General features: G+C 62.7%; 47 protein-coding genes (2 of these 47 cut by a window edge). 19 read left to right on the forward strand and 28 right to left on the reverse strand.

Features of this window, described 5'->3' with window-relative positions; all coding sequences use genetic code 11:
• From hutG to hutC, 7 genes are all read right to left on the reverse strand, one after another.
• Window positions 1–352, reverse strand: the 5' portion of a protein-coding gene (hutG, locus tag R9B85_RS10635; protein WP_207878223.1) for an N-formylglutamate deformylase. Its footprint begins 452 nt before the window's first position; 352 of the gene's 804 nt are visible here — the first part of the coding sequence; the start codon lies at window positions 350–352; its stop codon lies off the left edge, out of view.
• Window positions 353–362: 10 nt separating this feature from the next.
• On the reverse strand, window positions 363–1,568 hold the full coding sequence (hutI, locus tag R9B85_RS10640) for an imidazolonepropionase (protein ID WP_215520514.1): 1,206 nt from the start codon (window positions 1,566–1,568) through the stop codon (window positions 363–365).
• A gap of 16 nt (window positions 1,569–1,584) precedes the next feature.
• Window positions 1,585–2,988 carry an amino acid permease gene (locus R9B85_RS10645; protein WP_182328860.1) on the reverse strand — a complete coding sequence of 468 codons (1,404 nt, stop codon included), beginning with the start codon at window positions 2,986–2,988 and terminating at the stop codon, window positions 1,585–1,587.
• A 157-nt stretch (window positions 2,989–3,145) separates the two neighbouring features.
• A complete protein-coding gene (hutH, locus tag R9B85_RS10650; RefSeq protein WP_423771015.1) occupies window positions 3,146–4,678 on the reverse strand; it encodes a histidine ammonia-lyase in 1,533 nt (510 codons plus the stop codon).
• Window positions 4,679–4,784: 106 nt separating this feature from the next.
• Complete coding sequence (gene hutU / locus R9B85_RS10655; RefSeq protein WP_015272106.1) at window positions 4,785–6,458, reverse strand: urocanate hydratase; 1,674 nt, start codon at window positions 6,456–6,458, stop codon at window positions 4,785–4,787.
• A gap of 255 nt (window positions 6,459–6,713) precedes the next feature.
• On the reverse strand, window positions 6,714–7,286 hold the full coding sequence (locus R9B85_RS10660; RefSeq protein ID WP_112249579.1) for a HutD/Ves family protein: 573 nt from the start codon (window positions 7,284–7,286) through the stop codon (window positions 6,714–6,716).
• Window positions 7,283–7,993: a histidine utilization repressor gene (hutC, locus tag R9B85_RS10665; protein WP_013974563.1), complete on the reverse strand. Its 711-nt coding sequence runs from the start codon at window positions 7,991–7,993 to the stop codon at window positions 7,283–7,285. Before hutC ends, R9B85_RS10660 begins: the two co-directional genes overlap by 4 nt.
• A 145-nt stretch (window positions 7,994–8,138) precedes the next feature.
• Here hutC and R9B85_RS10670 point away from each other — a divergent pair, with 145 nt between their 5' ends.
• Entirely contained in the window at window positions 8,139–9,503 is a 1,365-nt protein-coding gene (locus R9B85_RS10670) for a formimidoylglutamate deiminase (protein ID WP_313856969.1), read from the forward strand.
• A 115-nt stretch (window positions 9,504–9,618) separates the two neighbouring features.
• Here R9B85_RS10670 and R9B85_RS10675 read toward each other — a convergent pair whose 3' ends face one another.
• The 5 genes from R9B85_RS10675 to R9B85_RS10695 all read right to left on the reverse strand — a co-directional run bounded on the left by R9B85_RS10675 (window position 9,619) and on the right by R9B85_RS10695 (window position 14,985).
• Window positions 9,619–10,191: a lipocalin family protein gene (locus R9B85_RS10675; RefSeq protein WP_112249583.1), complete on the reverse strand. Its 573-nt coding sequence runs from the start codon at window positions 10,189–10,191 to the stop codon at window positions 9,619–9,621.
• Window positions 10,188–10,442, reverse strand: coding sequence for an outer membrane protein assembly factor BamE domain-containing protein (gene bamE / locus R9B85_RS10680; RefSeq protein ID WP_003249234.1), 255 nt, complete (start codon window positions 10,440–10,442; stop codon window positions 10,188–10,190). Before bamE ends, R9B85_RS10675 begins: the two co-directional genes overlap by 4 nt.
• A gap of 227 nt (window positions 10,443–10,669) precedes the next feature.
• Entirely contained in the window at window positions 10,670–11,266 is a 597-nt protein-coding gene (locus R9B85_RS10685) for a DUF924 family protein (RefSeq protein ID WP_112249585.1), read from the reverse strand.
• Between the two features lie 3 nt (window positions 11,267–11,269).
• Window positions 11,270–12,280 (reverse strand): class 1 fructose-bisphosphatase, encoded by a 1,011-nt coding sequence (locus tag R9B85_RS10690; protein ID WP_025340932.1) that lies wholly within the window; start codon window positions 12,278–12,280, stop codon window positions 11,270–11,272.
• 254 nt (window positions 12,281–12,534) lie between these two features.
• A complete protein-coding gene (locus tag R9B85_RS10695; protein WP_112249587.1) occupies window positions 12,535–14,985 on the reverse strand; it encodes a glycogen/starch/alpha-glucan phosphorylase in 2,451 nt (816 codons plus the stop codon).
• 185 nt (window positions 14,986–15,170) lie between these two features.
• On the opposite strand from R9B85_RS10695, the gene R9B85_RS10700 reads away from it, so the two are divergent.
• Window positions 15,171–15,575, forward strand: coding sequence for a YkgJ family cysteine cluster protein (locus R9B85_RS10700; protein WP_003259873.1), 405 nt, complete (start codon window positions 15,171–15,173; stop codon window positions 15,573–15,575).
• 192 nt (window positions 15,576–15,767) lie between these two features.
• Here the strand turns inward: R9B85_RS10700 and typA are convergent, their stop codons facing one another.
• Both typA and thiI read right to left on the reverse strand, forming a co-directional pair.
• Window positions 15,768–17,588, reverse strand: coding sequence for a translational GTPase TypA (typA, locus tag R9B85_RS10705; RefSeq protein WP_016712460.1), 1,821 nt, complete (start codon window positions 17,586–17,588; stop codon window positions 15,768–15,770).
• Between the two features lie 127 nt (window positions 17,589–17,715).
• A complete protein-coding gene (gene thiI / locus R9B85_RS10710) occupies window positions 17,716–19,170 on the reverse strand; it encodes a tRNA uracil 4-sulfurtransferase ThiI (RefSeq protein ID WP_112249590.1) in 1,455 nt (484 codons plus the stop codon).
• A 490-nt stretch (window positions 19,171–19,660) separates the two neighbouring features.
• Between thiI and glnA the strand changes: the two genes are divergently transcribed.
• From glnA to ntrC, 3 genes are all read left to right on the forward strand, one after another.
• A complete protein-coding gene (gene glnA / locus R9B85_RS10715; RefSeq protein WP_025340936.1) occupies window positions 19,661–21,067 on the forward strand; it encodes a type I glutamate--ammonia ligase in 1,407 nt (468 codons plus the stop codon).
• A gap of 603 nt (window positions 21,068–21,670) precedes the next feature.
• Window positions 21,671–22,756 (forward strand): nitrogen regulation protein NR(II), encoded by a 1,086-nt coding sequence (gene glnL / locus R9B85_RS10720; protein WP_025340937.1) that lies wholly within the window; start codon window positions 21,671–21,673, stop codon window positions 22,754–22,756.
• Window positions 22,753–24,189 (forward strand): nitrogen regulation protein NR(I), encoded by a 1,437-nt coding sequence (ntrC, locus tag R9B85_RS10725; RefSeq protein WP_046613491.1) that lies wholly within the window; start codon window positions 22,753–22,755, stop codon window positions 24,187–24,189. Before glnL ends, ntrC begins: the two co-directional genes overlap by 4 nt.
• Window positions 24,190–24,571: 382 nt before the next feature.
• On the opposite strand, the gene R9B85_RS10730 is transcribed toward ntrC, so the two are convergent.
• Window positions 24,572–25,009, reverse strand: a complete 438-nt coding sequence (locus tag R9B85_RS10730; protein ID WP_112249594.1) for a hypothetical protein — start codon at window positions 25,007–25,009, stop codon at window positions 24,572–24,574.
• Between R9B85_RS10730 and trmL the strand changes: the two genes are divergently transcribed.
• Complete coding sequence (trmL, locus tag R9B85_RS10735; RefSeq protein WP_112249597.1) at window positions 25,008–25,469, forward strand: tRNA (uridine(34)/cytosine(34)/5-carboxymethylaminomethyluridine(34)-2'-O)-methyltransferase TrmL; 462 nt, start codon at window positions 25,008–25,010, stop codon at window positions 25,467–25,469. The genes R9B85_RS10730 and trmL overlap by 2 nt on opposite strands.
• A gap of 162 nt (window positions 25,470–25,631) precedes the next feature.
• Here the strand turns inward: trmL and secB are convergent, their stop codons facing one another.
• Genes secB through R9B85_RS10750 form a run of 3 tightly spaced genes read right to left on the reverse strand, consistent with a single transcriptional unit; the run spans window position 25,632 to window position 26,826 of the window.
• Window positions 25,632–26,117: a protein-export chaperone SecB gene (secB, locus tag R9B85_RS10740; protein WP_013974581.1), complete on the reverse strand. Its 486-nt coding sequence runs from the start codon at window positions 26,115–26,117 to the stop codon at window positions 25,632–25,634.
• Window positions 26,118–26,156: 39 nt separating this feature from the next.
• The gene (gene grxC / locus R9B85_RS10745; protein WP_003249204.1) at window positions 26,157–26,411 is read right to left on the reverse strand and encodes a glutaredoxin 3; all 255 of its coding nucleotides are present in this window, start codon (window positions 26,409–26,411) and stop codon (window positions 26,157–26,159) included.
• A gap of 1 nt (window position 26,412) precedes the next feature.
• On the reverse strand, window positions 26,413–26,826 hold the full coding sequence (locus R9B85_RS10750) for a rhodanese-like domain-containing protein (RefSeq protein ID WP_112249599.1): 414 nt from the start codon (window positions 26,824–26,826) through the stop codon (window positions 26,413–26,415).
• 206 nt (window positions 26,827–27,032) lie between these two features.
• Here R9B85_RS10750 and gpmI point away from each other — a divergent pair, with 206 nt between their 5' ends.
• The 4 genes from gpmI to R9B85_RS10770 all read left to right on the forward strand — a co-directional run bounded on the left by gpmI (window position 27,033) and on the right by R9B85_RS10770 (window position 32,208).
• Window positions 27,033–28,568, forward strand: coding sequence for a 2,3-bisphosphoglycerate-independent phosphoglycerate mutase (gene gpmI, locus R9B85_RS10755; RefSeq protein WP_112249601.1), 1,536 nt, complete (start codon window positions 27,033–27,035; stop codon window positions 28,566–28,568).
• 143 nt (window positions 28,569–28,711) lie between these two features.
• Window positions 28,712–30,016, forward strand: coding sequence for a murein hydrolase activator EnvC family protein (locus R9B85_RS10760; protein WP_112249603.1), 1,305 nt, complete (start codon window positions 28,712–28,714; stop codon window positions 30,014–30,016).
• Window positions 30,017–30,094: 78 nt separating this feature from the next.
• Entirely contained in the window at window positions 30,095–31,411 is a 1,317-nt protein-coding gene (locus R9B85_RS10765) for a S41 family peptidase (RefSeq protein ID WP_112249605.1), read from the forward strand.
• Between the two features lie 8 nt (window positions 31,412–31,419).
• Complete coding sequence (locus R9B85_RS10770) at window positions 31,420–32,208, forward strand: divergent polysaccharide deacetylase family protein (protein ID WP_112249607.1); 789 nt, start codon at window positions 31,420–31,422, stop codon at window positions 32,206–32,208.
• Here the strand turns inward: R9B85_RS10770 and R9B85_RS10775 are convergent.
• Both R9B85_RS10775 and R9B85_RS10780 read right to left on the reverse strand, forming a co-directional pair.
• The gene (locus tag R9B85_RS10775) at window positions 32,192–36,814 is read right to left on the reverse strand and encodes a dermonecrotic toxin domain-containing protein (protein ID WP_423771016.1); all 4,623 of its coding nucleotides are present in this window, start codon (window positions 36,812–36,814) and stop codon (window positions 32,192–32,194) included. The genes R9B85_RS10770 and R9B85_RS10775 overlap by 17 nt on opposite strands.
• Before the next feature lie 118 nt (window positions 36,815–36,932).
• Window positions 36,933–38,879 carry a BCCT family transporter gene (locus R9B85_RS10780; protein WP_252378435.1) on the reverse strand — a complete coding sequence of 649 codons (1,947 nt, stop codon included), beginning with the start codon at window positions 38,877–38,879 and terminating at the stop codon, window positions 36,933–36,935.
• A gap of 534 nt (window positions 38,880–39,413) precedes the next feature.
• Here R9B85_RS10780 and betI point away from each other — a divergent pair.
• From betI to trxC, 7 genes are all read left to right on the forward strand, one after another.
• A complete protein-coding gene (gene betI, locus R9B85_RS10785; RefSeq protein ID WP_112249611.1) occupies window positions 39,414–40,070 on the forward strand; it encodes a transcriptional regulator BetI in 657 nt (218 codons plus the stop codon).
• A gap of 39 nt (window positions 40,071–40,109) precedes the next feature.
• On the forward strand, window positions 40,110–41,582 hold the full coding sequence (betB, locus tag R9B85_RS10790) for a betaine-aldehyde dehydrogenase (RefSeq protein WP_133975992.1): 1,473 nt from the start codon (window positions 40,110–40,112) through the stop codon (window positions 41,580–41,582).
• Between the two features lie 77 nt (window positions 41,583–41,659).
• On the forward strand, window positions 41,660–43,357 hold the full coding sequence (betA, locus tag R9B85_RS10795; protein WP_112249615.1) for a choline dehydrogenase: 1,698 nt from the start codon (window positions 41,660–41,662) through the stop codon (window positions 43,355–43,357).
• 255 nt (window positions 43,358–43,612) lie between these two features.
• A complete protein-coding gene (locus R9B85_RS10800; RefSeq protein ID WP_112249931.1) occupies window positions 43,613–45,355 on the forward strand; it encodes a potassium/proton antiporter in 1,743 nt (580 codons plus the stop codon).
• 35 nt (window positions 45,356–45,390) lie between these two features.
• A complete protein-coding gene (gene mscK / locus R9B85_RS10805; RefSeq protein WP_215520517.1) occupies window positions 45,391–48,699 on the forward strand; it encodes a mechanosensitive channel MscK in 3,309 nt (1,102 codons plus the stop codon).
• 179 nt (window positions 48,700–48,878) lie between these two features.
• Window positions 48,879–50,339, forward strand: a complete 1,461-nt coding sequence (gene selO, locus R9B85_RS10810; protein WP_112249620.1) for a protein adenylyltransferase SelO — start codon at window positions 48,879–48,881, stop codon at window positions 50,337–50,339.
• 129 nt (window positions 50,340–50,468) lie between these two features.
• A complete protein-coding gene (trxC, locus tag R9B85_RS10815) occupies window positions 50,469–50,903 on the forward strand; it encodes a thioredoxin TrxC (protein ID WP_112249622.1) in 435 nt (144 codons plus the stop codon).
• Here trxC and R9B85_RS10820 read toward each other — a convergent pair.
• Both R9B85_RS10820 and R9B85_RS10825 read right to left on the reverse strand, forming a co-directional pair.
• Complete coding sequence (locus R9B85_RS10820; protein ID WP_112249624.1) at window positions 50,900–51,673, reverse strand: ParA family protein; 774 nt, start codon at window positions 51,671–51,673, stop codon at window positions 50,900–50,902. The two genes, trxC and R9B85_RS10820, sit on opposite strands and share 4 nt — an antisense overlap.
• 119 nt (window positions 51,674–51,792) lie before the next feature.
• Window positions 51,793–52,695: a LysR substrate-binding domain-containing protein gene (locus R9B85_RS10825; protein ID WP_423771017.1), complete on the reverse strand. Its 903-nt coding sequence runs from the start codon at window positions 52,693–52,695 to the stop codon at window positions 51,793–51,795.
• 75 nt (window positions 52,696–52,770) lie between these two features.
• Between R9B85_RS10825 and R9B85_RS10830 the strand changes: the two genes are divergently transcribed.
• On the forward strand, window positions 52,771–54,048 hold the full coding sequence (locus R9B85_RS10830) for an MFS transporter (RefSeq protein WP_390899133.1): 1,278 nt from the start codon (window positions 52,771–52,773) through the stop codon (window positions 54,046–54,048).
• Between the two features lie 101 nt (window positions 54,049–54,149).
• Here the strand turns inward: R9B85_RS10830 and R9B85_RS10835 are convergent, their stop codons facing one another.
• The 4 genes from R9B85_RS10835 to R9B85_RS10850 all read right to left on the reverse strand — a co-directional run bounded on the left by R9B85_RS10835 (window position 54,150) and on the right by R9B85_RS10850 (window position 56,684).
• Window positions 54,150–54,497, reverse strand: a complete 348-nt coding sequence (locus R9B85_RS10835) for a YgiW/YdeI family stress tolerance OB fold protein (protein ID WP_207878230.1) — start codon at window positions 54,495–54,497, stop codon at window positions 54,150–54,152.
• Window positions 54,498–54,557: 60 nt separating this feature from the next.
• Window positions 54,558–54,941: a hypothetical protein gene (locus R9B85_RS10840; RefSeq protein WP_220087572.1), complete on the reverse strand. Its 384-nt coding sequence runs from the start codon at window positions 54,939–54,941 to the stop codon at window positions 54,558–54,560.
• Between the two features lie 92 nt (window positions 54,942–55,033).
• Window positions 55,034–56,143, reverse strand: a complete 1,110-nt coding sequence (gspL, locus tag R9B85_RS10845) for a type II secretion system protein GspL (protein WP_112249632.1) — start codon at window positions 56,141–56,143, stop codon at window positions 55,034–55,036.
• Complete coding sequence (locus R9B85_RS10850; protein ID WP_207878233.1) at window positions 56,136–56,684, reverse strand: general secretion pathway protein GspK; 549 nt, start codon at window positions 56,682–56,684, stop codon at window positions 56,136–56,138. The genes gspL and R9B85_RS10850 overlap by 8 nt, the downstream gene beginning before the upstream one ends.
• Window positions 56,685–56,768: 84 nt before the next feature.
• Between R9B85_RS10850 and R9B85_RS10855 the strand changes: the two genes are divergently transcribed.
• Entirely contained in the window at window positions 56,769–56,921 is a 153-nt protein-coding gene (locus R9B85_RS10855) for a hypothetical protein (protein ID WP_181457293.1), read from the forward strand.
• A gap of 68 nt (window positions 56,922–56,989) precedes the next feature.
• Here the strand turns inward: R9B85_RS10855 and R9B85_RS10860 are convergent, their stop codons facing one another.
• Complete coding sequence (locus tag R9B85_RS10860) at window positions 56,990–57,580, reverse strand: type II secretion system protein GspJ (RefSeq protein WP_112249636.1); 591 nt, start codon at window positions 57,578–57,580, stop codon at window positions 56,990–56,992.
• Window positions 57,567–57,671 carry the end of a type II secretion system minor pseudopilin GspI gene (gene gspI, locus R9B85_RS10865; RefSeq protein ID WP_112249638.1) on the reverse strand. The gene runs 276 nt beyond the window's last position, so the window shows 105 of its 381 coding nt (coding positions 277–381); the start codon falls outside the window, past its right edge; the stop codon is at window positions 57,567–57,569. Before gspI ends, R9B85_RS10860 begins: the two co-directional genes overlap by 14 nt.

Consider the following 57,671-nt stretch of genomic DNA (forward strand, 5'->3'; position numbering starts at 1 on the left):
CCAGATACTGCTTGCGCTCCTCGCCTGTCGGCACCAGCCCGTCCTTGAACAATGGCTCGCCATCGAACAGCGTGGCCGGGTACAGGCCAGTGGTGGCACCAACGTACAGCGGCTTGTCGTCATCCGGGCGGTTCAGGTCGATGACGAAGCGCGAATACTCCGCTGCCACCACACTGGCGCCCATCTCACGGGCAAAGTCATACAGCCGTGGTATATGCCAGTCAGTGTCTGGCAGGCTGCGCGCCTGATCGACCAGGCCGTCTCGTACCGCCGGCGACAGCTTCAGGCCGGCATGGGGCATGCTGATCAGCAGCGGCAGGCGGCCCTGGTGAAAACTCAGTACCTTGTCCATCGTGCCTCACTCAGTTGGAAATCTCGTGGCCCTTGCGCACCACGCGCTTGGGCAGGTCGCCGCCCAGCCAGTAGGCCAGGTCGGCGGGGCGTTCGATCTGCCAGGCGACGAAGTCGGCGACCTTGCCCACTTCCAGCGAGCCGTGGCTGTCGCCCAGGCCCAGCGCCGTGGCGGCGTGCACGGTGACACCGGCCAGGGCCTCTTCCGGGGTCATGCGGAAGCAGGTGCAGCCCATGTTCAGCATCAGCCGTAGCGACAGCCCTGGCGAGGTGCCGGGGTTGAGGTCGCTGGCCAGGGCAATCTTCACGCCGTGGCGGCGCAAGGCGTCCATCGGCGGCAGCTGGGTTTCGCGCAGGAAGTAGAACGCGCCCGGCAGCAGCACGGCGACCGTGCCGGCTTTTGCCATGGCAATGGCGTCTTCCTCGGTCATGAATTCCAGATGGTCAGCCGAAAGCGCCTGGTAGCGCGCCGCCAGGCTGGAACCGTGCAGCGACGACAACTGTTCGGCGTGCAACTTGACCGGCAGGCCCAGCTCGCGCGCCTTGATGAACAGCCGCTCGACCTGGGCCGGGGAGAACGCCAGGTGTTCGCAGAAGGCATCCACTGCGTCCACCAGGCCTTCGGCGGCCAGGGCCGGCAGCATTTCATCGCAGATGTGCGCGATGTAGTCGTCAGCCCGGCCGACGTATTCCGGCGGCAAGGCATGGGCTGCCAGGCAGGTGGCGCGCACCGCCAAAGGCAACTCGTCAGCCAGGCGCCGGGCCACGCGCAGCATCTTGCGCTCGTTGGCCAGGTCCAGGCCGTAGCCGGACTTGATCTCGATGGTGGTCACGCCATCGCGCATCAGCGCCTGGACCCGCTGGCGAGCACTGGCGAACAGCTCGTCCTCGCTGGCCGCGCGGGTGGCCCGCACGGTGCTGGCGATGCCACCGCCCTGTGCGGCGATTTCGGCATAGCTCACGCCCTGCAGGCGCTGCTCGAACTCGCCGCTGCGGTTGCCACCGAACACCGCGTGGGTGTGGCAGTCGATCAGCCCCGGGGTGACCCAGGCGCCGCCCAGGTCCACCGTACGCTCGGCATCGACCGACACCAGCTCGACGCGTGGGCCGATCCACTCGATCAGCCCGGCGTCGGTGACGATGGCCGCGTCCTCGATGGCCGAGTAACGGCCTTCGGCCATGGTTGCCACATGGCAGTGCTGCCAGACGGTTCTCATACATTGACTCCTGTACTTAGCGGTGCAGCTCGGCCGGTTCCGCTACCGGGTTGCCCTGCCCTGCGCGCGGCTTGCACCACAGCAGGTAGGACGCCACCAGGAACACCACCCAGACCACGCCGACGAGCAGTGCCGCCTGGGTATCCGGGAAGTAACCGAGCACGCCAAAGATGAACACCATGAACGCAATGGCCATGGCCGGGCCGTAAGGCCAGAACGGTACCGGGAACTGTAGCTGGGCCACTTGTTCACGGCTCATGCTGCGGCGCATGGCCACTTGGGTGAGCAGGATCATCAGCCACACCCACACGGTGGCGAAGGTAGCGATCGAAGCGATCAGCAGGAACACGTTCTCCGGGATCAGGTAGTTGAGCAGCACGCCGATCAGCAGCGCAGCACCCATCACCACAACGGTCATCCACGGCACGCCGTGCTTCGACAGCTTGCTGAAGCCGCGCGGTGCGTGGCCTTGCTGGGCCAGGCCGTACATCATGCGGCCGGCGCCGAAGATGTCGCTGTTGATGGCCGAGATCGCGGCAGAAATCACCACGATGTTCAGCACCGCGGCGGCAGAGCCGATGCCCAGGTTACTGAAGATCTGCACGAACGGGCTGCCCTGGCTGCCGATCTGCGGCCATGGGAACAGGCACATCAGCACGAACAGGGTGAGCACGTAGAACAGCAGGATGCGCAACGGCACGGCGTTGATAGCCTTGGGGATGACCCGCTGCGGGTCCTTGGCCTCACCGGCGGTGACGCCGATGATCTCGATGCCGCCGAACGCGAACATCACCACGGCAAAGGAGGCGATCAGGCCACCCACGCCATTGGGCATGAAGCCGCCGTGGTCGAACAGGTTGCTGACACCCACGGCCTGCCCGGTGCCTACCTGGCTGAAGCCGAAGGCCATGATGCCGAGGCCGGCCAGGATCATCGCCACGATGGCGCCGACCTTGAGCAGCGACAGCCAGAATTCCATTTCGCCAAAGACCTTGACGTTGCACAGGTTGAGGCCGCCGATCAGGAAGACGATGCCCAGCACCCAGATCCAGCGGGCCACTTCCGGGAACCAGAAGCCCATGTAGATACCGAAGGCGGTGACGTCGGCGATGGCGACGATGACCATCTCGAAGGCGTAGGTCCAGCCAAGGATGAAGCCGGCCATGGGGCCGAGGTAGGTGCTGGCGTAGTGGCCGAACGAGCCGGCGACCGGGTTGTGCACAGCCATTTCGCCGAGGGCGCGCATGACCATGAATACGGCGGCGCCGCCGATCAGGTAGGCCAGCAGCACAGCCGGGCCGGCCATCTGGATGGCCGAGGCGGAACCGTAGAACAGCCCGGTGCCGATGGCGGAACCGAGGGCCATGAAACGGATGTGGCGGGCACTTAGCCCGCGCTTTAGACCTTGAGCTTGTTGCATGTCACGTCCTTAAATTGTTTTTGTGGTCGTGAGATCGAGGGGGGCTGCCTTGCAGCCCAATCGCCGGCAAGCCAGCCCCCACAGAGATGGTGTGTCGCATCTCCATCTGTGGGAGCCGGCTTGCCGGCGATGGGCCGCACAGCGGCCCCTGGGGGCATTACAGGCTTGGCAGCACACCAGCCGGCAGCAGGCCGGTCAGGCGACCCTTGGCCAACAGTTCCACGGCCTTTTCGATGTCGGGCGCGAAGAAACGGTCACGGTCGTAGTGCGGCACTTCGCTGCGCAGCGCCTGGCGCGCCTGCTCCAGCTTGGCCGAGGTCTTCAGGCCCTTGCGCAGGTCCAGGCCCTGGCAGGCGCCCAGCCATTCGATGGCCAGCACACCACGGGTGTTTTCGGCCATTTCCCACAGGCGCTTGCCAGCAGCCGGGGCCATCGACACATGGTCTTCCTGGTTGGCCGAAGTCGGCAGGCTGTCGACGCTGTGCGGGTGCGACAGGGCCTTGTTCTCGCTGGCCAGGGCAGCAGCGGTGACCTGGGCGATCATGAAGCCCGAGTTGACCCCACCGTTTTCCACCAGGAACGGCGGCAGCTGGGACATGTGCTTGTCCATCATCAGCGAGATACGGCGCTCGCTCAGCGAACCGATTTCGGCAATGGCCAGGGCGATGTTGTCGGCGGCCATGGCCACCGGCTCGGCGTGGAAGTTACCGCCGGAAATCACGTCACCTTCGGCAGCGAACACCAGCGGGTTGTCCGACACGGCGTTGGCTTCGATGCCCAGTACCTCGGCAGCCTGGCGCAGCTGGGTCAGGCAGGCGCCCATGACCTGCGGCTGGCAACGCAACGAGTACGGATCCTGGACCTTGTCGCAGTTCTTGTGCGACAGCGACACTTCGCTGGAGTCGCCCAGCAGGTCACGGAAGCAGGCAGCAGTGTCGATCTGGCCACGCTGGCCTCGCACTTCGTGGATACGCGCATCGAACGGCGAGCGCGAGCCCAGTGCGGCTTCAACGCTCAGGCCGCCGCAGGCAATGGCGGCGGCGTACAGGTCTTCACCCTGGAACAGGCCACGCAGGGCATAGGCGGTGGAAGCCTGGGTGCCGTTGAGCAGGGCCAGGCCCTCCTTTGCAGCCAGGGTCAGCGGCTCGAGGCCGGCCACGGCCAGGGCTTCGGTGGCTGGTAGCCACTGGCCCTTGTAGCGTGCCTTGCCTTCACCCAGCAGCACCAGCGACATGTGCGCCAGCGGGGCGAGGTCACCGGAAGCGCCCACCGAACCCTTCAGTGGGATGTGTGGATAGACTTCGGCGTTGACCAGGGCGATCAGCGCGTCGATGACTTTGCGACGGATACCGGAGAAGCCACGGCTGAGACTGTTGATCTTCAGCACCATGATCAGCCGCACCAGGTCGTCATCCAGCGGCGCGCCGACACCGGCGGCGTGGGACAGCACCAGCGAGCGCTGCAGGTTTTCCAGGTCGTGGCTGGCGATGCGGGTCGAGGCCAGCAGGCCGAAACCGGTGTTGATGCCGTAGGCGGTACGGTCTTCGGCAATGATCTGCTCGACGCAGGCAACGCTGGCGTCGATGGCCGGCGCGGCGCTGGCGTCCAGCTTCAGGCGCACGGGCGCGGCATGGATGGCGCGCAGCTGGGCCAGGGTCAGCGTGCCAGGCTTGAGGGTCAATTCGGTCACTTTACTACTCCAATCGCGTGGAGCCGCAGACCCGTTTGTAGGTGCCTGCGCGCTCCTTCTTGTTGTTCAGTATCACCCTTGTGGGGTGCGATCCAAAGCGTGGCGATCAGCCAGTGATCATCGGCAGGTCCAGGCCCTGCTCCTTGGCGCAGTCGATGGCGATGTCGTAACCGGCATCGGCGTGACGCATTACGCCAGTCCCTGGGTCGTTGGTCAGCACGCGAGCGATACGCTCGGCGGCTTCATCGGTACCGTCGCAGACGATGACCATGCCCGAGTGCTGGGAGAAGCCCATGCCCACGCCACCACCGTGGTGCAGCGAAACCCAGGTAGCACCGCCGGCGGTGTTCAGCAGGGCGTTGAGCAGCGGCCAGTCGGAGACAGCGTCGGAACCGTCGCGCATGGCTTCGGTTTCACGGTTGGGGCTGGACACCGAACCGGAGTCCAGGTGGTCACGGCCGATCACGATCGGTGCCGACAGCTCGCCGCTGCGTACCATTTCGTTGAACGCCAGGCCCAGCTTGGCGCGCAGGCCCAGGCCAACCCAGCAGATACGTGCCGGCAGGCCCTGGAAGCTGATGCGCTCGCGAGCCATGTCCAGCCAGCGGTGCAGGTGGGCGTCGTCGGGGATCAGTTCCTTGACCTTGGCGTCGGTCTTGTAGATGTCTTCGGCATCACCGGACAGCGCCGCCCAGCGGAACGGGCCGATGCCACGGCAGAACAGCGGGCGGATGTAGGCCGGCACGAAGCCCGGGAAGTCGAAGGCATTGGCCACGCCTTCTTCCTTGGCCATCTGGCGGATGTTGTTGCCATAGTCGAAGGTCGGGACACCCTGCTTCTGGAAATCGAGCATGGCTTGCACGTGCACGGCCATCGACTGCTTGGCGGCCTTGACCACTGCAGCCGGCTCGGTCTGCGCGCGGTCGCGGTACTGTTCCCAGGTCCAGCCGGCTGGCAGGTAACCGTTCAGCGGGTCGTGGGCGCTGGTCTGGTCGGTGACCATGTCCGGGCGCACGCCACGCTTGACCAGCTCTGGCAGGATTTCGGCAGCGTTGCCGTGCAGGGCGATGGAGATGGCCTTGCCTTCGGCGGTGTACTTGGCGATGCGTGCCAGGGCGTCGTCGAGGTCGGTTGCCTGTTCATCGACGTAACGGGTTTCCAGGCGGAAGTCGATGCGGCTCTGCTGGCATTCGATGTTCAGCGAGCAGGCACCGGCCAGGGTGGCGGCCAGTGGCTGGGCGCCACCCATGCCGCCCAGGCCGGCGGTGAGCACCCACTTGCCTTTCAGGCTGCCGCCGTAATGCTGGCGACCGGCTTCGACGAAGGTTTCGTAGGTGCCCTGGACGATGCCCTGGCTGCCGATGTAGATCCAGCTGCCGGCGGTCATCTGGCCGTACATGGCCAGGCCCTTGGCGTCCAGTTCGTTGAAGTGTTCCCAGTTGGCCCAGTGCGGCACCAGGTTGGAGTTGGCGATCAGTACGCGCGGGGCATTGCTGTGGGTCTTGAACACGCCGACCGGCTTGCCCGACTGCACCAGCAGGGTTTCGTCGTCTTCCAGGCGGGTCAGGGTCTCGACGATCTTGTCGTAGCACGCCCAGTTACGGGCAGCGCGGCCGATACCGCCGTACACCACCAGTTCCTTCGGGTTTTCCGCGACCTGTGGATCGAGGTTGTTCATCAGCATGCGCAGCGGCGCTTCGGTCAGCCAGCTTTTGGCAGTCAGCTTGTTGCCACGTGGGGCACGGATTTCAACGTCACGGTATTTGTTGTTGTCGGTCACGGGAAAGGTCCTCTGCGGTCGTCCGCGGGCGGGTATGTCGTGGTAGATATACAAACACACCTTTACTTGTATGTACAAGCATGGACAACCAAAATAATTGGACTTTCCCGCTGAATGGCAAAAGAAATGGGGCCGCTGCGCGGCCCTTCGCGGGCTTGCCCGCTCCCACAGAGAGCTCCACTGCCTTCAAGGCGTGCGCTGTACCTGTGGGAGCGGGCAAGCCCGCGAAGGGCTGCGCAGCAGCCCCCGGCTATCTCAACGTGAAACGAGTTCGATCAGGCAGAACCGCCCCTGCACATCCAACCCCAGCAACTGGTCATTGCCCTCCAGCCGCAGGCAGTCATACAGCCCCAACCGCTGCGCCTCGCGCCCGGCAATACCCACCTCGACCTGGCTGCTGGCCGCGAACAGCAACAGCGTCGACGCCGAACTGTACAAACGGCTGGTGCCATCGAACCACTGCAACCGCGCCCGGTAGCGCTGCGGTGCATAGATCAGGTTGAAATCGCGGATCGCGCCGCCCAGCAGCTTGCAGCTGACCTGGCTCTCGCCACTGAAGGCAAAGGCATCGAACGGCAGCAACGGCCGGCTGGCCTGGCCGTCGACCAACAGGCGCATGCCGTCGCCTTGCAACACGGTGATGATCCGCTGATAGCCGGCGAAGGTGGAAAACCCACCGGACTCCTCGATATCGGCAATCGACAAGCGCCAGCCAAAGCCGTCCAGGCCCTCGCCATTGTCGCGAGTAATCTCTTCGGTGAAACCGCCACCGTTCTTCCACGGCATGCGCGGGTAGCCCTGCGCACGCAACAACTGCAGCTGACTCATTTGCTGAAACGTCCTTCCAGGCGATGACGGGAACCAGGGTGGATCAGCCGCGCGGCGGTCACCGGCTGGCGGCCGGACCAGGTGCGACGGCGGATCAGCAGGCAGGGCTCGCCCCGCTCGATCTGCAACAGGCGGCATTCTTCCGGCTCGGCCAGGATTGCCTCGACCACGTGTTCACCCTCGGTCAGCGGCGCCACCTGCGACAGGTAGGCGTAAGGCGTCTGCCGGGTGAAGTCCTGCTTGAGGTAGTCGGGGGCAATCGCAGCATTGACGTAGCGGTCCTCGATCTGCACCGGCACGCCGTTCTCGAAATGCACGATCAGCGAGTGGAACACCCGCTGGCCTTCGCGCATGTCCAGGGCCAGGGCCCGCTCGGAACCGGCCGTTTCCTCGGTGAGGGTGATCACCTGGCAGCTATGCTGGTGGCCACGAGCGGCAATTTCATCGGCGATGTTGTTGACCTCGAACAGCGCCGAACGCCCCTTGGGCTCGGCCACGAAGGTCCCGACCCCTTGCATGCGCACCAGAAGGCCTTCGGCGGTAAGTTCGCGCAGGGCGCGGTTGATGGTCATACGGCTGAAGCCCAGCTCGCTGACCAGTTCGCTCTCCGAGGGTACTCGGTGATGCGGTGGCCAGCTGCCGTTGTCGATCTGCTGGATGATCATCTGTTTGACCCGGGCGTACAGCGGCGCCGGGCCCTCGCCCATCTGGGCAACCAGCGCGGAGACAGGAGGTGTCGGCACGGCGTTGGATCCTTGTGCAAATGGAATGAGCGGTAGCTTGCCGCAGTTTACCCGGCAGGCAAACGCCTGTATATGTATATACAAGTCAACAATAACAGGATTTTCACCGATGTCCGCCTACTTCGCCGAACGCGCCCTGCTACCCACGGGCTGGGCCAGCAATGTCCGCATCGAGGTCACCTGCGATGGCCGCGTGGCCCGCATCGAACCGGATGCTTCGGCCGAAGGCGCCGAGCGGCTGGCCGGCCCACTGCTGCCCGGCATGCCCAACCTGCACTCGCATGCCTTCCAGCGCGCCATGGCAGGGCTGGCGGAAGTCGCCGGCAACCCCAACGACAGTTTCTGGACCTGGCGCGACCTGATGTACCGCCTGGTCGGCCAGATCAGCCCGGAGCAGCTGCAGGTCATCGCCCGCCAGCTCTATATCGAAATGCTCAAGGCCGGCTACACCTCGGTGGCCGAATTCCACTACGTACACCATGACCAGGCCGGCAAGGCCTACGCCGACCCGGCCGAACTGTCCCGCCGCATCAGCGCGGCTGCAGCCGACAGCGGCATTGGCCTGACCTTGCTGCCGGTGCTGTACAGCCACGCAGGCTTCGGCGGCCAGGCCCCGAATGAGGGGCAGCGGCGCTTCATCAACTCCACCGAGCAGTACCTGCAACTGCAAGCGCAGCTGGCCCCGCTGCTGGCCGCGCAACCCGCGCAGCAACTGGGTCTGTGCTTCCATTCGCTGCGCGCCGTGACGCCCGGGCAGATCGCCGAAGTGCTGGCAGCCAGCGACAAGCAGTGCCCGGTGCATATCCATATCGCCGAGCAGCAGAAGGAAGTCGACGACTGCCTGGCCTGGAGCGGCCTGCGCCCGCTGCAGTGGCTGTACGAGCACGTGGACGTGGACCCACGCTGGTGCCTGGTGCATGCCACCCATGCCGAGCCGGATGAAGTCACCGCCATGGCCCGCAGCGGCGCGGTAGCCGGGCTGTGCCTGACCACCGAGGCCAACCTGGGCGACGGGATTTTCCCGGCAGTGGACTATCTGGCACAGGGTGGGCGCATGGGCATTGGTTCGGACAGCCATGTGTCGTTGAGTGTGGTGGAGGAACTGCGCTGGTTGGAATACGGCCAGCGGCTGCGCGACCAGCGGCGTAACCGCCTGTATCGCGGCGACCAGCCGATGGTCGGGCGCACGCTGTATGACACTGCGCTGGCGGGCGGCGCGCAGGCGCTGGGGCAGGCGGTCGGGGAACTGGCCGTGGGCAAGCGCGCCGACTGGCTGGTGCTCGATGGGCAGGACCCTTACATCGCCATGGCCGATGGGGATGCGATTCTCAACCGCTGGCTGTTTGCCGGCGGCGATCGCCAGGTGCGGGATGTGATGGTGAATGGGCAGTGGGTGGTGCGCCAGGGGGAACATGCACAGCAAGAGGAAAGCGGGCGCGCGTTTGCCGAGGTGTTGCGCCAGCTTTTGGGCTGAGTTTTTGGGGCCGCTTTGCGGCCCATCGCGACACAAGGCCGCTCCTACAGGGATATGCGTTCCCCTGTAGGAGCGGCCTTGTGTCGCGATGGGTTGCAAAGCAACCCTCAGAAATTCAGTGCCTCTTGACGATCTGCTGGTCCGACGCACGCCAGATCAGCCGATTGGTGTCATACCCCTGCTGCCGGGCCCTGGACATCAGATTCTCGCGCTCCCAGGCCGCTAGCGTCGGCGTACGCGACAGGATCCACAAGTGCTTGCGGTCCGGGCTGCCGACCACCGCCGTACGGTAGCGATCATCCACATACAGAATCCAGTACTCGCCCCTCGCCACCCCTGGCACCAGCTTGGTGAACCAGTTGTCGAACTCGACCCACAACTTGTCGGTGTGCCCCGGCTCCTGGATGTTCGCATGCCCTTCGGCGCGCAGCCATTCGTCACCCATGGTGCGGCAGCGGTTGAGCACGCCGAGGCTACCATCGAGCCTGAGGTTGTAGTGCGCTTCCGACTGCTCGCAGCCGGTCTGGTAGCGCATCGGCAGGCGCGCCAGCTCGTACCACTTGCCCTGGTAGCGCTTGAGGTCGATGTTGCCTGCGGTTTTCGGTGCCAGCGGGTCATGCACGGAGCCGGCGCAACCGCCCAGCAGCAATGCCAGGCATACCCCCATCAGCAGATACAGGTGCCTCATTTGAGACCCTGCCCTGAATACATGAGCACCTTGTCAGCCGCATACTGGACACTGATGAAGCTCTTCTCGTCCCCCCAGGTGCAGCTGCTCATCCCCAGCGCGCCAGAGCACTCGGTCGGCGTGCCGAGCAACTGCTCGACCTCGGCCTTGTTCATACCGGCCTTGATCTTGGAATAGTTTTCCTGATTGATCTTGCTGCAGGCAGTCAGGACGACGCACAGCGACAACAGGGCGAGGGAACGCAACGACATGAAGGACACTCCTGGAGAGGGGATACAGGCGAGTGGCCTGCAGTGACCTTCGACGGTAAAAACCCTCCCAGGTTCCCTACCCTCCCTCCTCTATCCCTACGCCATTGGTCGGATGGCCACTACTGTGCGATTAATCACAAAGCATTGATCATCCGCCCAATAAAAAAGCCGCCCCCTGTAGGAGCGGCCTTGTGTCGCGATGGCCTGCGCAGCAGGCCCCTGCTATCTCAGAACCTGGACCCAGGCTCCAGCAAAAAGTCCATCTCTTCGCTGGTGCTCGGCCGCTCCAGCACCAGGTTGCGGTGCGGGAAGCGCCCGAAACGGGCAATCACCCGCTGGTGCTGCTCGGCATAGTCGAGGAAGCCTTCGAACAACCGGCGGTTGGCCTCGGGCTGCTCCTCCAGCAGTAGCTGGTAGCGCTCGACGCACAGGTTCTGCCAGTCCAGTACCTCGGCGTGCTCCAGCACCAGCAGCACGAACACCCGCTGGATCGGCAGCAGCTGGTAATCCCAGTTTTTCTGCAAACCTTGCATCGCCACCACTTGGGCACGCCGATCGCCCTCGAAGGCGCGCGGCGTGTCGCGGTAGATCATGCGCGGCAGCTGGTCCAGCAGAATCAGCAGGCCCAGCCAGCCCTGCGGGCTTTGCTGCCACTCGTCGAGCCCACCCGCCAGGGCATGCTCGACCAGCTCGCCAAACAGCGCATGGGCCTCGGCATCATGATGCTTGCCGAACCACAGCGTACTCTTCTCGTCAGCCACGGCCTGGGGACTGGTGCCCCAACCGAACCACCACTCCAGCAACGGCTGCCAAGGTGCGAGCATGACTTACTCCTTGTGGTAGGCGGTGACGCGCTCGACCTCTTCCTTCGAGCCGAGGATTACCGACACACGCTGGTGCAGGCTTTCTGGCTGGATGTCGAGGATGCGATCGTAACCGTTGGTAGAAGCGCCGCCGGCCTGTTCGATGATGAACGACATCGGGTTGGCTTCGTACATCAGGCGCAGCTTGCCCGGCTTGCTCGGCTCGCGGGCGTCACGTGGGTACATGAACAGGCCGCCACGGGTCAGGATGCGGTGTACGTCGGCCACCATCGAGGCGATCCAGCGCATGTTGTAGTTCTTCTTCAGCGGGCCGGTCTCGCCTGCCAGCAGTTCGCCCACGTAGCGCTGAACCGGGGCTTCCCAGTGGCGCTGGTTGGACATGTTGATGGCGAATTCTGCGGTGCTTTCCGGCACGCGGATGTTTTCGTGGGTGAGGACGAAGCTGCCCAGTTCGCGGTCCAGGGTGAAGCCCTTGACGCCGTTGCCCAGGGTCAGGATCAGCATGGTCTGCGGGCCGTAGATGGCGTAACCGGCGGCGACCTGCTGGGTGCCTGGCTGCAGGAAGGCATTTTCGTTCAGGGTTTCGTTCTGGCTCAGGTATTCGTTAGGGCAACGCAGTACCGAGAAGATGGTGCCGACCGAAACGTTGACGTCGATGTTGGACGAGCCGTCCAGCGGGTCGAAGACCAGCAGGTACGCGCCTTTCGGGTACTTGCCCGGGATCTGGTAGGCGTTGTCCATTTCTTCGGAAGCCATGCCGGCCAGGTGGCCGCCCCACTCGTTGGCTTCCAGCAGGATATCGTTGGAAATCACGTCCAGTTTCTTCTGGACTTCGCCCTGCACGTTTTCAGTGCCCATGCTGCCCAGCACACCACCAAGGGCGCCTTTGGACACGTGATGGCTGATTTCCTTGCACGCACGCGCCACCACCTCGATCAGGAAGCGCAGATCGGCAGGGGTATTGTTGCTGCGGGTCTGCTCAATCAGATAGCGACTCAGGGTAACGCGGGACATGTATGGCTCCGAAAGGATGGGGGGAATAAAAACCCCCGCAGTTTACAGGGAGAGTTGCGGGCTAGCGAGTGATGAGACTCGCCACGGCTCTCAGACGGCACAATAGGTCGGTAGTTCAGCGTGCGCCAGGCCGGTGGTCGGAGTGAGGCCCATTCGCGGGTGAACCCGCTCTCACAGGATCTTCACAAAATTCAGGGCCTGTGCAGTCCCTGTGGGAGCGGGTTTACCCGCGAAGAGGCCGGTGCAGGCTTACCTCAATCCAAGGCCCTCCAGATCTCGCTGGCATATTCCCGAATGGTCCGGTCCGAAGAAAACCAGCCCATCCGTGCGGTGTTCAGCACCGCCATGCGCCACCATTCCTGCGGCTTGTGCCACAGGTCCTCGACCCGCTGCTGGGCATCCCAGTAGGCATCGAAGTCGGCACACACCAGGAAGCGGTCATAAGCCACCAACCCGTCGATCAAGGCGGTGTAGCGCGACGGGTCATCCGGCGAGAACACCCCGCTGCGAATGGCTTGCAGCACATCGTTCAGGCGACTGGATGCGGCAATCGCCGCCGTCGCACCGAAGTCCCCGGCGCGGCGCCGCGCTTCAACCTGCTGCGCGGTGAGGCCGAAGATGAACATGTTGTCGGCCCCGACCTGCTCGCTCATTTCCACGTTGGCGCCATCCAGGGTGCCGATGGTCAGCGCGCCGTTGAGGCCGAACTTCATGTTGCTGGTGCCGGAAGCTTCGTAACCGGCGGTGGAAATCTGCTCGGAAAGGTCCGCCGCCGGGATGATGCTTTCAGCCAGGCTGACGTTGTAGTTGGGCAGGAACACCACCTTCAGCAGGCCGCGCACGGTCGGGTCGTTGTTCACCACCCGGGCGATGTCGTTGGCCAATTTGATGATCAGCTTGGCCTGGTGATAGCTGGCCGCGGCCTTGCCGGCGAAGATCTTCACCCGTGGCACCCAGTCGGTACCGGGGTCGTTGCGCATGGCCTGGTACAGCGCCACCGTATGCAGCAGGTTGAGCAACTGGCGCTTGTATTCATGGATGCGCTTGACCTGCACATCGAACAACGCTTCGGGGTTCACCGTAACGCCCAGACGGTCCTGGATGATGCTGGCCAGGGCCCGCTTGCTGTGCAGGCGCTGCGCGGCGAATTGCTTGCGGAAGCCGCTCTTGTCGGCGAACGGCACCAGATTGGCCAGGCGCCCTTCGGGGTCGTCCAGCAGCTCGGGGCCCAGTGCCTCTACCAGCATCGCGGTCAGCTGCGGATTGGACTGGTACAGCCAGCGGCGGAAGGTAATGCCGTTGGTCTTGTTGTTGATCCGCTGCGGGTAGAGCTTGTGCAGTTCGGCGAATACCGTGCTTTTCATCAGCTTGCTGTGCAGCGCCGATACACCGTTGACACTGTGCGAACCGAGGAACGCCAGGTTGCCCATACGCACCCGACGGCCGTTGTCTTCCTCGATCAGCGACACGGCCCGCAACACATCGAAGTCGTGCAGGCCTTTCGCCCGCAGCGCGTCGATGTGGTAGGCGTTGATCAGGTAGATGATCTGCATGTGCCGCGGCAGCATGCGCTCCATCAGCGCTACCGGCCAGGTTTCCAGGGCCTCGGGCAGCAAGGTGTGGTTGGTGTAGGCCAGGGTGCCGACGGTCAGCTCCCAGGCGGTATCCCAGGGGATTTCATGCTGGTCGACCAGCAGGCGCATAAGCTCGGCCACGGCGATCGACGGGTGGGTGTCATTAAGCTGGATGGCCGCCGCGTCCGGCAGGTTGAGCAGGTTGTCGTGCATGTTCAGATGGCGGCGCAGCAGGTCCTGCAACGAGGCCGAGACGAAGAAGTATTCCTGGCGCAGGCGCAGTTCCTGGCCCGCCTCGGTGCTGTCGGCCGGATACAGCACTCGCGAAATGCTTTCGGCCCGTGCCACTTCCGCCACGGCGCCCAGATGGTCACCGGCATTGAAGCGCTCCAGGTGCAGCTCTTCCAGCGCCCGCGCACGCCACAGGCGCAGGGTATTGACGCTGGCCCCGCGCCAACCGACCACCGGCGTGTCATAGGCCACCGCCCGCACGGTCTCGCCCGGCCACCACACCTGGCGCTGCTGGCCGTGGGTGTCGTGCACCGTTTCGACGCTGCCGCCAAAGCTGATGGGGTAGATCACCTCGGCGCGCTCGAACTCCCAGGGGTTGCCGAAGTCCAGCCAGTTCTCGGTCTGCTCCTGTTGCCAGCCATCGACCATGGCCTGGCGGAACAGCCCGTGCTCGTAGCGGATGCCATAGCCGTGGGCGGCGATGCCCAGGGTCGACATGCTCTCCATGAAGCACGCTGCCAGGCGCCCCAGGCCACCGTTGCCCAACGCGGCATCGGGTTCAAGCAGGCGGATGCGCTCCAAGTCCACGTCCAGCCCTTCCAGGGCGTCGCGGGCAATGTCCAGCAGGCCCAGGTTGCTCAGGCTGTCGTACAGCAGGCGGCCGATGAGGAATTCGAGGGAAAGGTAATAGACCCGCTTCTGGCTGCGGCGATAAGCCTGGCGGGTGTGGTCCATCCAGTGATCGACCATGTGATCGCGCGCGGCCAGGGCGATGGCTTCGAACCAGTCGTGGTCGAAGGCGTGCTCCGGGTCCTTGCCGACCGCGTAGGTCAGCTTGTCCAGTACAGCGGCGCGAAATTCGGCCACCTCGGCGTCACGAGCTTTTGGTTCCTGGGACATGCGGCATCCTCGGGCAAGTTGACGAAAACGGAGGGAGACTGTTGAGCCTAGACCCTTCGACAGGGAGTGACAGTTACCGTTCGCAGTTTTCATGCCCACTTTGCGATTCCGGCAAAAGGTTGTTCATAAATTGAACAATTCCGGTATGATCGCGCGCCCCAAGACCGTGATACACCCCCATAACGATGAAAACGACCCTGATCGCCGCGGCCGAAGTCGACCGCCTGGAGACCTGGCAGCGCTATACCAGCAACATGTGCCATGGCTGCCATTCGACCTGCTGCACCCTGCCGGTGGAGGTGAAGATCAAGGATCTGATCCGTATCGGCGTGGTCGACGAGTTCGAAAAAGACGAACCGCCGAAGAACATCGCCAAGCGCCTGCAGAAGGACGGCATCATCGAGCGCTTCAACCAGAAGTCGGGGATCTTCACCCTGACCCGGATGAGCAATGATGACTGCCTGTACCTGGACCGTAAAAGCCGGCTGTGCACCATTTATGACAAGCGGCCGGATACCTGCCGCAACCACCCCAAGGTCGGGCCGCGGCCGGGGTATTGTGCCTATAAGCCCAAGGTTGTCGGGCGCTGATCATTAGCCTGTTCAGGCCTCTTCGCGGGTGAACCCGCTCCCACAGGTACACCACAACATTCAAGACCTGTGCAGCACCTGTGGGAGCGGGTTTACCCGCGAAGAGGCCCGCAAAGACAACACAAATCCTGCAGGCAAAAAAAACGCCCCCGGTCTTTCGACCGGGGGCGTTTTCATTCAGCCTGAGCTAACTCAGTTCTTGGCTTTCTTGGCAGCGCGGGTACGCTCGCCTTCGTCCAGGATCTTCTTGCGCAGACGGATCGACTTAGGAGTCACTTCGCACAGCTCGTCGTCCTGGATGAATTCCAGGGCCTGTTCCAGGGTGTGGCGAACTGGCGGTACCAGGGCGATGACTTCGTCTTTGCCCGAAGCACGCATGTTGTCGAGCTTCTTGCCCTTGGTCGGGTTCACGCCCAGGTCGTTGTCACGGCTGTTCAGGCCGATGATCTGACCGTTGTAGATCTCCTGGCCGTGTTCAACGAACAGCTTGCCGCGAGCCTGCAGGGTTTCCAGCGAGTAGGTCAGCGCCTTGCCGGTCTCGACCGATACCAGAACGCCGTTCAGGCGGCCGGACATCTGGCCCGACTTCATGGTGTCGTAGCGATCGAAGATCGAGGTCAGGATGCCTGCACCGTTGGTCAGGGTCAGGAACTGGTTACGGAAACCGATCAGACCACGGGCTGGAATGTTGTATTCCAGGCGAACACGGCCCTTGCCATCCGGCACCATGTTGGTCAGGTCGCCCTTACGCAGGCCCATCTCTTCCATGACCTTGCCCTGGGATTCTTCAGGGATGTCGATGGTGACGTTCTCGAACGGCTCCTGCTTGACGCCGTCGACTTCGCGGATGATCACTTCAGGACGGCCTACAGCCATCTCGAAGCCTTCACGACGCATGGTTTCGATCAGTACCGACAGGTGCAGTTCACCGCGGCCCGATACCTTGAACTTGTCAGGGGAATCGGTTTCCTGAACGCGCAGGGCTACGTTGTACAGCAGCTCTTTGTCCAGACGGTCCTTGATGTTACGGCTGGTGACGAACTTGCCTTCCTTGCCGCAGAACGGCGAGTCGTTGACCTGGAAGGTCATCGAAACGGTTGGCTCGTCGACGGTCAGCGGCTTCATCGCTTCTACCGCATCCGGTGCGCACAGGGTGTCGGAGATGAACAGTTCGTCGAAACCGCTGATGCAGACGATATCGCCGGCCTGGGCTTCTTCGACATCCACGCGGTGCAGGCCGTGGTGACCCATCAGCTTCAGGATACGACCGTTACGCTTCTTGCCGTTGGTGTCGATGGCGACAACCGGGGTGTTCGGCTTGACGCGACCACGGGCGATACGGCCAACGCCGATAACACCGAGGAAGCTGTTGTAGTCCAGTGCGGAGATCTGCATCTGGAACGGGCCGTCACGGTCAACGGACGGTGCTGGTACGTTGTCGACGATCGACTGGTACAGCGCGGTCATGTCTTCGCCCATTTCGGTGTGGTCCAGACCGGCAATGCCGTTCAGGGCCGAGGCGTAGACAACCTTGAAGTCCAGCTGCTCATCGGTGGCACCGAGGTTGTCGAACAGATCGAAGATCTGGTCCAGAACCCAGTCAGGACGCGCGCCCGGGCGGTCAACCTTGTTGATCACCACGATCGGCTTCAGGCCAGCTTCGAAAGCCTTCTTGGTCACGAAGCGGGTTTGCGGCATCGGGCCGTCCTGGGCGTCGACCAGCAGCAGCACGGAGTCGACCATCGACATTACACGCTCAACCTCGCCACCGAAGTCGGCGTGGCCGGGGGTGTCGACGATGTTGATGTGGTAGCCGTTCCAGTTGATGGCGGTGTTTTTCGCCAGAATGGTAATGCCGCGCTCTTTTTCCTGGTCGTTGGAGTCCATCACGCGCTCGTCGTTGAGCTCGTTACGCTCCAGGGTGCCGGACTGGCGCAGGAGTTTGTCGACCAGGGTGGTTTTACCATGGTCAACGTGGGCGATGATGGCGATGTTACGCAGATTTTCGATCACAACTGTATCTCGATCAGAGGATTCGGTTGCCGCCAGTGTAGGCGGCGAATATGTACGGTTTGAGGCTCAGCGGGCCCGATGGTCGGGAGGGCGATGGCGGATGCTGCCGCCATACAGCCCTGGCGTCTTATGTCGGACGATAAACACGCACATTGGCATGTCCCTCACTGAGCAGGTGGTGTGCGTGCAAACGGCTCATCACACCTTTGTCGCAATACAGCAAGTACTGGCGGTTGGCATCCAGCTGCTTGAACTTGCTGTTGATGGCATAAAACGGCATGGCCTGGACTTCGATACCGTCGAGCACCAGAGGTTCGTCTTCCTGGGCATCGGGGTGACGAATGTCGATGACGATCTGGCCGGGCAGCGCCTCGGTCACTTCCTCGATTTCGATGTCCTTGCCCAGTTCGTCGATCACATGGTCGATGGAGATCAGCCGGGCGCGTTCCAGGGCGCGCTCCAGCACGGCCATGTCGAACTGCTTCTCTTCATGCTCCATGCGGTGGCGCTTGGCGTGGGTGGTCGGGTTTACCGAGATCACGCCGCAGTATTCTGGCATGTGCTTGGCGAAGTCGGCAGTGCCGATCGCGTTGGCCTGGTCGATGATGTCCTGCTTGTGGCTGGCCAGCAGCGGGCGCAGCACCAGCTTGTCGGTGGCCGAATCGATGATCGACAGGTTCGGCAGGGTCTGGCTGGAAACCTGGGAAATCGCTTCGCCGGTGACCAGGGCATCGATCTCCAGGCGGTCGGCCATGTGTGCGGCACCGCGCAGCATCATGCGCTTGAGGGTCACGCCCATGTAGCTGTTGTCGACCTTGTTGAGGATCTCGCCGACCACTTCCTCGAACGGCACGCTGATGAACAGCACGCGCTGGCTGCTGCCGAACTTCTTCCACAGGTAGTGGGCCACTTCCATCACGCCCAGCTCGTGGGCGCGGCCGCCGAGGTTGAAGAAGCAGAAGTGGGTCATCAGGCCACGGCGCATCATCTGGTAGGCCGCCACGGTGGAGTCGAAGCCGCCGGACATCAGTACCAGGGTCTGCTCCAGGGCGCCCAGCGGGTAGCCGCCGATGCCCTGGTGCTGGTTGTGGATCACGTACAGGCGCTGGTCGCGGATTTCGATACGCACCAGCACTTCCGGGTTCTTCAGTTCGATGCCGGCGGCTCCGCACTGCTGGCGCAGCTGGCTGCCGACGTATCGGTCGACATCCATCGAGGTGAAATCGTGGTGGCCGCCGCGCTTGCAGCGTACGGCGAAGTGCTTGCCGGCCAGCAGGTGACCGAAGTGCTGCTTGCACTTGGCAACGATGTCGTCGAAGTCCCCTAGCGGGTATTCCTCTACCTGCAGGAAGTGGGTAATACCCGGCGTGCAGGTGAGGCGCTCGATCATCTCGCGCTGGACTTTTTCGTCTTCGACGCGGGTGACCACTTCGAGATTGTCCCAGACACCATCGACCACGAGCTCAGGGTCGAGGTCCTTGAGCACGTTGCGGATGTTCTTGCCGAGCTGGCGGATGAAGCGCTTGCGCACCGGCCGGCTCTTGATGGTGATTTCTGGGAAGACTTTGACGATAAGTTTCATTGGTTAACAGCGCGCGCAGGGCCTGCCGAAAATGAGGGGCGCGAATTATAGCGGAAATTGCTCAGGATTTGAGCAACTTTTGATCAGAAGCTTTGAGATAAATAGAGGGAGTGGGTTTTGCGCTGGCTGTGCCGCCCCTTTCGCGGGTGAACCCGCTCCCACAAGAATGTCAGAGCCTTCGAAACCTGTGCGGTCCCTGTGGGAGCGGGTTCACCCGCGAAGAGGCCCTCAAAGAACGCACAATATTCAACCAGTGCACACTATTGGTGCACTACTACCAAAATTCGCATCTTAAGAGTGCACTTTTCACCATTAACCCATCACCAGATGCTCGCAAACGCCCCCTTTTATCCCGCCCTCGCCATTTTCGGGCACTGGCATGCAATTTGCTCCCTTGTGAGGCAGGTAAGCTTGGCCGACTATCCGCGCCCGGCAACACCCTTTTTCCAGGGCAGCGGCCCACCGCGCTCTAGACCATCCGGAGGACAACATGTCGAAGTCGGTTCAACTCATCAAAGATCATGACGTCAAGTGGATTGATCTGCGTTTCACGGACACCAAAGGCATTCAGCACCACGTGACCATGCCGTCGCGTGATGCGCTGGAAGACGACTTCTTCGAAGTCGGCAAGATGTTCGACGGTTCCTCCATCGCTGGCTGGAAAGGCATCGAAGCTTCCGACATGATCCTGATGCCGGTCGACGAAACTGCCGTACTGGACCCGTTCACCGAAGAGCCGACCCTGATCATCACCTGCGACATCGTCGACCCGTCGAGCATGCAGGGCTACGATCGTGACCCTCGCGCCATCGCCAAGCGCGCCGAAGAGTACCTGAAGAGCACCGGCATCGGTGACACCGTATTCGCAGGCCCGGAGCCAGAGTTCTTCATCTTCGACGAAGTGAAGTTCCAGTCGGACATCTCCGGCTCGATGTTCAAGATCTTCTCCGAGCAAGGCTCGTGGATGACCGGCGCTGACGTGGAAGGCGGCAACAAAGGCCACCGTCCGGGCGTGAAAGGCGGCTACTTCCCGGTTCCGCCGTTCGATCACGACCACGAAATCCGTACCGCCATGTGCAACGCACTGGAAGAAATGGGTCAGACCGTCGAAGTTCACCACCACGAAGTGGCGACTGCCGGCCAGAACGAAATCGGCGTCAAGTTCAACACCTTGGTGAAGAAGGCTGACGAAGTACAGGCACTGAAGTACGTCGTGCACAACGTTGCCGACGCCTACGGCCGTACCGCCACCTTCATGCCGAAGCCTCTGTACGGCGACAACGGCTCGGGCATGCACGTGCACATGTCGATCTGGAAAGACGGCAAGAACACCTTCTCGGGTGAAGGCTATGCCGGCCTGTCCGACACCGCCCTGTACTTCATCGGCGGTATCATCAAGCACGGTAAGGCCCTGAACGGCTTCACCAACCCGTCGACCAACTCCTACAAGCGTCTGGTCCCAGGCTTCGAAGCCCCGGTAATGCTGGCCTACTCGGCTCGCAACCGTTCCGCCTCGATCCGTATTCCTTACGTCGGCAGCCCGAAAGCCCGCCGTATCGAAGCTCGCTTCCCGGACCCATCGGCCAACCCGTACCTGGCCTTCGCGGCCTTGCTGATGGCCGGCCTGGACGGTATCCAGAACAAGATCCACCCAGGCGATGCTGCCGACAAGAACCTGTACGACCTGCCGCCTGAAGAGGCCAAGGACATCCCGCAGGTTTGCGGCAGCCTGAAGGAAGCTCTGGAAGAGCTGGACAAGGGCCGTGCGTTCCTGACCAAGGGCGGCGTGTTCTCCGACGACTTCATCGATGCCTTCATCGAGCTGAAGAGCGAAGAAGAAATCAAGGTCCGCACCTTCGTTCACCCGCTGGAATACGAGCTGTACTACAGCTGCTGATCTGATCGGCGCCTGGCGCCGATGACATGATCACGAACGGCCTCCTTCGGGAGGCCGTTTTCGTTTCCGTGGCTGCCTCATCGATTTCATACAGAACCAGCAGATGCCGCTGACATTTCGCCGCCCCCTCAGCACGCAGGGTAGGCGTCCCTTCAGTCAATGGACATCACGCCATGCGCAAACTTCTACCTGCAATGATTACCGTATCCGCCCTCCTCGCCGGCTGCGCCAGCAATGGCACCGCGCCAGGCCAGGCAACGTCACAGGTGCTTCACCGGAAGACCTTGCATTTTCAACGCCAGAAGCCGAATGCCCGCCAGCTGTGCGATAAACCCTGAAACCACCTATGCTCCATATTGGTGCATTCTGTGGACTAACGCCCCCGAATGCACCCCAAAAGCGATCACGTGAACCGTTTAATCAGTTCATTCTGGTGCGAATTGTCCCGTCTCCAGGGCTTTATCGGCAAATTCCGCTTCTTTTCGGAGCCTTGGTTTGGTTCTTGCATTTTTTGCCCAAAGACTGGAATCAGCGGATCCACCGCGCGCCCGACCATGGCCGCGCCCATGCCCGACACGCGCCAAAAGAGGTCGACGACGCCCTATGACCATCAGCGATGCCCAGCACCGTCTGCTTCTGGACAACCTGACCACCGCCACGCTGCTGCTCAACGCCGAGCTGCGCCTGGAGTACATGAACCCGGCCGCGGAAATGCTGCTGGCGGTCAGTGGCCAGCGCAGCCATGGGCAGTTCATCAGCGAGCTGTTCACCGAGTCGACCGAAGCACTCAGCTCCCTGCGCCAGGCGGTCGAGCAGGCGCACCCGTTCACCAAGCGCGAAGCGCAGCTCACCTCGCTGACCGGGCAGACCATCACCGTCGACTACGCGGTAACGCCGATCCTGCACCAGGGCCAGACCCTGCTGCTGCTGGAGGTGCACCCGCGTGACAGGCTGCTGCGCATCACCAAGGAAGAGGCCCAGCTGAGCAAGCAGGAAACCACCAAGATGCTGGTGCGTGGCCTGGCCCACGAAATCAAGAACCCTCTTGGCGGCATCCGCGGCGCAGCCCAGCTGCTGGCCCGCGAGCTGCCTGAAGAAGGCCTGCGCGACTATACCAACGTGATCATCGAGGAGGCCGACCGCCTGCGTAACCTGGTCGACCGCATGCTCGGTTCGAACAAGCTGCCGTCGTTGGCCATGACCAATATCCACGAAGTGCTGGAGCGGGTCTGCAGCCTGGTCGAGGCCGAAAGCCAGGGCTGCATCACTTTGGTGCGCGACTACGACCCCAGCCTGCCGGATGTGTTGATCGACCGCGAACAGATGATCCAGGCCGTGCTCAACATCGTGCGCAATGCCATGCAGGCGATAAGTTCGCAGAACGAATTGCGCCTGGGCCGCATCACCCTGCGCAGCCGTGCCCTGCGCCAGTTCACCATCGGCCACGTGCGCCATCGCCTGGTAGCGCGGGTGGAGATCATCGACAACGGCCCGGGCATCCCGCCGGAGTTGCAGGACACCCTCTTCTATCCCATGGTCAGCGGCCGCCCGGACGGTACCGGGCTGGGCCTGGCCATTACCCAGAACATCATCAGCCAGCACCAGGGCCTGATCGAGTGTGAAAGCCATGCAGGCCACACCGCCTTTTCGATCTACCTGCCCCTGGAACAAGGAGCCACCGCCTCATGAGCCGAAGTGAAACCGTATGGATCGTCGACGATGATCGCTCCATCCGCTGGGTCCTGGAAAAAGCCCTGCAACAGGAAGGCATGACCACCCAGAGCTTCGACAGCGCCGATGGCGTGATGGGCCGCCTGGCACGCCAGCAACCGGATGTGATCATTTCCGATATCCGCATGCCGGGCACCAGCGGCCTCGACCTGTTGGCACAGATACGAGAGCAGCACCCGCGCCTGCCGGTCATCATCATGACCGCCCATTCCGACCTGGACAGCGCCGTGGCGTCGTATCAGGGCGGTGCCTTCGAGTACCTGCCCAAGCCATTCGATGTGGACGAGGCAGTCTCGCTGGTCAAGCGCGCCAACCAGCACGCCCAGGAGCAACAAGGGCTGGATGTACCGCAGAGCCTGGCGCGCACCCCGGAAATCATCGGTGAAGCACCGGCGATGCAGGAAGTGTTTCGCGCCATCGGCCGCCTCAGCCACTCCAACATCACCGTGCTGATCAATGGCGAGTCCGGTACCGGCAAGGAACTGGTGGCCCACGCTCTGCACCGCCACAGCCCGCGTGCGGCGTCGCCATTCATTGCCCTGAACATGGCCGCCATCCCCAAGGACCTGATGGAGTCCGAGCTGTTCGGCCACGAGAAAGGCGCCTTTACCGGCGCCGCCAACCTGCGCCGGGGTCGCTTCGAGCAGGCCGATGGCGGCACCCTGTTCCTCGACGAGATCGGTGACATGCCCGCCGACACCCAGACCCGCCTGCTGCGGGTACTGGCCGATGGCGAGTTCTATCGCGTGGGCGGGCACGTGCCAGTCAAGGTAGACGTGCGCATCATCGCCGCCACCCACCAGAACCTGGAGTCGCTGGTACAGGCCGGCAAGTTCCGCGAGGACTTGTTCCACCGCCTGAACGTGATTCGCATCCACATACCACGGCTGGCCGACCGCCGCGAAGACATCCCCGCCCTCGCCCGCCACTTCCTCGCCCGCGCCGCGCAGGAACTGGCGGTCGAGCCGAAGATCCTCAAGCCGGAAACCGAGGAGTTCATTCGCAACCTGCCGTGGCCGGGCAACGTACGGCAGATGGAGAACACCTGCCGCTGGATCACCGTGATGGCCTCCAGCCGCGAAGTGCTGATCGGCGACTTGCCGCCCGAGTTGCTGAACCTGCCACAGGACGCCGCCCCGGTAACCAACTGGGAGCAGGCCCTGCGTCAATGGGCCGACCAGGCGTTGGCACGTGGGCAAACCAGCCTGCTGGACAGCGCAGTGCCGAGCTTCGAGCGGATCATGATCGAGACGGCGCTCAAGCACACCGCTGGCCGTCGGCGCGATGCGGCGCTGCTGCTCGGTTGGGGGCGCAATACCCTGACGCGCAAGATCAAGGAGCTGGGGATGAATGTGGCTGGGGGGGATGATGAGGAAGGTGATGACCATTAATCCCTGACTGCCTGCAACAACGCATTCGCGGGTAAACCCGCTCCCACAGGTACAGCGCCAGCCTCAAGGTTAGCGCCGCCCTTGTGGGAGCGGGTTTACCCGCGAATGCGTTTGTAAGAGCCAGAACACGTTTCAGTCTTCCGATGCACCGTTCCTGTGCCCGATGCACCTCACTAAGGCACAAATCCCCTCAAAAAACGGCCAATTCGCCCTGAACCCCCGGTATTCAGCGGCTTTTCAAAACTGGCACGCCCCCTGCAACAGCTAATACATCCCAAGTTTCGGGGGCCCTGGTACAGGCAGGCCGGGTGAACCCCTCTTTTATTAGCAACATCGCCAGTTTTGGGGACCTCGGTACAGGCAGGCCGGGATATCCCCTCTTTTATTCGTGCAGTTTCACCTGCAATCGCCAGCGCCCAGCGTCCTCTGCACCGGCCCACTCGCCGCGCAGGGGGCGCGCGGCTACCACCGTCAGCAACAGCCCCTCCTTGCTCCTTTGCACCCGCCAGCTCACCGGCTTGCCCTGCAGGCTCAGTTGCCCCTGCCGGGCCTTGCCTTGGGCCTGGAACAACAGCGCTACCGTACCTTCCACATTCTCGCCATGCAGCTGAGGCTCTTCGTTGAACCACAGCTCCAGGCCGTCCTGCACTACCTCCACCTGCAGTAGCTCGCGCTCCTCGGGCGTAGTCAGGCGCCCGATCATCAGCCCCACCATCAAGCCGACAATCGCCAGCGACAGCATCACCCGCGGGAACGCCTTCGAACGCATGTCCGGTTCGGGGGTAGAATGCCCGTCATCTTCACGCTTGGAGCCGTGCATGTTTCACGTCATCCTTTTTCAACCAGAAATTCCGCCGAATACCGGCAACATCATTCGCCTCTGCGCCAACAGCGGTTGCGACCTGCACCTGATCGAGCCCATCAGCTTCGAACTGGATGACAAGCGCCTGCGGCGCGCGGGGCTGGATTACCACGAGTATGCCACGCTCAAGCGCCACGAGAGCCTGGCCGGATGCCTGGAAAGCCTGGGCAACCCACGGCTGTTCGCCTTCACCACCAAGGGCTCGCACCCGTTCCACGAAGTGGCGTACCAGCCGGGCGATGCCTTCCTGTTCGGGCCAGAAAGCCGTGGCTTGCCGACCGAAGTGCTGGAAAACCTGCCTGCCGAACAACGCCTGCGCCTGCCGATGCGGCCGGGGTGCCGTAGCCTGAACCTGTCCAATACCGTGGCTGTGACGGTGTATGAGGCGTGGCGGCAGAATGGGTTTGCGGGGAGCTGAGTTATAGCCTGTGCCGGCCTCTTCGCGGATAAACCCGCTCCCACAGCGGCCGCACAGACTCAAAGCCAGTGCAACACCTGTGGGAGCGGGTTTACCCGCGACGAGGCCGGCACAGACAACAAAAAAGCGCCCCGAAAGGCGCTTTTCTGATACCAGCAGCTATTACTGCACGGTCGGCGCTTCGCCAGCTTCCTGCATGCGCTGCATTTCCTGCGCGTACAGGGCGTCGAAGTTGACCGGCGACAGCATCAGGGCCGGGAACGAACCACGAGTCACCAGGCTGTCCAAGGTCTCGCGGGCGTAAGGGAACAGGATGTTCGGGCAGAACGCGCCCAGGGTGTGGCTCATCGAAGCCGCGTCCAGGTTCTTGATCAGGAAGATACCGGCCTGCTGCACTTCAGCGATGAAAGCCACTTCGTCACCATTTTTGACGGTAACCGACAGAGTCAGCACCACCTCGTGGAAGTCACCTTCCAGGGCTTTCTGCTTGGTGTTCAGGTCCAGGGCAACGCTCGGCTCCCAGGTCTGGCGGAAGATCTGCGGGCTTTTCGGGGCTTCGAACGACAGGTCGCGCACATAGATGCGCTGCATGGAGAACTGAGGGCTGTTGTCTTCTGCAGCAGCGCCGTTGGTCTGTTGGTCAGTCATGGCAGATCCTTATCCTAATGTTTTTGAATGCAGTGCAAATCAGGCCGCCAGCAGCGCATCGAGCTTGCCGGCGCGCTCCAGGGCATAAAGGTCATCGCATCCACCGACGTGGGTGCTGCCGATCCAGATCTGCGGCACCGATGTACGGCCGGCCTTCTGGCTCATCTCGGCACGAACCTGGGGCTTGCCGTCGACCTTGATTTCCTCGAAGGCCACGCCCTTGCTCTCGAGCAGGTACTTGGCGCGCATGCAGTAGGGGCAGTAGTCGCTGGAATAGACGATGACGGGCTTCATATCACTTCACCAGGGGCAGGTTATCGGCTTTCCAGCTGGAAACGCCACCGCTCAGCTTGGCGGCGTTGTAACCAGCCTTGAGCAGCTCGCGGCAGATGGTGCCGGACTGCTGGCCCATAGAGTCGACGACGATGAGGGTCTTGTCTTTGTGCTTGTCCAGCTCGCTCATGCGGTTGACCAGCTTGTCCTGCGGGATGTTCACCGCACCGACAATGTGACCGGCGGAGTATTCCTTGGCCGGGCGGATGTCGATGACCAGGGCTTTCTCGGCATTGACCAGGGCAGTCAGCTGGCCGTTGCTCAGGCTCTGGCCGCCGCGACGGATTTCGTTGACCAGCAGCGCGACCAGCAAGACAACGAAGATCGCCACCAGGATGTAGTGGTTTGTCGCAAATTGAATCAGGTTAGCAACCATCTGGGGTGTTCCACGCGATTGAAAATGCCGGCCAGTATACACAGCCCCTTATTGCCACCAAAGCCCGACGGGCCGGCCGGAAAGGTACCTTCATGTTGCCACATTGGCCACGCTGGTCAGGGAACAGGACGAATATTCGCCGCCGGTGGCGCATTTGCCCTAAAATGCGTGTCTTTATCATCTTTGAACAACCGTGAGTTTGATTGATGACGAGTACGCCCAAACCCCTGGTCCTGATCATCCTGGATGGCTTCGGCCACAGCGAAAGCCCCGAATACAACGCCATCTATGCCGCCAACACTCCGGTCTATGACCGCCTGCGCGCCAGCCAGCCGCATGGCCTCATTTCCGGCTCGGGCATGGATGTCGGCCTGCCGGACGGGCAGATGGGCAACTCCGAAGTCGGTCACATGAACCTCGGCGCCGGCCGCGTCGTGTACCAGGATTTCACCCGGGTGACCAAGGCCATCCGCGACGGCGATTTCTTCGAGAACCCGGTACTGACCGGCGCCGTGGACAAGGCAGCCAGTGCCGGCAAGGCGGTGCATATCCTGGGCCTGTTGTCCGATGGCGGCGTACACAGCCACCAGGACCACCTGGTGGCCATGGCCGAGCTTGCCGCGCAGCGCGGTGCGCAGAATATCTACCTGCATGCCTTCCTCGATGGCCGCGACACGCCGCCACGCAGCGCGCAGTCGTCCATCGAACTGCTCGATGCCACCTTTGCCAAGCTGGGCAAGGGCCGCATCGCCAGCCTGATCGGCCGCTACTATGCCATGGACCGCGACAACCGCTGGGACCGCGTCAGCGCCGCCTACAACCTGATCGTCGACAGCGCTGCCGAATACACCGCCGACACCGCCCTGGCCGGCCTGGAAGCGGCCTACGCTCGCGACGAGAGTGACGAGTTCGTCAAGGCCACACGCGTCGGTGAAGCAGTCAAGGTCGAAGACGGCGACGCGGTGATCTTCATGAACTTCCGCGCCGACCGCGCCCGGGAATTGTCGCGCGTGTTCGTCGAGCCCGACTTCAATGAATTCCCCCGCGCCCGCCTGCCAAAACTGGCCGCCTACATTGGCCTGACCCAGTACTCGGCGAAAATCCCGGCCCCCGCCGCCTTCGCTCCGGCCAGCCTGAACAACGTGCTGGGCGAGTACCTGGCGAAGAACGGCAAGACCCAGCTGCGCATCGCCGAGACCGAGAAGTATGCACACGTCACCTTCTTCTTCTCGGGTGGCCGCGAGGAGCCGTTCGAAGGCGAAGAGCGCATCCTGATCCCGTCGCCGAAGGTTGCCACCTACGACCTGCAGCCGGAAATGAGCGCGCCCGAAGTTACCGACCGCATCGTCGAAGCCATCGAGCAGCAGCGTTATGACGTGATCGTGGTCAACTACGCCAACGGCGACATGGTCGGCCATACCGGCGTGTTCGAAGCTGCGGTGAAGGCCGTCGAGGCCCTGGATGGTTGCGTCGGGCGCATCGTCGAGGCTCTGGACAAGGTCGGCGGCGAAGCGCTGATCACCGCAGACCACGGCAACGTCGAGCAAATGGAAGACGAGTGCACCGGCCAGGCGCACACCGCGCACACCACCGAGCCGGTGCCGTTCATCTATGTCGGCAAGCGCAACGTCAAGGTGCGTGACGGCGGTGTGCTGGCCGATGTGGCGCCGACCATGCTGAAGCTGCTGGGGTTGGAAAAGCCGGTGGAAATGACCGGTACATCCATCCTGGTCGATGCCTGATTCTGAGCTATAGGGGCCGCTTTGCGGCCCCAATTACAAATGAATTCCAGACAAACGCCCCTCTGCACCCGCAGCGAGGCGTTTTTTTTGCCCGCCCGCGCGGGCATACTAGGCCAGTCTCCATCCTTGGTACGCCAAACCCCATGCTTCGCGCCCTGATTCTCCTAGCCCTGTCTTGCCTGCTCAGCCCGGCCTTCGCCGATGAGCGTGCGCAGACCCAGCAGCAACTGGACGCCACCCGTCAGGACATTGCCGAGCTCAAGAAGACGCTGGGCAAGCTCCAGGAAGAAAAAGCCGGTGTGCAAAAGGACCTCAAAGCCACCGAGACCGATATCGGCAACCTCGAAAAGCAGGTGGAGGCCCTGCAGCAAGAACTAAAAAAGACCGAAGGCGAGCTGGAGCGCCTTGATACCGAGAAAAAAAAACTCCAGAGCGCCCGCGTTGAACAACAGCGACTGATCGCCATCCAGGCTCGTTCGGCCTACCAGAACGGCCGCGAGGAATACCTCAAGCTTCTGCTCAACCAGCAGAACCCCGAGAAGTTCGCCCGAACCCTCACTTACTACGACTATCTGAGCAAGGCGCGCCTGGAGCAACTGCGCACCTTCAACGAGACCCTGCGCCAACTGGCCAACGTCGAACAGGAAATCGCTACCCAGCAGCAACAGCTGCTGGCCCAGCGCGCCGACCTGGACACCCGCCGCCAGGCCCTGGAAACCGAGCGAGGCAAGCGCCAGCAGGTACTGGCCAGGCTCAATAGCGACATGAAGGACCGCGACCAGAAGCTGCAATCGCGCCAGCAGGATCAAGCCGACCTTTCCAAAGTACTAAAGACCATCGAAGAAACCCTCGCCCGCCAGGCCCGCGAGGCCGAAGAAGCGCGCAAGAAGGCCTTGCTGGCCCAGCAGGAAGCGGAAAAACGCCGTCAGCAGGAAGCCTTGGCCGCCGCTGCCGCCCGCGAACAGGCCGGCGAACCGGTGGAGCCACCGAAAAAGGCCCGCACCACCCTGGGTCCGATGGTTTCCAGCGATGGCGCGAGCTACGGCGGCGCATTTTCTGCCGCACGGGGAAAACTTCCATGGCCGGTCAATGGTCGATTGCTGGCACGTTTCGGTGATGCCCGCGGCAGCGATGCCCGTGCCAAGTGGGACGGGGTGATGATCAGCGCCAACCCGGGCACCCAGGTACGAGCCGTGCATGGCGGGCGCGTAGTGTTCGCCGACTGGTTGCGCGGTGCCGGGCTTCTGGTCATTCTCGACCATGGTAACGGTTACCTGAGCCTGTACGGCCATAACCAGAGCCTGCTCAAGAGCGCCGGTGATATCGTCAAGGCCGGCGAGGCCATTTCCACCGTTGGCGACAGCGGCGGCCAGGACGCTGCCGGCTTGTACTTCGCCATCCGCCAACAAGGTCGGCCTACCGATCCTTCGCAGTGGTGCCGGGGCTAGTCAAATTTCTACGGCGTAGCCCTTGGGCTGCGCCGACGCTCCCCAGGGAGCGCTTACAGGATCAGGAGTTCGTTCGACATGCTGCACTCGCCTCGTCTCACCCAGCTGGCCCTGTCCATCGCCCTGGCGGTCGGCGCGCCCCTGGTCACTGCCGCAGAGCCGGCCAAGCCGGCCGCAGTACCGGCCACCGAGGTGACCGCCAAGGCACCGCTGCCGCTTGAAGAGCTGCGCACCTTCGCCGAGGTAATGGACCGCATCAAGGCGGCCTATGTAGAGCCGGTGGACGACAAGACCCTGCTGGAAAATGCCATCAAGGGCATGCTCAGCAACCTCGACCCGCACTCGGCCTACCTCGGCCCCGAGGACTTCCAGGAGCTGCAGGAAAGCACCAGCGGCGAGTTCGGCGGGCTGGGCATCGAAGTGGGCCAGGAAGACGGCTTCATCAAGGTGGTCTCGCCGATCGATGACACCCCGGCCTCGCGTGCTGGCGTGCAGGCCGGCGACCTGATCGTCAAGATCAACGGCGCCCCGACCCGCGGCCAGACCATGACCGAAGCGGTCGACAAGATGCGCGGCAAGGTCGGCGAGAAAATCACCCTGACCCTTGTGCGCGACGGCGGCACCCCCTTCGACGTGACCCTGGCCCGCGCGGTCATCCAGGTCAAGAGCGTGAAGAGCCAGTTGCTGGAGAACGACTACGGCTACATCCGCATCACTCAGTTCCAGGTCAAGACCGGCGACGAAGTGGGCAAGGCCCTGGCCAAGCTGCGCAAGGACAACGGGAAGAAGCTGCGCGGCGTGGTACTGGACCTGCGCAACAACCCGGGTGGCGTGCTGCAGTCGGCGGTGGAAGTGGCCGACCACTTCCTGACCAAGGGCCTGATCGTCTACACCAAGGGCCGCATTGCCAACTCCGAGCTGCGCTTCTCGGCCGACCCGGCCGACGCCAGCGACGGCGTGCCACTGGTGGTGCTGATCAACGGCGGCAGCGCCTCGGCGTCGGAAATTGTCGCCGGCGCCCTGCAAGACCAGAAACGCGCCGTGCTGATGGGCACCGACAGCTTCGGCAAAGGCTCGGTGCAGACCGTGTTGCCACTGGCCAACGACCGTGCGCTGAAGCTCACCACCGCACTGTACTTCACCCCCAACGGCCGCTCGATCCAGGCCCAGGGCATCGTCCCCGACATCGAAGTGCGCCCAGCCAAGCTCACTGCCGAAGCCGACACCGACAACTTCAAGGAAGCTGACCTGCAGGGCCACCTGGGCAATGGCAACGGCGGCGCCGACCGCCCGACCGGCAGCGGCAAGCGCAAGGAGCGCCCGCAGGATGACGACTTCCAGCTGAGCCAGGCCCTGAGCCTGCTCAAGGGCCTGAACATCACCAAGGGCGAATGATCCAGCCCATGCGTTTTCTGTTGTGTCTGCTGTTTGGTCTGATGGCCAGTGCCGCGCAAGCGGCGCCGGCCGGCAAGGCCTACATGAGCATCATCATCGACGACCTGGGCCAGAGCAGCGAGCGCGACAGCCGTACCCTGGCCCTGCCCGGCCCGGTGACCATGGCGATCATGCCTGACACCCCACATGCCACAGACTTTGCCCGTCAGGCACACAAGGCTGGCAAGACGGTGATCCTGCACATGCCCATGGACCCGGCCACCGGACCCTATGCCTGGCACCCAGGTGTGCCGATTGAAACGCTGGCCAAGCGGTTGGACATGGCGTTGAGCAAAGTCCCGTGCGCTGTTGGCATCAATAACCACATGGGTAGCCGCATGACTGCCCAGGACGAGGCGATGGCCTGGTTGATGGCCGAACTGCAACGTCGTCACCTGTTTTTCGTAGACAGTCGCACCAGTGCCGCTACCGTGGCGGCGGCGCACGCACAGAAGATGGGCCTGGCCCATGTATCACGCGATGTATTTCTGGATAATGAGCGGTCGCTCGAGGCAATCGAACATCAATTGCTCCAGGGTATCGTCCTTGCCCGCAGGCAGGGCTCGGCAGTGCTTATCGGCCACCCGTATCCGCAGACACTGGCGGTACTGGCGCGCGAGCTGCCCCGGCTGAAAAGCCAGGGCATCGAACTGATCAGCCTGGAGCAGATGATTGCCGAACGTGGCAACCAGACGATGCCTGCGCATCGCAGGCACCGTGCAATTGCCCCAGCTGGCCAGGTCAGCGGAACGGAATGATGCCTCTGGCCTGCTCAAGGGTCAGTTTGCCGCGATGCAACCGCTGACCCGCAATGGCAGCCAGGCGGCTACTTAGCCGACGCTGGCTCCAGGTCTTGAGATGGCCCACGGTAAAGTCCTCAGCGTTGGCATCATGTGTAGGCAAATGAAAATGCGCAGCCCAGAGGTTGCGTTTGCTTGGCAGGCGCACAATACGGTATTCATCAAAGACGCTACCATCCTGCATGGTCTGCCTTGCGGTGTATTCGACCCGGATCAAACCTTCGCCATGCAGGAAGCGCAACGCTTCAGCCGAAGGATATTTGGTATCGGTATACAGTGTTGTCAGTTGCAGCCTCTTCTCGTGGCGTAGGGTATCGGCGTCACGCTCAAGGCTTCTTATCAGCGCATCGTTTCCTCCGGCATCGCGCACCACATCAACCGCCTTGTCCAGTCTCTCCAGCTGCTGGTCAAACAACTGGGCAAGCAAGGTGCCTTTGATATCGTTCTCGACATAGTCACTGGCCTTGGCTCGCACAGTGTTACTATCATCCAGCAAAGCCTGGACCCACATCGGCAAGTCACTCGACGCGCTATCTTCGGCCAAGGATGGGTGCTTGCTGACACGCTGCACCCACTGGCCCTCCACCAGGTCAAAAGTCGCCAGCACCTCCTCACTGAACGCTTCGCGCACCTCGACGACAGGCTGGCCGTCGATCTCGACCTGCGTGCCGATCATCAGCTGGCCCTCGCGGTTGCGCACCACCCGCTGTTGCTCGGTGGAAACCAGATACGGTACACGTTTGCCCACCGCATCAACGGCTGGCTGCTGCAGCGCGGCGACCAGGCGCTGTCCCGCATCATGCTTCAATTGCTCGACATGCTGACGGTACCGCTCAAGCATGGCAGGCTCTATCAGCTCGCCGCCATCACGCAGGATTCGAGCACTGTTGAGTAGTGCAGCAGAGTACTCATCCCATGCCTCCTGCAGGATCACCACCTGGTCTTCTGCCGAAAGATTGGCCATGTCCAGCTCACCGTGCGCATCAGCCGCACTGCGCAGGGACAGCCCGACCAGTTCTTCCCGATAGGCAGCAACCGTCTGCTGGCCAGAAGCTGCGTCCAGGTGCAACGCCAGTTCCGCGAGGTTTTGAACCTGGTGGAAACGCAGCTGGATCGTGGTGAATCTGCGTTCACGGATCAACTGCCCCACTGTTTTCTGGTGCTCGGGAATGACCGAGGATATGACCAGATCATCCGGCGAACTGGCCAGCAAGTCATCCAGTACGATGCCCATGGCGAGCATGCGATCCTGGTATTCGGCAACGATCGCCAAACGATCGCGAAGCGCGGCGTATTGTTCACCAACTTCTGCCAAGGGCTTACCATCAACGTTACTTTGCAGCACGCTCAGCTGAGGGTAGTCGGCAAGGATCCAGAACTCGTTATAAACGAACTGGCTGTCGCGAATCAGGTCGACTCGGCTCGTGGTCTGATGCTCTTCAAGCACAGGGTCCCAGTCACCTTTCCTGCGCTGGGTCGCATATTTGGCTTCTGCCATGGCCGATAAAAGCTCTAGCCGATCCTGACCTTTGCGAACGGCTTCTTCCAGTGAAGTCGCCGCCAGTTCCCGCGCTTGCACGATACGAGTCTTTAGCGTGGCGATTTTTTCGTCATACTTGAGCGCCAGCGATTGCAAACCCGACAGTTCCTCGGTCGCCGGTGCCGAACCGATCTGCGACGGCAAACCACTGCGCAAGCGCTGTACGGTTTCAAGCTCGCGCCCAGCGGCGACAACATCAGAGCCTGCGCTTGCCACGTTCAACCTGACGTTTGCGATTTCAGTGTCCAGGCGCGCAATTTGCGTATGCATGGCGTTGAACCGTGCGGCAGTCCGAGCTGCGCCGCCCGGGGCGCCCCCGGCAAGGCGTAACCCGTTATCGATGCGCCAGACTCCATTGATGAAGGTAAGCCATGGCCCTGGTGCGCCTGTGCCATCAACTACCCGAACACCCTGCGATAAAACCTCCACGCGGTAGACGTCACCCGACATGGCGGCATAGTAGTTGCCATCGATGCGATACAACCCCGCGTTCACACCCTCAGGCAGGGGCTGCAAACCATTGATCGACACCTTCGAGCGCATGGCTTGCAACTGCTTGCGCTGTGCCGGCGGCAACCAGTTGAAGCCGTGCTGGCCGCGCCACGAAAAGTCTATCGCCTGGCCGACCAAGGGGATGAGTGCCTGCTCGACGGGTTTGACAGCCACTTCGCCGAACGCCCCTGTCTGCGCTCGGGAGCCTTCAAAGCTCAAGGTACCAAGCAAGGCCTCGGGAGATACTTCAATATTCGGTTGATGGGCGTGCAGCAATACCATCGAAAGGTTCAGCAACAGATCGGCAATGGCAGCAGGCCGGTCGAAATCGCTGCCCTGCTCCAGCGCCATCAGGTCATGCTGCAACGACGTTAGCAGCTGCAAGAGCCAGGCTGCTGTAGCAACCGGGCCGCGCACCGCCAAGGTCGCTACATCGAACAACAGCCAGGCCCCCTCAGTCAGGAGCGCCCAGCGGCTTTCGGCAGTGGAAACGGATTGCAGGTCTGCCAGCTCGATCAGCAAATCAGCATTGGCCTTGTACAAACGTTCGTCGAGGTCGTTGTGCCAGAGCTTGATGTCGAGCACCGCCGGGGCAGGGCGCTCGGGCAACGCATACGGGTCGATGCCCAGGCTGACAATATGCGGCTCGGTGAAGCCACCTTGCTGGTAGATGCTCCTGGCGTCTGGCTCCATCCAGTCGAGGATGCTGGCTTGCAGCAACGACGACTCTTGCACGTGTTCAAGCAATGCGGCGAGGCTCGCATACTCGCGAACGGTGTCCTGCCGATACAGCGGCCGGTACAACAACACCCTACGCGGCTCGGCACAGAACAGGACATACATGCCACGTACCGCGTCTTTGTGCGTAGAGGTGCTACTGCGCCTGAATGCCAGGGGGAAAATGGTCATTCTAGGCGTCTGTGGGTCCACATGGCCCGCGCAGAAATCAACCACGCACTGCAAACCGGTTTCGGACACCTTTTCGTCCAGCTTCCCAGCCAGGGCGCTCGCCAGTAATGCGCTTCGCCATTCCTTGCCAAAGCGCATCACACGCTCGGCCCGCCCGTTAGTATCGTTCAGCCGAGCAGCCACGTAGGTCGGATACTGGCCTCCGATATCGAGTTCAGTCACCAGCTGTGCAGCGGCCTTTGCAGTCAGCCAGGCCGGGCTTGCTTTGCCGTCCTGGCGACGAATCTGTTTGATGAAAGCCCCCTTGAGCGAAGCAAGGTTGCCGATGGCGAACTGTGTCAGGGTCTTGCTGCCAACAAACACCAAGGGCTCACCACCACCTGCACCTGTCGCCGCCCCGCCCGGTACCCCGTTGGCGCGGTATAAGTCCAGCATCAGGTCATCGGGAGAGGTGTCATCGCCATGGTCCTCGGCGATCCGCTCACTCAACTTTTGGCTGGCGTACTCCGTTAATGGCTGGATGCCATCCAGCGCTGACACGCCATCGGCATCCATGTGGTGCAGCGCCAACTGCAGCAAAGCAGCACACCATGCAAAACTGTCCTGCGGCGCACTGGCCGTAATTCCCGGAGGTGGTACAACTGCTGCCGTCTCGTCCTCATAACGGAGGAACCAGGCGGCTGGATCGCTCAACCGGGCGTAGCACCGCTCAAGCTCGTCGATATCGGCAAAATTTTCGTGACGTAACAGCTCAAAGCGTTCGAACATGCCGTCGAGAAGCAGCGATACCTGTTGGGCAAACACGTTGCCCTCAACACTGCAGCGGGCCCAGCTGAGACTGTCGAAGCTGTAGCGCTGGGCCAATTCGTCGCGCAAGCCTTCGCCGAACGCTGATAACGAGGCAAAACTACGGACAATGCCCGACGGGGCGCACCACAACACCATCTGACGGGCATCGGACTCCCCCAGCACCAGCAGGCTGCTGAGCTTCTCCTGAAAATGCAGCGACCCACTTTCCAACTTGGCTTGCACAACAAACACCAGGGGCTGATCCTTGCCACCGCTGATCAAGCCGCGCAAGCAAGCCTGCTCCTCTTTGTCCAGACCTTGCAACGGTAGCCCGCGCAACAGGGCGGTGCGCAGCAGCAATTGCAACCAGCTGTCCCGGCTAACGCCAGCGCTACCCTTGGCCCGCCAGTAGTCCAGCTGCGCTTCACAGAACCGTTGCGGCAACTGTTCAAGCAGTTCATTGAGCGGGGCCGACAAACCGGCCAGTTGCCGCGTGGCAAATTCGCTGTCGGAGCCGGCGAAGCGGTAGTCTGCCGTCAAGCCCAGATTGTAATGACGCTCGCCGATTGGCTCCAGATCCAGCTCGCCAGGACCACGCAGGGCTTCGAGCACCCTGTCGAGCAAAGACTGTGTGGTCCAATAAGGCGTGGCAGGGTCTGGGCTATCAAGCATCAAGGGGTCGGCATCCGACAGCGCTGGGGTCACATAGGCAAGCCACGGCAGCTCAGCCAGCAAGACCTCCAGTAACTGGCGACTCGCCACTTGACGTAACGTCGGACGGTCGGAGAAATGCCTGGCGGCTGCGTACTGGAAGTCGAAGGCGGGATGTTTCATGTAAAGCACCTCTTGGCAAAACCAGAAAGGTGCCTTGGCTGTATCAACCGCGCGGGTTACATAATGCTTGGGCAAAAAAAAGGCCTTGCATTTGGCAAGGCCCTTTGGATATAGCTGATCAGCTGTAAACACGCCCCAGCAACTGGCGGTGGCTCTCGAACTGATCCAGCACATCGCGCACAATCTGGTCCGGAGCAAAGCCCATCAGGTCGTACTCCTGGCTACCATCGTGCAGGTACACCTCGGCGCGGTAGAAGCGCTGGCGCACTTCCGGCTCGCCCTCCACCGGCGCTTCGCTAGGCGCGGCCAGATAGCCGTCCAGGCTCACTTCATAAACGAACGGGTTGCCCTCTTCCATCATCACCCGCAGGCCCATCATGTTGCGCGACTGGCCGACACGGGTTTCCACCTCGAAGCCCAGGGTCTGCAGCTGAGCGGCCGCTTCCTTCAGCGCGGGGCTGACTTGTTTGTCCATGAAACGCTGCACCACGGCCTGGGTCGGCTGCAGTTCCAGCTGGGTCAAGCGCTCACTGAAGCCGCGACGACCGCGGGCGGCCAGCTCGGCACGCTCTTGCTCGACCACCACATCCTGCTTCATGGCCTTGTACAGGCCGAACATGAACAGCACCAGCACCACCGAGAACGGCAGGCCCGCAAGCACCACCATGGTCTGCATGGCCTCGAAGTTACCGGCAAACAGCAAACCGATGGTGACCAGGGTGATGACCACCGACCAGAACACCACCATCCAGTGCGGGGCGTCTTCGTCTACCTTGCCGCCTTTGCACGACAGGTTGGCCATCATCACCGCGCCGGAGTCGGCCGGGGTGAGGAACAGCACGAAGCCGACGAACACCGCTACACCGATCACGATCTTGGCCGCCGGGAAGTACTCCAGCAGCTGGTAGATCGACATCGACGGCTGCTCCAGGGCGGTCTTGCCCAGCTCCACGGCGCCCTGGTTGATCACCAGGTCCAGCGCGGTGTTGCCGAAGATCGACAGCCAGGCCAGGGTAAAGCCCAGTGGGATCAGCAACACGCCACTGACCAGTTGGCGCACGGTGCGGCCCTTGGAGATACGGGCAATGAACATGCCGACGAACGGACCCCAGGAGATCCACCAGGCCCAGTAGAACACGGTCCACAGGCCCAGCCAGCGCTCGGACTTGCCGGTTTCGCCTTCATAGACGTAGAGGTCGAAGGTTTTCAGCACGATGCCGTTGAGGTAGTCGCCGATGTTCTGCACGAAGCCGTTGAGCAGGTGCAGGGTTTCACCGCCCAGCAGGACGAAGATCAGCAGGCCGCTGAACAGCACGATGTTCAGGTTGGACAGGCGGCGGATGCCGTTTTCCACACCCGAGACCGCAGCCACGGTGGCAACGCCGGCCATGACCAGGATCACCACCAGCAGGTTGGTCTTGCTGTGGTCCATGCCGAACAGGTATTCCAGGCCGGAGGCCACCTGCATCGAACCGATGCCCAGGTTGGTCACCAGGCCCAGCAGGGTGACGAACATGCCGAAGATGTCCACGGCATTGCCGGCAGCGCCCTTGACCCAACGCTCACCGACCAGCGGGTACAGCGCCGAACGCAGGGCCAGCGGCTGGTTGTGGCGGTAGGCGAAGTAACCCACGGCAAGGCCGACCAGGGCGTAGATCGCCCAGCCATGCAGGCCCCAGTGCAGGAAGGTCAGCTGCAGGCCCTGTCGCGCTGCATCGAGGCTGGCAGAGGCGCCTTCCGGTGGGTTGTAGTAGTGGTCCAGCGGCTCGGAGGCGCCGAAGTAAAGCAGCGAAATGCCGATACCAGAGGAGAACAGCATGCCGGCCCAGGCGCCATAGCTGAAGTCGGGCTGGTCATCCTTGCCGCCAAGCTTGAGCTTGCCGTAGTCGGAGAAGGCCAGGTAGATGACGAACAGCAGGTAACCGCCGATTACCAGCATGTAGTACCAGCCGAAGGTGCGCGTCAGCCATTTTTGGGCCACGCCCAGCACTTGGCCGGCGGTTTCGGGTACAGCGATAAGCAAGGCAGTCAGAACGAGGATCATCAGCGCGGAGGTGAAGAACACCACGCGGTTGACCCGTACCCTCTCGGCCGGAGGGTTGGTAAGTGAGGCAGAACTCATTGCACGAATGCTCCGGGCAGTGCAGCTGTGGAGGCTAATCAGTCTTTCCCGAGCAATTGGTGGAATATCCCCACTGCATCAGGTGTTATAAAAGCACCCTTGGAAACCGTGATCCCGAATCGATACGTTGCAAAAAAACAGACAGGTGGCCTGCTGAAAATGCCACACCTCAGCCGAGGTGCGCGCATTCGTCACAGATCACCCCGCCCGCTCCAAGGGCCCGCCGCAGGGTCCATGACCGCACGGCAGAATCTGCATTTCGCATCGCTCATGCCCGTCAACGCCTTGTATTCCGGGGGTTACGCGATTTCCTGGGGTGTCAATCCGTGCTTTCTAGACCGCTTGAAAAACTGTCAATGGCACAAATTGTCGCAGAGCTTATTCTTTATTGATTGAACGTTCAATCAAAACAAAATAGACTGGCCTTCGCCGAGTCAGCCGCCCGTCGTCTGCTCGCAGGCCTGAGGAGATAGCAAGATGCCCAAGGTCGGTATGCAACCCATCCGCCGCCAGCAGTTGATCGAAGCCACGTTGCTGGCGGTCGATCAGGTCGGACTGGGTGACGCCAGCATTGCGCTGATTGCCCGTTTGGCCGGTGTGTCGAACGGCATCATCAGTCACTACTTTCGGGACAAGAACGGCCTGATCGCAGCGACGATGGGTTACATCATGAACATGCTCAACGAAGGCGTCAGAGCACGTCGCCAGGCCCTGACGGACGACAGCCCGCGCGCCCACCTGAAAGTGATCATCGAGGGCAACTTCGATGCCAGCCAGGTGAACGGCCCGGCGATGAAAACCTGGTTGGCCTTCTGGGCTTCCAGCATGCACCAGCCCGATTTGCACAGGTTGCAGCGGATCAACGACCACCGCTTGTATTCCAACCTGTGCTGCCAGTTCCGCCGCGCCCTGCCGCTCTACCATGCGCGCAAGGCAGCCCGCGGCCTGGCGGCTTTGATCGACGGCTTGTGGCTGCGTGGCGCCCTGTCGGGTGATGCATTCGACACCGACCAGGCGATACGGATTGCTTACGAATACATGGATCTACAACTGGCTAAACAGCACACCCTGGGTACAAACGACCAGGCCGCTGAACAAGCGCGTACGGCCCTGGCCAACCCGGCAGGAGCGTGACGCGCAAGCCAAACCACACACTGCACTTGCGAGGACACTATGGCCCGTTTCGGAACGCAAAAACTCTACATTGATGGCGCTTACGTCGACGCTGGCAGCGATGCCACCTTCGAAGCCATCAACCCGGCTACCGGCGAAGTCCTCGCCCACGTGCAACGTGCCACCGAGGCTGACGTCGAGAAGGCCGTCGAAAGCGCCGAGCGTGGCCAGAAAGTATGGGCCGCGATGACCGCCATGCAGCGTTCGCGCATCCTGCGCCGCGCCGTCGAGATCCTGCGCGAGCGCAACGACGAGCTGGCCATGCTGGAAACTCTGGACACCGGCAAGTCGTACTCGGAAACCCGCTACGTCGACATCGTCACCGGCGCCGATGTGCTGGAGTACTATGCTGGCCTGGTTCCGGCCATCGAAGGCGAGCAGATCCCGCTGCGTGAATCGTCCTTCGTCTACACCCGCCGCGAGCCGCTGGGCGTGACCGCCGGTATCGGCGCCTGGAACTACCCGATCCAGATCGCCCTGTGGAAATCCGCCCCGGCCCTGGCCGCCGGCAACGCGATGATCTTCAAGCCGTCGGAAGTCACCTCGCTGACCACCCTGAAACTGGCCGAGATCTACACCGAAGCCGGCCTGCCTAATGGCGTGTTCAACGTACTGACCGGCAGCGGCCGCGAAGTCGGCACCTGGCTGACCGAGCACCCACGCATCGAGAAAGTCTCCTTCACCGGCGGTACCACCACCGGCAAGAAGGTCATGGCCAGCGCCTCGAGCTCGTCGCTCAAGGAAGTCACCATGGAACTGGGCGGCAAGTCGCCACTGATCATCTGCGCCGACGCCGACCTGGACAAGGCCGCCGACATCGCCATGATGGCCAACTTCTACAGCTCGGGCCAGGTGTGCACCAACGGCACCCGCGTGTTCATCCCGGCTGAAATGAAGGCTGCCTTCGAGGCCAAGATCGTCGAGCGCGTTGCCCGCATCCGCGCTGGCAACCCGGAAGACGAAAACACCAACTTCGGACCGCTGGTCAGCTTCCAGCACATGGAAAGCGTGCTTGGCTACATCGCCAAGGGCAAGGAAGAAGGTGCCCGCGTACTGTGCGGTGGCGAGCGTCTGACCGCCGGTGATTTCGCCAAGGGTGCGTTCGTGGCCCCGACCGTGTTCACCGACTGCACTGACGACATGACCATCGTCAAGGAAGAAATCTTCGGCCCGGTGATGAGCATCCTCACCTACGAAACCGAAGAAGAAGTCATCCGTCGTGCCAACGACACCGAGTACGGCCTGGCCGCCGGCGTCTGCACCAACGACATCACCCGCGCCCACCGCATCATCCACAAGCTGGAAGCCGGTATCTGCTGGATCAACGCCTGGGGCGAATCGCCGGCCGAAATGCCGGTCGGTGGCTACAAGCAGTCGGGCGTCGGCCGTGAGAACGGCATCAGCTCGCTGGCTCAATACACTCGCATCAAGTCGGTCCAGGTCGAGCTGGGCGGCTACAACTCGGTTTTCTAAACCCTGTCTAGCCACGCCCGTGCCGCTGCGCACGGGCGTTCCCGCTCCCTTATCACCGCCAACACGAGGGTACTTTCATGTCCCAAGAATTCGATTACATCATCGTCGGTGCCGGCTCGGCCGGTAACACCCTGGCGACCCGCCTGACCGAAGACGCCGGCGTCACCGTATTGCTGCTGGAAGCCGGTGGCCCCGACTACCGCTTCGACTTCCGCACCCAGATGCCAGCCGCCCTGGCCTTCCCGCTGCAGGGCCGCCGCTACAACTGGGCCTACGAGACCGACCCGGAACCGCACATGGACGGCCGCCGCATGGAGTGTGGTCGCGGCAAGGGCCTGGGCGGCTCGTCGCTGATCAACGGCATGTGCTACATCCGCGGTAACGCCATGGACTTCGACGGCTGGGCAGAACTGCCAGGCCTGGAAGACTGGACCTACCTGGACTGCCTGCCGTACTTCCGCAAGGCCGAAACCCGTGACATCGGCCCGAACGACTATCACGGCGGCGAAGGTCCGGTCAGCGTGACCACGCCAAAAGCTGGCAACAACCCGCTGTTCCACGCCATGGTCGAAGCCGGCGTCCAGGCCGGTTACCCGCGCACCGAAGACCTCAACGGCTACCAGCAGGAAGGCTTCGGTCCCATGGACCGTACCGTGACCAAGAACGGCCGCCGTTCCAGCACCGCTCGCGGCTACCTGGACCAGGCCAAGAAGCGCCCGAACCTGACCATCGTCACCCACGCCCTGACTGACCGCGTGCTGTTCGACGGCAAGCGCGCCATTGGCGTGACCTACCTGGTCGGCGACAGCGAAGAGCGCGTCGAAGCCCGTGCCCGCAAGGAAGTGATCGTCAGCTCCGGCGCAATCGCTTCGCCGCAACTGTTGCAGCGCTCCGGCGTTGGCCCGCGCGCCCTGCTGGAAAGCCTCGACATCCCTGTGGTGCACGACCTGCCGGGCGTTGGCGAAAACCTGCAGGACCACCTGGAACTGTACCTGCAGTACGCCTGCACCCAGCCGGTGTCGCTGTACCCGTCGCTGCTGTGGTGGAACCAGCCGGCCATCGGTGCCGAGTGGATGTTCAACGGCACCGGCATCGGCGCCAGCAACCAGTTCGAGGCCGGTGGTTTCATTCGTACCCGCCCTGAATTCAAATGGCCGAACATCCAGTACCACTTCCTGCCGGTCGCGATTAACTACAACGGCTCCAACGGTGTGAAGGAACACGGCTTCCAGGCGCACATGGGCTCGATGCGTTCGCCAAGCCGTGGCCGTATCCAGGCCAAGTCGAAGGACCCGCGCCAGCACCCGAGCATCCTGTTCAACTACATGGCCACCGAGCAGGACTGGCAGGAATTCCGTGACGGTATCCGCCTGACCCGCGAAATCATGGCCCAGCCGGCGCTGGACCCGTACCGTGGTCGCGAGATCAGCCCGGGCGCGCACGTGCAGACCGACGAAGAACTGGACAAGTTCATCCGCGAGCACGCAGAAACCGCCTTCCACCCGTCGTGCTCGTGCAAGATGGGTACCGACGACATGGCGGTGGTCGATGGCGAAGGCCGCGTGCATGGCATGAAGGGCCTGCGTGTGGTCGATGCGTCGATCATGCCGATCATCATCACCGGCAACCTCAACGCCACCACGATCATGATCGCCGAGAAGATCTCGGACAAGATCCGTGGCCGCAAGCCGCTGCCGCGCAGCACCGCCAAGTACTATGTGGCGGGCGATGCACCGGTGAAGGGCAAGCCGATGCGTGAAGTGAAGCAGGCGTAAGCCTGCCCCGGCCTCTTCGCGGCTAAAGCCGCTCCCACAGGATTCTCACAGAACTTGAGATTTGTGATTCACCTGTGGGAGCGGGCGCGCCCGCGAAGAGGCCCACCCAGGCAATACAATGAAAGGCACCCATCGCGGTGCCTTTTGCACATCTGCAGAAACGCTTTACAGCCTGCCAATTCATCAGGTTAGAATCGATTGGCACGCGACTTGCCAGTCAAGTCCTCTTTCCGCAATACCCCGGAGTACCTGCCTTTGGATGCAAGCACCATCAACAGCCTGTTCCTGATCGGCGCATTGCTGGTGGGCGCAAGTATCCTGGTCAGTTCGCTGTCGTCGCGCCTGGGCATCCCTATCCTGGTCATCATCCTCGCTGTCGGCATGGTCGCCGGGGTCGATGGTGGCGGCATCATCTTCAACAACTACCCGACCGCCTACCTGGTGGGCAACCTGGCGCTGGCCGTGATCCTGCTCGACGGCGGCTTGCGCACGCGGGTAGCGAGCTTCCGCGTGGCACTGTGGCCGGCGCTGTCGCTGGCCACCATCGGCGTGATGATCACCACCGCCCTCACCGGCCTGGTCGCCGCCTGGCTGTTCAACCTGAGCCTGATCCAGGGCCTGCTGATCGGCGCCATCGTCGGCTCCACCGACGCCGCCGCGGTGTTCTCGCTGCTTGGCGGCAAGGGCCTGAACGAGCGGGTCACCGCCACCCTGGAGATCGAGTCGGGCAGCAACGACCCGATGGCGGTGTTCCTCACCGTCACCCTGATCGACATGATCGCCAGCGGCCAGACCGGCCTGCACTGGAGCCTGCTCACTCACCTGCTGCGCGAGTTCGGCATCGGCGGGCTGCTGGGCCTGGGCGGCGGCTGGCTGATGCTGCAACTGGTCAACCGCATCAAGCTGGCTGGCGGCCTGTACCCCATCCTGGTGATCGCCGGCGGCCTGGTGGTGTTCTCGCTGACCAACGCCCTGCACGGCAGCGGCTTCCTCGCCGTGTACCTGTGCGGCCTGGTGCTTGGCAACAAGCCGATCCGCAGCCGCCACGGTATCCTGCACATGCTCGACGGCATGGCCTGGCTGGCGCAGATCGGCATGTTCCTGGTGCTGGGGCTGCTGGTCACGCCCCACGACCTGCTGCCCATCGCCCTGCCGGCGCTGGGCCTGGCGCTGTGGATGATCCTGGTGGCACGGCCGCTGTCGGTGGTCGCCGCACTGCTGCCGTTCAAGGCTTTCCATGGCCGCGAAAAGGGCTTTATCTCCTGGGTCGGCCTGCGCGGCGCGGTACCGATCATCCTTGCGGTGTTCCCGTTGATGGCCGGCCTGCCGGACGCCCAGCTGTTCTTCAACCTGGCCTTCTTCATCGTGCTGGTGTCGCTGCTGGTGCAAGGCACCAGCCTGCCGTGGATGGCCAAACTGCTGAAAGTGACGGTTCCGCCAGACCCGGCACCAATCTCCCGTTCTGCCCTGGAAGTACACATCACCAGCGAGTGGGAAATGTTCGTCTACCGCCTGGGTGCCGAAAAATGGTGCATCGGCGCCGCCCTGCGCGAGTTGAAAATGCCCGAAGGCACGCGGATCGCGGCGCTGTTCCGGGGCGAACAGTTGCTGCACCCGTCGGGCAGCACCGTGCTGGAAGTGGGTGACATGCTTTGCGTGATCGGCCACGAGCACAACCTGCCGGCCCTGGGCAAACTCTTCAGCCAGGCGCCACAACGTGGCCTGGACCTGCGTTTCTTCGGCGACTTCGTGCTCGAAGGCGATGCCGAACTGGGTGCGGTGGCAGCTCTGTACGGCCTGAAACTCGACGGCCTGGACGCGAAAATGCCGCTGGCCCAGTTCATCCGACAGAAGGTCGGAGGCGCTCCAGTAGTAGGTGACCAGGTCGAATGGCATGGCACGATCTGGACCGTGGCCACCATGGACGGGAACAAGATCCAGAAAGTAGGCGTCAGATTCCCCGAAGGAACGCGACCCGGACCAGGATTGTTCCTCTAAACTTCGTTTCTGCCGGATCCACAAGTAGCCTGCCTATGTCACTGCGCGTGTACCTTCGCACAGCCCTCCTCGGGCTGTGTCTGTCTCTCTCTTTTGCAGCCACTGCAGCAGAAGCCCCGACCACCGCCAGCATCCAGAACAGCCTCGACAAGATCGCCGAGCGCAAGCTGCCCGAGGCCGAGCAGAAAGCCCTGCAGCAGGTGCTGGAGCAAACCCTCAGCCTGCTCGCCAGCAAGGAAGACAACGAGAAGAAGCTCGCCGCGCTGAAGCAGCAGCTGACCGGCGCGCCGAAAGAAACCAGCGACAGCCAGCGCGAACTGGCCAAGCTCAAAGAAAGCAAGCCTCAGCCGGTGGCCCAGCGGTACGCCACCCTGTCGGTGCCGCAACTGGAGCAGATGCTCAGCGAGCGCAGCACCCTGCAGGGTGAGCTGCAGAAAGCGTTGTCCGAAGCCAACAGCCTGATCATCAACTCGCAAACCCGCCCGGAACGCGCCCAGGCCGAAATCAGCAACAGCCAGGCGCGTACCCAGCAGATCAACAACATTCTCAAGACTGGCAAGGACGCCGGCAAACCGATCAACGCCGACCAGCGCAACCAGTTGAATGCCGAACTGGCCTCGCTGAACGCGCTGACCCTGCTGCGCCGCCAGGAGTTGGCCGGCAACAGCCTGCTGCAAGACCTGGGCAACGCCCGCCACGACCTGCTGATCGAGCGCGCCGCGCGCCTGGAGCAGGAAATCCAGGACCTGCAGACCCTGATCAACGACAAGCGCCTGGCCCAGTCCCAGGAAGCGGTCACCCAGCAGTCGATCGAAGCCCAGAAAGCCGGCGGCAGCAGCCTGCTGGCCACCGAAAGCGCGGTCAACCTCAAGCTCTCCGACTACCTGCTGAAAAGCACCGACCGCCTCAACGAACTGACCCAGCAGAACCTGCGCACCAAGCAGCAGCTGGACAGCCTGACCCAGGCCGACCAGGCGCTTGACGAGCAGATCAACGTACTCAAGGGCAGCCTGCTGCTGTCGAAAATCCTCTACAAGCAGAAGCAGACCCTGCCGCACCTGAAGGTCGATCGCGACCTGGCCGACCAGATCGCCGACACCCGCCTGTACCAGTTCGAAGTCAACCAGCAACGCGAGCAGATGAGCAGCCCGGTCACCTACGTCGACAAACTGCTGGCTGCCCAGCCACAGGAAGAGGTGACGCCACAGCTGCGCAAGGCCTTGCTGGAAGTGGCGATTACCCGCAGCGACCTGCTCGAGCGGTTGAACCGCGAGCTGTCGGCGCTGCTCAACGAATCGATCACCCTGCAGCTCAACCAGAAGCAGCTGCTGGACACCGCCCAGAGCCTGCGCACCACCCTCGACGAGCAGATGTTCTGGATCCCCAGCAACAAGCCGCTGGACTGGGACTGGCTGCGCTATGTGCCGGAGCGCCTGGCCGACCAGGTGGCCAACCTGCCGTGGGGCTCGGGCCTGAAGGAGCTGGGCGACGGCCTGAGCCAGCGCCCGTTGCTGTTCCTGCCGCTGCTGCTGGTGATCGGCGGCCTGCTGTGGCGGCGCAAATACCTGTACCAACGGCTGGGCAAGGTGCACCAGGACATCGGCCACTTCCGCCGTGACAGCCAGTGGCACACGCCCCAGGCAATTCTCATCAACATCCTGCTGGCGATGCCGGTCAGCCTGGGCCTGGCCCTGTGCAGCTACGCCCTGCAGATCGATGCCCGCGGTCAGAATGCCAACCTCGGTGCCGCCCTCTGGCAACTGGCCCAGGCCTGGCTGGTGTTCTACACCGCCTACCGCATCCTCGCCCCGGGCGGCGTGGCGGAAATCCACTTCCGCTGGCACAAGCCGCAGGTCGAGTTCCTGCGCGGCTGGGTGCGCCGCCTGGGCACCGTGGTACTGGCACTGGTCGGGGTGGTGGCCGTGGCCGAACATCAGCCCTCGGCGCTGGCCGATGATGTGCTGGGCATTGGCGTAGTACTGGCCTGCTACGCCCTGATGGCCTGGCTACTCAGCCGCCTGCTACTCAGCAGCCCGGCACACCGCGACACCTCGCTGTTCCGCAAGGCCGTGGGCGTAGCCTTCACCGCCCTGCCCATCGCCCTGTTCGTGGCCGTGTGCTTCGGCTACTACTACACCGCGCTGAAACTTACCGACCGTCTGATCTATACCTTGTACCTGCTGCTGTTCTGGCTGGTGATCGAAGCTGCCTTCGTGCGTGGCCTGTCGGTGGCGGCACGGCGCCTGGCCTACCAGCGCGCACTGAGCAAGCGGGCGGCGGCCAAGGAAGGGCTGGATGGCGAAGTCATCACCGAAGAACCCACGCTGGACATCGAACAGGTCAACCAGCAGTCGCTGCGCCTTATCCGCCTGGCGTTGCTTGGCGGCTTCATCGCTGGCCTGTACTGGGTGTGGTCGGACCTGATCTCGGTGTTCGCCTACCTCAACAACTTCGTCCTCTACGAATACACCAGCGGCACCGGCGCCGCCGCCAGCATGGTGCCGATCAGCCTCGGCGACCTGCTGGGCGCACTGGTGATAGTCGGCATCACCTTTGCCCTGGCCGGCAACTTGCCGGGCCTGCTGGAAGTGCTGGTGCTGTCCCGCCTGAACCTCGCCCAGGGCAGTGCCTACGCCACCACCACGCTGTTGTCGTACACCATTGTCGGTATCGGCATCGTCAGCACCCTGTCGACCCTGGGGGTCAGCTGGGACAAGCTGCAATGGCTGGTGGCCGCGCTGTCGGTGGGCCTGGGCTTTGGCATGCAGGAGATCTTCGCCAACTTCATCTCCGGCATCATGATCCTGTTCGAGCGCCCGGTACGGATCGGCGACACCATCACCATCGGCAACCTGTCGGGCACGGTGAGCAAGATCCGCATCCGCGCCACCACCATCACCGACTTCGACCGCAAGGACATCATCGTCCCCAACAAGACCTTCATCACCGGCCAGCTGATCAACTGGTCGCTGACCGACACGGTCACCCGGGTAACGCTGAAGCTGGGCATCGACTATGGCTCGGACCTGGACCTGGTGCGCGATCTGCTGCTCAAGGGCGCCCAGGAGAACCCACGCGTGCTCAAGGACCCGGAGCCGATCGTGTACTTCCTCAACTTCGGCGAGAGCTCGCTGGACCACGAGCTGCGCATGCACGTACGCGACCTGGGCGATCGCAACCCGACGCTGGACGAGATCAACCGCTACATCAACCGCGAGTTCAAGGCGCACAACATCAAGATCTCGGTGCGCCAGGTCGAGGTGTTCCTGATGGACTCTAAGGGCGGCAAGCAGCAGCTGATTCCGATGGAGCAGCCGAAACCGGATGGCACTCAACCTGTGTGAGTGGACTCCATAGGGCATGAACGCCCAGAATGCCTGCGAGGGCTATGCCCTCGATCGCCGGCAAGCCAGCTCCCACAGGTACTGCACACGACTTGAAGTCGGCGTGGTCGGTGTGGGAGCTGGCTTGCCGGCGATGGGCCGCAAAGCGGCCCTCAGGCACCGACCTCCAGGAGCAGCCCGTGAAAGCCCTCGACCAACTCACCTTCGACAACCGCTTCGCCCGCCTGGGCGACGCGTTCTCCACCCAGGTCCTGCCCGAACCCATCGCAGACCCACGCCTGGTGGTAGCGAGCGAGTCGGCCATGGCGCTGCTCGACCTCGACCCGGCCCAGGCAGAACTGCCGGTTTTTGCCGAACTGTTCAGCGGCCACAAGCTATGGGAAGAGGCCGACCCGCGGGCGATGGTCTATTCCGGCCATCAGTTCGGCTCCTACAACCCGCGCCTGGGTGATGGCCGCGGTCTGCTGCTGGCCGAAGTGCTGAATGACCAAGGCGAGCACTGGGACCTGCACCTCAAGGGCGCCGGACAGACGCCCTACTCGCGCATGGGCGACGGCCGCGCCGTGCTGCGCTCCTCGATCCGCGAGTTCCTCGCCTCCGAGGCCCTGCACGCCCTGGGCATTCCCAGCAGCCGGGCACTGTGCGTGATCGGCTCGAGCACCCCGGTTTGGCGCGAAACCCGCGAGAGCGCGGCCATGCTCACCCGCCTGGCGCAGAGCCATGTGCGTTTCGGGCATTTCGAATACTTCTACTACACCAGGCAGCCAGAACAGCAGCGCGTGCTGATCGACCACATACTGGAACAGCACTACCCCGAATGCCGCGATGCCGAGCAGCCCTATCTGGCCATGTTCCGCACCATCGTCGAGCGCAATGCCGAGCTGATCGCCCGCTGGCAGGCCTATGGTTTCTGCCACGGGGTGATGAACACCGACAACATGTCGATCCTCGGTATCACCTTCGACTTCGGCCCATACGCCTTCCTCGACGACTTCGACGCCAACTTCATCTGCAACCACTCCGACGACCGTGGCCGCTACAGCTACGCCAACCAGGTACCGATCGCCCACTGGAACCTCAGTGCACTGGCCCAGGCGCTGACCACGGTGATCGAAGTAGAACCGCTCAAGGAAGCGCTGGGCCTGTTCCTGCCGCTGTACCAGGCGCACTACCTGGACCTGATGCGCCGGCGCCTGGGCCTGACCACCGCGGAAGAGGACGACATGGCGTTGGTAGAGCGCCTGTTGCAGTGCATGCAGAGCGGTGGTGTGGACTACAACCTGTTTTTCCGCAAGCTGGGCGATCAGCCCTTAGCCGAGGCGCTGAAGGTGGTACGCGACGACTTCATCGACCTGGCCGGTTTCGACGCTTGGGGGGCGGACTACCTGGCCCGCTGCGAACGTGAAACGGGCAATGCCGAGGGTCGGCGGGAACGGATGCACGCGGTGAACCCGCTGTATGTACTGCGCAATTATCTCGCACAGAAAGCCATCGAAGCGGCCGAAGCGGGGGACTACAGTGAAGTGCGACGGCTGCATGAGGTGCTGAGCAAACCCTTTGAAGAGCAAGCCGGGATGCAGGCCTACGCCGAACGCCCGCCGGAATGGGGCAAGCACCTGGAAATCAGCTGCTCTTCCTGATTAACACCGAACCCTGTGGGAGCGGGTTTACCCGCGAACACCGGCGCAGCCGGTGCCAGCCACCGCGTCCTATTCTTCGCGGGTGAACCCGCTCCCACAAGGAATCGTGCAAGCCATACTGGAGATGAAATGTCCGACCCACTGGTAATCCCCTGCCCCCACTGCAACGGCCTCAACCGCCTGCCCGCCGAGCGCCTGGGCGACGCGCCGAAATGCGGCCGCTGCAAACAGGATGTGCTGCTGAGCACCCCCTTCGAACTTACCGAAGCCAGCTATGCCAGCCAGATCAAAGGCGACATGCCGCTGCTGGTCGATATCTGGGCCGACTGGTGCGGCCCGTGCAAGTCCTTCGCCCCCACCTTCGAACAGGCCGCCCGCCAGCTGTCTGGCCGCTGCCGCCTGGCCAAGCTCGACAGCGAAGCCAACCGCAACCTGGCCGGGCAACTGGGCATTCGCTCGATCCCCAGCCTGCTGCTGTTCAGGAATGGCCGTGAAGTCAGCCGCCAGGCTGGGGCGTTTCCACTCCAGTCGTTGCTGGATTGGTTGCGTAGCCAGGGGGTCTAAGCGTTCTCTTCGAGCAGCGAATGCAACTCGACAAACTGCTGGGTCAGCTTGTGCTTGGGCTCCAGGTGAATCAGCGGCAGGCTGGCATGGTGCGACTCACGCATTTTCACCGAGCTACCCAGGTACACCGGTAGCACCGGCAGGCCTTCTTCCAGCAGTTCGTCAAGCATCTGCTGCGGCAGGCTGGCGCGGGACTGGAACTGATTGACCACGATGCCTTCGACCATCAGGTCTTCGTTGTGGTCTTCCTTGAGCTCTTCGATCTCAGCCAGCAGGCCGTACAGGGCCTGGCGCGAGAAGCTGTCGCAGTCGAAAGGAATCAACACGCGATCGGCGGCGATCAGCGCGGAAACCGCATAGAAGTTCAGTGCCGGCGGGGTATCGATATAGATCCGCTCGTAGTCCTCGTCCAGTTCGTCGAGGAGCTTACGCAGCTTGTTGATCTTGTGCTTGGCCTCCAGTTTGGGCTGCAGGTCGGCCAGTTCAGCCGTGGCGGTGACCACGTGCAAGTTGTCGAACGGGGTTTCATAGATATCGACCTTGTTCTTCTTGCTGAACGGCCCGCTGGACAGGCTCTGCTTGAAGAAATCGGCAATTCCCATGGGGATCTCCTCGCCGGTGAGGCCGGTGAGGTACTGGGTCGAGTTGGCCTGGGCATCCAGGTCGATCAGCAGTGTCCGGTAGCCTTCATTGGCACTGACCGCCGCCAGGTTGCAGGCAATGCTCGACTTGCCCACGCCACCTTTCTGATTGAACACCACGCGCCGCATGATTGACCTCCGTGTATCAACGAATGCCCGAGTATGTGGCGCCGCTGCGGCAATGGCCAGTGCCATTTGACCGGGAGCGACAGTCTTGTGCTGCCGGCGATGTGGCCAGATCAGGGCAACTACACTACCCCGCCAGCCACCTGCCCCGTAAGCAACTCCGCAAATGCCTTGGCCATCACCGAATTGCCCCGCTCGCGCTGCACCAGCCATACCGCCGACATCGCCCCTTCATCCAGCAGCGTGCGATAAACCACCCCCTCGATGCGCATGCGCTGAAACGACGCCGGCAGCACCGATACCCCAAGCCCTGCAGATACCAGCCCGATGATGGTCATCGCCTCCCCCGCCTCCTGGGCAAAATGCGGGCTGAAACCCGCCTGGCGCGCCAGGCTCAGCAACTGCGCGTGCAACCCGCTGCCATAGCTGCGCGGGAAGAACACGAACGGCTCATTGACCAGGGCGGCCATGTGCACGCCATGCTCCGTGCCTTCGGCCAATGGATGCGAGGCATTGATCACCACCACCAGCGGCTCGCGAAACAGCTCGGTGACCACCAGCCCTTCTGGCAGCGGCATCGGCCGCATCAGCCCGACCTCGATGGACTCGTCGAACACCCCTTCTGCCACGTCGCGACTGCTCATTTCCTTGAGGTTCAGGTGCACCGCCGGGAAGCGCTGGCGAAACGCGTGGATGGCCTTGGGGATCTTCGAGGTGAACGGTGCCGAGGAGGTAAAGCCGATCTTCATCTCCCCCAGCTCCCCCAACTGCGCACGCCGGGCGACATCGGCGGCCTTTTCCACCTGCGCCAGCACCAGGCGGGCTTCCTCGAGGAACAACCGCCCCGCCTCGCTCAGCTCGACCCGACGGTTGGTACGCTCGAACAGCCGGGCCCCCAGCTCCTGCTCCAGCGCCTGGATCTGCTGACTCAAGGGTGGCTGCGAAATGCCCAGCTGCTGGGCGGCGCGGCCAAAATGCAGCTCTTCGGCCACGGCGATGAAGTAACGCAAATGGCGCAGTTCCATGATCAGCTCCGAACAGGTCGTAAAACATCTCAAATAGGTCGAACAATATATTGGATCTAATCATTAGCCAGCTATATGCTTTTTTCATTGCGCCAGAGGTACCCGCCCGTGAAAACTGCTGTAGCTCCCCTTTCCAACGAGCCCGAAACTGCCCCGCTGAACGAAATGTGGATCGAAAAAGGCACCCCCGCCTTCATGAAGACCGTGCTGGCGCTATTCAGCGGCGGCTTCGCCACCTTCGCCCTGCTGTACTGCGTGCAGCCGATGATGCCGTTGCTGTCGAAGGAGTTTGCCATCAATGCGGCGCAGAGCAGCCTTGTTTTGTCGGTGTCCACAGCCATGCTGGCGTTCGGCCTGCTGATCACCGGCCCTATCTCCGACCGCATCGGGCGCAAGCCGGTGATGGTGTTTGCCTTGGTCTGCGCGGCCCTTTCCACCCTGGCCAGCGCGGTGATGCCGAGCTGGGAGCTGGTACTGGCTACCCGCGCCCTGGTCGGCTTGTCGCTGAGCGGCCTTGCGGCTGTGGCGATGACCTACCTGAGCGAAGAAATCCACCCGCAGCACATCGGCCTGGCCATGGGCCTGTATATCGGCGGCAACGCCATTGGCGGCATGAGCGGGCGCCTGATCACCGGCGTGCTGATCGACTTCGTCAGCTGGCACACGGCGATGCTGACCATCGGCGGCCTGGCCCTGGTGGCGGCGCTGGTGTTCTGGAAGGTGCTGCCCGAATCGCGCAATTTCCGCCCGCAGGCGATGAACCCACGCAGCCTGCTGGATGGCTTCGTCATGCACTTCAGGGATGCCGGCCTGCCCTGGCTGTTCCTCGAAGCCTTCCTGCTGATGGGCGCCTTCGTCACCCTGTTCAACTACATCGGCTACCGCCTGCTGGCCGAGCCTTATCACATGAACCAGGCGCTGGTCGGCTTGCTGTCAGTGGTGTACCTGTCTGGCATCTACAGCTCGGCGCAGGTCGGCGCACTGGCTGACAAACTGGGCCGGCGCAAGGTGTTCTGGGCCAGTATCGTGGTAATGGCGGGCGGCTTGCTGATGACACTGGCCAGCCCGCTGGTGATGGTTATCGTAGGCATGCTGGTGTTCACCTTCGGCTTCTTCGGTGCGCACTCGGTGGCCAGCAGCTGGATTGGCCGGCGGGCGCTGAAGGCCAAGGGGCAGGCGTCGTCGCTGTACCTGTTCAGTTATTACGCAGGGTCGAGCGTGGCCGGGACGGCGGGCGGGGTGTTCTGGCACCAGTGGGGCTGGAATGGCATTGGGCTGTTCATCGGCAGCCTGCTGGCGGTGGCTCTGCTGGTGGCGTTGCACCTGAGCAAGCTGCCACCAAAAACTGCTTGAGGCCCATTCGCGGGTAAACCCGCTCCCACAGGGACCTCGCTACATATGAGAGCAGCGCTGTACCTGTGGGAGCGGGTTCACCCGCGAAGAGGGCCAGTGGCTCAGTTGATGATCTCAACCATATCCACATCAACCTCCCGGCTCATCAGGTGTTTCTCTACCTCACCGGTCAGCTTGACCTTGGTCTTGTCGTTGAACGGCGTCGGCGGCAGGTCTTCGTCGTCGATTTCAACGGTGATCGTGCCGGTACTGTCCTTGAACTCGTACTTGTCGTCGTTGTTGATCTTCTTGGTCACGAAGCCTTGCAGCACCACTGGGGTGTCGTCGGCAGCATCGTTGGCCGCAGCTACGGTGGTGACCGACTGGGCGCCGGGGCCGGTGTAGCCGGCAGCCAGGGCGGCAGTGCTGAACAGAGGGGCGAGGATCAAGGCGAGGTAACGGATTTTCATGGGACAGGTCCTGATTCGATTTCGATGGAAACAGCCTACCGCTGCTGGCTGAAGCCAACCTTAATCAGCACTGGCCTCATCCAGCGCCAACCCCAACTGCGCCTGCAGCCGCTCCCCGACAACTTGCAACTGCAAACTGCGGACCTGCGCGCCGTCAAGCTCCAGCGCATGCAGCCACCCCAGCAGTGGCGCAGGCTCGCCCTCGAGGCTTACGTCCACCTGACCGGCCCGTGCCTGCAACCCGGTAATTTGCAAACCGGCGGCCAGTGCGCGCTCGTTCAGAACAGCGGGTGTCAGCACCGTCACCGCTTCCCCGGCCAAGGCCGGGCCTGTCGAAACCCGTTGCAGATGCCCGCTGAGCTTCAGCTCATGCGCATGGGCGAGCTCGGCCTGTTGCGAGCGCTGCTTGCCGGGTACCCAGGCAAACTGCCAGAGCAGGACCATGGCCAAACTCCAGAGTGCGGCCAGGATCACGGCCCTTCGATCACCGGGTATCGATTGCCATTGGCCTATCAAGGCCTGCTCAATCCACCGCATCAGCGAATCTCCCTGAAAGTCAGGGTCGCGCGCACAACCTGCTCGACCTGCCGGGCTTGATCCATCAGCACGGCAGGGGCCCGCTGGCGCAAGCGCTCAAGGTCATCGAAACCTTGCGCAACCACTTCCATGCGCCACCCTTCACTGGGACTGGACACAGCCCGTTCAACCGTGATGTTCCCGGTTTCCACCAATTGCTCCGTGAAAGAAACCAGCCCCTCGACGGTAGTCTTCTCCCGGGGACGGAATTCCAGTGCCCTGATCTGTGTGGCCAGGTCACCTGCGACAGACTGCCCGGGCGCCCAACGCAGAAACGTCTGAAGATTCTCGGCATGTAGCTGTGCTGTACGTTCCGACAGCCATTCAGCACGCAGATGTTCCGCCAGGCACACCATTGCGAAGGCCAGCAGCGCTCCGCCCGCCAGGGAGGGCCAGGGCACGATCGGGCTGCGTCGCCGAAATGGCCCCTGACGCAGGTCCAAGGCCTTGGCCCGACCTTGGATGAAGGTGTGAAAGGCGCTATCGACGGTTTGGTTGTGGAGCGCCTGCCCTGCATCAGCAGGTTCGGCCGGCCGCTCCATCAGCGGCAGTTGCCGCACCAGGACCTCGGCTGCCTGGGGGCCGGCGACCAGCCAAGGCCCACCATGCCCACCCAACAACCAGCGACCCTCGAGCCACAGTGCACGGGGCTGCTCGGCGCCCAGCAGGTCGGCATCGACATGGATCCCGAGCGGGTCGATTCCCTGGCTTTTCAACAAGGCCATCAGGCTGGCCAGAACCTGACGCTCTATCACCAGAGCCCGGCGATGCCCCTGCGCATCCGGCGGGCCGAACACCAGATGCAGCGTTTCCAGCGGCGCTGCCAAATGGTCTTCGGCAGCGTAGACCAATGTTTCAGGCTTGGGCCGCTTGCCCGGCACAGGACCGATCTCGCAACTGCCCAGCATCTCCATAGGTACCACCACGATAGCAGGACCGGTGAGCGTCAAAGCCAGCTCCTCCAGTCGTGCCTTGTGCAGGCTGCCATCCGCCGCACGCAGCCACACCGGCCACCGCGCATCGGCCGCCGCAACCCCTTCCGGCAACAGGTACAGCCAATTCTCACTCATCTGCTCTTTGCTCCCGCATCGCAGAAAACACACGCCGCACCACACGAACCTGATGCGTGTCCAAATCGATCTCCAGGTCGCTGTACAGGTACATGCGCTTACCTGCCATCTCTGCCTGCACCTCCAGGCGAAACCAGCGGCTGGTCACGGCCAGCCCGCGCCTGTCCAGACCCACGCCCTCCAGTTGGGGCAGAGCCAAAAAACGTTCTACCGTGGGGTAACCCGCTTCGGGGCGCTCGCTTACCAGTTGGCTTGCCACCGTAAGCGACACCTCGGCGGACGCCGCAAGCAGTAGCGCCGGGACCGTGTTGATGTTGAGCCGCGCCTCCTTGGGCAACACCACTACCCAAGGCTGCAAACGCGCCATTACCTCAGCAGAAACACCCGGCAACGTACGCAACTGGGTTGGGTCGAGCATCGGCTGGCCAGCGAGCCCTTCCAAAGCGGGTGGTTCCACCTGCAACGAATGGCACAGGCGCTCCCAGCGCTTGAGCAGCAGCGGGTCGGGTGCCTTGCCTGCCATCAGGGCGCCGAGGTTCAAGCGGCCCGAGAGGTCCTCCAGCTGCAGGCTCAGTTGCCCCTGACCAAGGCTGAGCGCTCGGGGCTGGGCCCAGGATTGTCGAACATGAGTGACCTGCAGTACTTCGCCTACCTCACGGCGCAAGCTCGCCAGGGCATGCTGCTCGCCGGCCTGAGCCAAACGCAGCAAGCGCGACGCTTCGATCTGCTGGCTGACACCACCAATCAGCAGTTGATGGCTGCGCAACATACCGGCTGACAGCAACGTGAGCAGCGCCATGACAAGCAGCACGGTGATTAGCGCCAGCCCCTTTTGACGTTGCCCCCTCATGGGCTGGTGCCTCCCAGCGGCAGTACCCGCCGGATCTGTTGAAAACGCCTGGTCGACAGTGTCACCTCCAGCGCCTGCGGTGGCACCGGCCGGCGCTGGGCCATTGGCCAGCGCGCCTGCCAGCCGCTACCGGGCACGTGCAGACGCCAATGCAGCTCGCCTACACCTTCGAGCAAACGCTGCGGGCGTGGCTGACCTTGCCCCAGCGTGCGTCGCTGGCGCCACAGCACGCCGTCTTCGAGCCAGTACTCGACAACCCTCAGCTCGCTGCGCTTGAGCGCTTGGCTGCCTTGTTCGCTGGCCAACCAATGGGCCCGAGTGCCGTTCAGCAGAATGCCGTAACCGCCCTTGCCCAGGCTCGCGGGCGCATACCCCAGCATGGCGTCGCGCTGGATCAAGCTCATGGCCCTGCCCAGCGCACGCAGCTCATCGGCCTGTGCGTGGCGTGCGTACTCGGCACGCATGAACACATCGAGCACACGCGCACTTCCGATTGCCAGGACGGCAAAGATAGCGAGCGCCAACAGCAACTCGATCAAGGTGAAGCCCCCCTGGCGGGTCATCCTGCCCGGGCTAGCGCGGCGCATCCGCCATCCCCAGCCACCCCGTGGCCTGATGCAACACCTGGCGATCCGCAGCAAGGCCCACACGTACCTGCACTTCCAGCAAGCCACCCAC

Origin of the sequence: Pseudomonas sp. NLJ1 (assembly GCF_049486705.1) — a bacterium.
In the GTDB taxonomy this organism is placed as follows: domain Bacteria; phylum Pseudomonadota; class Gammaproteobacteria; order Pseudomonadales; family Pseudomonadaceae; genus Aquipseudomonas; species Aquipseudomonas inefficax.

Excerpts from the sequence above, each read along its gene's own strand:
- R9B85_RS10825 (WP_423771017.1), bottom strand. The coding sequence starts at position 52,695 with ATGGAACTGCGCCATTTGCGTTACTTCATCGCCGTGGCCGAAGAGCTG.
- ntrC (WP_046613491.1), top strand. The coding sequence starts at position 22,753 with ATGAGCCGAAGTGAAACCGTATGGATCGTCGACGATGATCGCTCCATC.
- hutI (WP_215520514.1), bottom strand. The coding sequence starts at position 1,568 with ATGAGAACCGTCTGGCAGCACTGCCATGTGGCAACCATGGCCGAAGGC.
- R9B85_RS10675 (WP_112249583.1), bottom strand. The coding sequence starts at position 10,191 with ATGAGGCACCTGTATCTGCTGATGGGGGTATGCCTGGCATTGCTGCTG.
- betA (WP_112249615.1), top strand. The coding sequence starts at position 41,660 with ATGTCCCAAGAATTCGATTACATCATCGTCGGTGCCGGCTCGGCCGGT.
- glnL (WP_025340937.1), top strand. The coding sequence starts at position 21,671 with ATGACCATCAGCGATGCCCAGCACCGTCTGCTTCTGGACAACCTGACC.
- thiI (WP_112249590.1), bottom strand. The coding sequence starts at position 19,170 with ATGAAACTTATCGTCAAAGTCTTCCCAGAAATCACCATCAAGAGCCGG.
- R9B85_RS10695 (WP_112249587.1), bottom strand. The coding sequence starts at position 14,985 with ATGTCCCAGGAACCAAAAGCTCGTGACGCCGAGGTGGCCGAATTTCGC.
- R9B85_RS10685 (WP_112249585.1), bottom strand. The coding sequence starts at position 11,266 with ATGCTCGCACCTTGGCAGCCGTTGCTGGAGTGGTGGTTCGGTTGGGGC.
- R9B85_RS10855 (WP_181457293.1), top strand. The coding sequence starts at position 56,769 with ATGAGTGACCTGCAGTACTTCGCCTACCTCACGGCGCAAGCTCGCCAG.
- glnA (WP_025340936.1), top strand. The coding sequence starts at position 19,661 with ATGTCGAAGTCGGTTCAACTCATCAAAGATCATGACGTCAAGTGGATT.
- R9B85_RS10770 (WP_112249607.1), top strand. The coding sequence starts at position 31,420 with ATGCGTTTTCTGTTGTGTCTGCTGTTTGGTCTGATGGCCAGTGCCGCG.
- R9B85_RS10775 (WP_423771016.1), bottom strand. The coding sequence starts at position 36,814 with ATGAAACATCCCGCCTTCGACTTCCAGTACGCAGCCGCCAGGCATTTC.
- secB (WP_013974581.1), bottom strand. The coding sequence starts at position 26,117 with ATGACTGACCAACAGACCAACGGCGCTGCTGCAGAAGACAACAGCCCT.
- bamE (WP_003249234.1), bottom strand. The coding sequence starts at position 10,442 with ATGTCGTTGCGTTCCCTCGCCCTGTTGTCGCTGTGCGTCGTCCTGACT.
- trxC (WP_112249622.1), top strand. The coding sequence starts at position 50,469 with ATGTCCGACCCACTGGTAATCCCCTGCCCCCACTGCAACGGCCTCAAC.
- R9B85_RS10730 (WP_112249594.1), bottom strand. The coding sequence starts at position 25,009 with ATGCACGGCTCCAAGCGTGAAGATGACGGGCATTCTACCCCCGAACCG.
- R9B85_RS10820 (WP_112249624.1), bottom strand. The coding sequence starts at position 51,673 with ATGCGGCGCGTGGTGTTCAATCAGAAAGGTGGCGTGGGCAAGTCGAGC.
- R9B85_RS10690 (WP_025340932.1), bottom strand. The coding sequence starts at position 12,280 with ATGTCCCGCGTTACCCTGAGTCGCTATCTGATTGAGCAGACCCGCAGC.
- R9B85_RS10670 (WP_313856969.1), top strand. The coding sequence starts at position 8,139 with ATGTCCGCCTACTTCGCCGAACGCGCCCTGCTACCCACGGGCTGGGCC.
- R9B85_RS10645 (WP_182328860.1), bottom strand. The coding sequence starts at position 2,988 with ATGCAACAAGCTCAAGGTCTAAAGCGCGGGCTAAGTGCCCGCCACATC.
- mscK (WP_215520517.1), top strand. The coding sequence starts at position 45,391 with ATGTCACTGCGCGTGTACCTTCGCACAGCCCTCCTCGGGCTGTGTCTG.
- hutC (WP_013974563.1), bottom strand. The coding sequence starts at position 7,993 with ATGGGCGAGGGCCCGGCGCCGCTGTACGCCCGGGTCAAACAGATGATC.
- betB (WP_133975992.1), top strand. The coding sequence starts at position 40,110 with ATGGCCCGTTTCGGAACGCAAAAACTCTACATTGATGGCGCTTACGTC.
- betI (WP_112249611.1), top strand. The coding sequence starts at position 39,414 with ATGCCCAAGGTCGGTATGCAACCCATCCGCCGCCAGCAGTTGATCGAA.
- gpmI (WP_112249601.1), top strand. The coding sequence starts at position 27,033 with ATGACGAGTACGCCCAAACCCCTGGTCCTGATCATCCTGGATGGCTTC.
- R9B85_RS10750 (WP_112249599.1), bottom strand. The coding sequence starts at position 26,826 with ATGGTTGCTAACCTGATTCAATTTGCGACAAACCACTACATCCTGGTG.
- R9B85_RS10835 (WP_207878230.1), bottom strand. The coding sequence starts at position 54,497 with ATGAAAATCCGTTACCTCGCCTTGATCCTCGCCCCTCTGTTCAGCACT.
- R9B85_RS10765 (WP_112249605.1), top strand. The coding sequence starts at position 30,095 with ATGCTGCACTCGCCTCGTCTCACCCAGCTGGCCCTGTCCATCGCCCTG.
- R9B85_RS10760 (WP_112249603.1), top strand. The coding sequence starts at position 28,712 with ATGCTTCGCGCCCTGATTCTCCTAGCCCTGTCTTGCCTGCTCAGCCCG.
- R9B85_RS10860 (WP_112249636.1), bottom strand. The coding sequence starts at position 57,580 with ATGCGCCGCGCTAGCCCGGGCAGGATGACCCGCCAGGGGGGCTTCACC.
- R9B85_RS10830 (WP_390899133.1), top strand. The coding sequence starts at position 52,771 with ATGCTTTTTTCATTGCGCCAGAGGTACCCGCCCGTGAAAACTGCTGTA.
- grxC (WP_003249204.1), bottom strand. The coding sequence starts at position 26,411 with ATGAAGCCCGTCATCGTCTATTCCAGCGACTACTGCCCCTACTGCATG.
- R9B85_RS10700 (WP_003259873.1), top strand. The coding sequence starts at position 15,171 with ATGAAAACGACCCTGATCGCCGCGGCCGAAGTCGACCGCCTGGAGACC.
- R9B85_RS10660 (WP_112249579.1), bottom strand. The coding sequence starts at position 7,286 with ATGAGTCAGCTGCAGTTGTTGCGTGCGCAGGGCTACCCGCGCATGCCG.
- gspL (WP_112249632.1), bottom strand. The coding sequence starts at position 56,143 with ATGAGTGAGAATTGGCTGTACCTGTTGCCGGAAGGGGTTGCGGCGGCC.
- trmL (WP_112249597.1), top strand. The coding sequence starts at position 25,008 with ATGTTTCACGTCATCCTTTTTCAACCAGAAATTCCGCCGAATACCGGC.
- R9B85_RS10840 (WP_220087572.1), bottom strand. The coding sequence starts at position 54,941 with ATGGTCCTGCTCTGGCAGTTTGCCTGGGTACCCGGCAAGCAGCGCTCG.